The organism is Streptomyces sp. NPDC022552 (genome assembly GCF_055561875.1).
In genome coordinates this window covers 54386-112056 of sequence record NZ_JBVHGJ010000019.1, presented here as the reverse complement: position 1 = coordinate 112056, position 57671 = coordinate 54386, and the positions used below count along the sequence as shown (strand labels likewise).

At 71.2% G+C, this 57671-nt stretch carries 43 protein-coding genes, 6 pseudogenes and 1 riboswitch (2 of these 50 running past the window's edge); of the genes and pseudogenes, 27 read left to right on the top strand and 22 right to left on the bottom strand.

Annotation, left to right across the window (positions count from 1 at the left end; translation table 11 throughout):
* On the top strand, positions 1–3728 hold the 3' portion of the coding sequence (locus ACZ3OF_RS33520) for a S8 family peptidase (protein WP_361680910.1). The gene continues 7 nt to the left of window position 1, outside the view; only the last 3728 of its 3735 coding nucleotides appear in the window; the start codon falls outside the window, past its left edge; the stop codon is at positions 3726–3728.
* A 137-nt stretch (positions 3729–3865) separates the two neighbouring features.
* On the top strand, positions 3866–4864 hold the full coding sequence (locus ACZ3OF_RS33515; RefSeq protein ID WP_361680907.1) for a TrmB family transcriptional regulator: 999 nt from the start codon (positions 3866–3868) through the stop codon (positions 4862–4864).
* Positions 4865–5095: 231 nt separating this feature from the next.
* Here ACZ3OF_RS33515 and ACZ3OF_RS33510 read toward each other — a convergent pair.
* A pseudogene (locus ACZ3OF_RS33510) lies at positions 5096–5545 on the bottom strand (GTP-binding protein); the annotation flags it as partial.
* A gap of 193 nt (positions 5546–5738) precedes the next feature.
* Between ACZ3OF_RS33510 and ACZ3OF_RS33505 the strand changes: the two are divergent.
* The 5 genes from ACZ3OF_RS33505 to ACZ3OF_RS33485 all read left to right on the top strand — a co-directional run bounded on the left by ACZ3OF_RS33505 (position 5739) and on the right by ACZ3OF_RS33485 (position 9186).
* Complete coding sequence (locus tag ACZ3OF_RS33505; protein WP_361680901.1) at positions 5739–6125, top strand: WXG100 family type VII secretion target; 387 nt, start codon at positions 5739–5741, stop codon at positions 6123–6125.
* Between the two features lie 34 nt (positions 6126–6159).
* Positions 6160–6462 (top strand): WXG100 family type VII secretion target, encoded by a 303-nt coding sequence (locus ACZ3OF_RS33500; protein ID WP_467308593.1) that lies wholly within the window; start codon positions 6160–6162, stop codon positions 6460–6462.
* 1 nt (position 6463) lies between these two features.
* Positions 6464–6814, top strand: coding sequence for an RNase A-like domain-containing protein (locus tag ACZ3OF_RS33495; protein ID WP_467308591.1), 351 nt, complete (start codon positions 6464–6466; stop codon positions 6812–6814).
* Positions 6815–6822: 8 nt separating this feature from the next.
* Complete coding sequence (locus ACZ3OF_RS33490) at positions 6823–7461, top strand: contact-dependent growth inhibition system immunity protein (protein WP_467308589.1); 639 nt, start codon at positions 6823–6825, stop codon at positions 7459–7461.
* A gap of 225 nt (positions 7462–7686) precedes the next feature.
* On the top strand, positions 7687–9186 hold the full coding sequence (locus tag ACZ3OF_RS33485) for a DHA2 family efflux MFS transporter permease subunit (protein ID WP_467308587.1): 1500 nt from the start codon (positions 7687–7689) through the stop codon (positions 9184–9186).
* A 40-nt stretch (positions 9187–9226) separates the two neighbouring features.
* Here the strand turns inward: ACZ3OF_RS33485 and ACZ3OF_RS33480 are convergent, their stop codons facing one another.
* Entirely contained in the window at positions 9227–9604 is a 378-nt protein-coding gene (locus tag ACZ3OF_RS33480; RefSeq protein ID WP_361680892.1) for an FKBP-type peptidyl-prolyl cis-trans isomerase, read from the bottom strand.
* Positions 9605–9846: 242 nt separating this feature from the next.
* Here ACZ3OF_RS33480 and ACZ3OF_RS33475 point away from each other — a divergent pair, with 242 nt between their 5' ends.
* The 4 genes and pseudogenes from ACZ3OF_RS33475 (at position 9847) to ACZ3OF_RS33460 (ending at position 13741) form a co-directional block, all read left to right on the top strand.
* On the top strand, positions 9847–11232 hold the full coding sequence (locus ACZ3OF_RS33475; protein WP_467308584.1) for a DUF5685 family protein: 1386 nt from the start codon (positions 9847–9849) through the stop codon (positions 11230–11232).
* 386 nt (positions 11233–11618) lie between these two features.
* A complete protein-coding gene (locus tag ACZ3OF_RS33470; protein WP_467308582.1) occupies positions 11619–11996 on the top strand; it encodes a hypothetical protein in 378 nt (125 codons plus the stop codon).
* Positions 11997–12065: 69 nt separating this feature from the next.
* Positions 12066–12191 (top strand): annotated as a pseudogene (locus ACZ3OF_RS33465) (carbonic anhydrase); the annotation flags it as partial.
* 44 nt (positions 12192–12235) lie between these two features.
* Complete coding sequence (locus ACZ3OF_RS33460; protein ID WP_467308580.1) at positions 12236–13741, top strand: SulP family inorganic anion transporter; 1506 nt, start codon at positions 12236–12238, stop codon at positions 13739–13741.
* A gap of 79 nt (positions 13742–13820) precedes the next feature.
* Here ACZ3OF_RS33460 and atzF read toward each other — a convergent pair whose 3' ends face one another.
* Genes atzF through ACZ3OF_RS33440 form a run of 4 tightly spaced genes read right to left on the bottom strand, consistent with a single transcriptional unit; the run spans position 13821 to position 20588 of the window.
* Positions 13821–15494, bottom strand: coding sequence for an allophanate hydrolase (gene atzF, locus ACZ3OF_RS33455; protein ID WP_467308579.1), 1674 nt, complete (start codon positions 15492–15494; stop codon positions 13821–13823).
* Positions 15491–19078: an urea carboxylase gene (uca, locus tag ACZ3OF_RS33450; protein WP_467308577.1), complete on the bottom strand. Its 3588-nt coding sequence runs from the start codon at positions 19076–19078 to the stop codon at positions 15491–15493. Before uca ends, atzF begins: the two co-directional genes overlap by 4 nt.
* The gene (locus ACZ3OF_RS33445) at positions 19075–19737 is read right to left on the bottom strand and encodes an urea amidolyase associated protein UAAP2 (RefSeq protein ID WP_361680874.1); all 663 of its coding nucleotides are present in this window, start codon (positions 19735–19737) and stop codon (positions 19075–19077) included. Before ACZ3OF_RS33445 ends, uca begins: the two co-directional genes overlap by 4 nt.
* Positions 19734–20588, bottom strand: a complete 855-nt coding sequence (locus tag ACZ3OF_RS33440; RefSeq protein WP_467308574.1) for an urea amidolyase associated protein UAAP1 — start codon at positions 20586–20588, stop codon at positions 19734–19736. The genes ACZ3OF_RS33445 and ACZ3OF_RS33440 overlap by 4 nt, the downstream gene beginning before the upstream one ends.
* 168 nt (positions 20589–20756) lie before the next feature.
* On the opposite strand from ACZ3OF_RS33440, the gene ACZ3OF_RS33435 reads away from it, so the two are divergent.
* On the top strand, positions 20757–21452 hold the full coding sequence (locus ACZ3OF_RS33435) for a TetR/AcrR family transcriptional regulator (RefSeq protein WP_361680868.1): 696 nt from the start codon (positions 20757–20759) through the stop codon (positions 21450–21452).
* Between the two features lie 27 nt (positions 21453–21479).
* Here the strand turns inward: ACZ3OF_RS33435 and ACZ3OF_RS33430 are convergent, their stop codons facing one another.
* The gene (locus tag ACZ3OF_RS33430; protein ID WP_467308571.1) at positions 21480–23060 is read right to left on the bottom strand and encodes an amino acid permease; all 1581 of its coding nucleotides are present in this window, start codon (positions 23058–23060) and stop codon (positions 21480–21482) included.
* Positions 23061–23428: 368 nt separating this feature from the next.
* Here ACZ3OF_RS33430 and ACZ3OF_RS33425 point away from each other — a divergent pair, with 368 nt between their 5' ends.
* On the top strand, positions 23429–25105 hold the full coding sequence (locus ACZ3OF_RS33425) for a right-handed parallel beta-helix repeat-containing protein (RefSeq protein WP_361680862.1): 1677 nt from the start codon (positions 23429–23431) through the stop codon (positions 25103–25105).
* A gap of 179 nt (positions 25106–25284) precedes the next feature.
* Here the strand turns inward: ACZ3OF_RS33425 and ACZ3OF_RS33420 are convergent, their stop codons facing one another.
* The 5 genes from ACZ3OF_RS33420 to puuE all read right to left on the bottom strand — a co-directional run bounded on the left by ACZ3OF_RS33420 (position 25285) and on the right by puuE (position 32407).
* Positions 25285–26721, bottom strand: a complete 1437-nt coding sequence (locus ACZ3OF_RS33420) for a UDP-glucose dehydrogenase family protein (RefSeq protein WP_361680859.1) — start codon at positions 26719–26721, stop codon at positions 25285–25287.
* Positions 26722–26769: 48 nt separating this feature from the next.
* Positions 26770–27792, bottom strand: coding sequence for a UDP-glucose 4-epimerase GalE (gene galE / locus ACZ3OF_RS33415; protein ID WP_467308568.1), 1023 nt, complete (start codon positions 27790–27792; stop codon positions 26770–26772).
* Between the two features lie 34 nt (positions 27793–27826).
* Complete coding sequence (locus tag ACZ3OF_RS33410; RefSeq protein WP_361680853.1) at positions 27827–29716, bottom strand: glycosyltransferase family 2 protein; 1890 nt, start codon at positions 29714–29716, stop codon at positions 27827–27829.
* Positions 29717–29824: 108 nt separating this feature from the next.
* Positions 29825–30919, bottom strand: coding sequence for a UDP-glucuronic acid decarboxylase family protein (locus ACZ3OF_RS33405; RefSeq protein WP_361680850.1), 1095 nt, complete (start codon positions 30917–30919; stop codon positions 29825–29827).
* 579 nt (positions 30920–31498) lie between these two features.
* The gene (gene puuE, locus ACZ3OF_RS33400) at positions 31499–32407 is read right to left on the bottom strand and encodes an allantoinase PuuE (protein WP_361680847.1); all 909 of its coding nucleotides are present in this window, start codon (positions 32405–32407) and stop codon (positions 31499–31501) included.
* A gap of 255 nt (positions 32408–32662) precedes the next feature.
* Here puuE and ACZ3OF_RS33395 point away from each other — a divergent pair, with 255 nt between their 5' ends.
* Positions 32663–33076, top strand: coding sequence for a VOC family protein (locus tag ACZ3OF_RS33395; RefSeq protein WP_361680844.1), 414 nt, complete (start codon positions 32663–32665; stop codon positions 33074–33076).
* Between the two features lie 191 nt (positions 33077–33267).
* Here ACZ3OF_RS33395 and ACZ3OF_RS33390 read toward each other — a convergent pair whose 3' ends face one another.
* Positions 33268–35139, bottom strand: coding sequence for an ATP-binding cassette domain-containing protein (locus ACZ3OF_RS33390; RefSeq protein WP_467308610.1), 1872 nt, complete (start codon positions 35137–35139; stop codon positions 33268–33270).
* Between the two features lie 308 nt (positions 35140–35447).
* Here ACZ3OF_RS33390 and ACZ3OF_RS33385 point away from each other — a divergent pair, with 308 nt between their 5' ends.
* Both ACZ3OF_RS33385 and ACZ3OF_RS33380 read left to right on the top strand, forming a co-directional pair.
* Complete coding sequence (locus tag ACZ3OF_RS33385; RefSeq protein ID WP_467308565.1) at positions 35448–35594, top strand: hypothetical protein; 147 nt, start codon at positions 35448–35450, stop codon at positions 35592–35594.
* Positions 35591–35824: an NUDIX domain-containing protein gene (locus ACZ3OF_RS33380; RefSeq protein WP_467308563.1), complete on the top strand. Its 234-nt coding sequence runs from the start codon at positions 35591–35593 to the stop codon at positions 35822–35824. The genes ACZ3OF_RS33385 and ACZ3OF_RS33380 overlap by 4 nt, the downstream gene beginning before the upstream one ends.
* Positions 35825–36059: 235 nt before the next feature.
* On the opposite strand, the gene ACZ3OF_RS33375 is transcribed toward ACZ3OF_RS33380, so the two are convergent.
* Together ACZ3OF_RS33375 and ACZ3OF_RS33370 are read right to left on the bottom strand one after the other, a co-directional pair.
* On the bottom strand, positions 36060–36230 hold the full coding sequence (locus tag ACZ3OF_RS33375; protein WP_467308609.1) for a mycothiol-dependent nitroreductase Rv2466c family protein: 171 nt from the start codon (positions 36228–36230) through the stop codon (positions 36060–36062).
* 135 nt (positions 36231–36365) lie between these two features.
* Positions 36366–36671 (bottom strand): annotated as a pseudogene (locus ACZ3OF_RS33370) (transposase); the annotation flags it as partial.
* Here ACZ3OF_RS33370 and ACZ3OF_RS33365 point away from each other — a divergent pair.
* Positions 36654–37160 carry a hypothetical protein gene (locus ACZ3OF_RS33365; RefSeq protein WP_467308612.1) on the top strand — a complete coding sequence of 169 codons (507 nt, stop codon included), beginning with the start codon at positions 36654–36656 and terminating at the stop codon, positions 37158–37160. The pseudogene ACZ3OF_RS33370 and the gene ACZ3OF_RS33365 sit on opposite strands and share 18 nt — an antisense overlap.
* A gap of 321 nt (positions 37161–37481) precedes the next feature.
* Here ACZ3OF_RS33365 and ACZ3OF_RS33360 read toward each other — a convergent pair whose 3' ends face one another.
* Entirely contained in the window at positions 37482–39833 is a 2352-nt protein-coding gene (locus ACZ3OF_RS33360) for an arylsulfatase (RefSeq protein ID WP_467308562.1), read from the bottom strand.
* A 584-nt stretch (positions 39834–40417) separates the two neighbouring features.
* On the opposite strand from ACZ3OF_RS33360, the gene ACZ3OF_RS33355 reads away from it, so the two are divergent.
* Entirely contained in the window at positions 40418–40906 is a 489-nt protein-coding gene (locus ACZ3OF_RS33355) for an SRPBCC family protein (RefSeq protein ID WP_467308560.1), read from the top strand.
* An 86-nt stretch (positions 40907–40992) separates the two neighbouring features.
* Here ACZ3OF_RS33355 and ACZ3OF_RS33350 read toward each other — a convergent pair.
* Positions 40993–41163: pseudogene (locus tag ACZ3OF_RS33350) on the bottom strand (CBS domain-containing protein); the annotation flags it as partial.
* 331 nt (positions 41164–41494) lie between these two features.
* On the opposite strand from ACZ3OF_RS33350, the pseudogene ACZ3OF_RS33345 reads away from it, so the two are divergent.
* The 7 genes and pseudogenes from ACZ3OF_RS33345 to ACZ3OF_RS33315 all read left to right on the top strand — a co-directional run bounded on the left by ACZ3OF_RS33345 (position 41495) and on the right by ACZ3OF_RS33315 (position 48163).
* A pseudogene (locus tag ACZ3OF_RS33345) lies at positions 41495–42294 on the top strand (PP2C family protein-serine/threonine phosphatase).
* Between the two features lie 107 nt (positions 42295–42401).
* Positions 42402–43841, top strand: coding sequence for a glutamate decarboxylase (locus ACZ3OF_RS33340; protein WP_467308558.1), 1440 nt, complete (start codon positions 42402–42404; stop codon positions 43839–43841).
* Positions 43842–44189: 348 nt separating this feature from the next.
* Positions 44190–45548 carry a hypothetical protein gene (locus tag ACZ3OF_RS33335; protein WP_467308557.1) on the top strand — a complete coding sequence of 453 codons (1359 nt, stop codon included), beginning with the start codon at positions 44190–44192 and terminating at the stop codon, positions 45546–45548.
* A gap of 180 nt (positions 45549–45728) precedes the next feature.
* Complete coding sequence (locus tag ACZ3OF_RS33330; protein WP_467308607.1) at positions 45729–46160, top strand: DUF6325 family protein; 432 nt, start codon at positions 45729–45731, stop codon at positions 46158–46160.
* A gap of 6 nt (positions 46161–46166) precedes the next feature.
* A complete protein-coding gene (locus ACZ3OF_RS33325) occupies positions 46167–46439 on the top strand; it encodes an SHOCT domain-containing protein (protein ID WP_467308554.1) in 273 nt (90 codons plus the stop codon).
* 240 nt (positions 46440–46679) lie between these two features.
* Positions 46680–47096 (top strand): DUF7144 family membrane protein, encoded by a 417-nt coding sequence (locus tag ACZ3OF_RS33320; RefSeq protein WP_467308552.1) that lies wholly within the window; start codon positions 46680–46682, stop codon positions 47094–47096.
* A 737-nt stretch (positions 47097–47833) separates the two neighbouring features.
* Positions 47834–48163, top strand: a complete 330-nt coding sequence (locus ACZ3OF_RS33315) for a hypothetical protein (protein ID WP_467308550.1) — start codon at positions 47834–47836, stop codon at positions 48161–48163.
* Between the two features lie 123 nt (positions 48164–48286).
* Here the strand turns inward: ACZ3OF_RS33315 and ACZ3OF_RS33310 are convergent.
* The 3 genes and pseudogenes from ACZ3OF_RS33310 to ACZ3OF_RS33300 form a co-directional block, all read right to left on the bottom strand.
* Positions 48287–48518 (bottom strand): annotated as a pseudogene (locus ACZ3OF_RS33310) (DUF2252 family protein); the annotation flags it as partial.
* A gap of 286 nt (positions 48519–48804) precedes the next feature.
* Complete coding sequence (exaC, locus tag ACZ3OF_RS33305; protein WP_467308548.1) at positions 48805–50328, bottom strand: acetaldehyde dehydrogenase ExaC; 1524 nt, start codon at positions 50326–50328, stop codon at positions 48805–48807.
* A gap of 45 nt (positions 50329–50373) precedes the next feature.
* Positions 50374–51654, bottom strand: coding sequence for a GAF domain-containing protein (locus tag ACZ3OF_RS33300; protein ID WP_467308605.1), 1281 nt, complete (start codon positions 51652–51654; stop codon positions 50374–50376).
* Positions 51655–51910: 256 nt separating this feature from the next.
* A riboswitch (ZMP/ZTP riboswitch) is annotated at positions 51911–52018 on the top strand.
* A gap of 29 nt (positions 52019–52047) precedes the next feature.
* On the opposite strand from ACZ3OF_RS33300, the gene ACZ3OF_RS33295 reads away from it, so the two are divergent.
* Together ACZ3OF_RS33295 and ACZ3OF_RS33290 are read left to right on the top strand one after the other, a co-directional pair.
* Positions 52048–52902, top strand: coding sequence for a bifunctional 5,10-methylenetetrahydrofolate dehydrogenase/5,10-methenyltetrahydrofolate cyclohydrolase (locus ACZ3OF_RS33295; RefSeq protein WP_361680838.1), 855 nt, complete (start codon positions 52048–52050; stop codon positions 52900–52902).
* Between the two features lie 121 nt (positions 52903–53023).
* Entirely contained in the window at positions 53024–53605 is a 582-nt protein-coding gene (locus tag ACZ3OF_RS33290; RefSeq protein ID WP_361680835.1) for a hypothetical protein, read from the top strand.
* A 43-nt stretch (positions 53606–53648) separates the two neighbouring features.
* Here ACZ3OF_RS33290 and ACZ3OF_RS33285 read toward each other — a convergent pair whose 3' ends face one another.
* Positions 53649–54998, bottom strand: a complete 1350-nt coding sequence (locus tag ACZ3OF_RS33285; RefSeq protein WP_361680832.1) for an SWIM zinc finger family protein — start codon at positions 54996–54998, stop codon at positions 53649–53651.
* Positions 54995–57671: the 3' portion of a DEAD/DEAH box helicase gene (locus tag ACZ3OF_RS33280; protein ID WP_467308546.1), read on the bottom strand. 347 nt of this gene lie beyond the right edge of the window; the window shows 2677 of its 3024 coding nt (coding positions 348–3024); the start codon falls outside the window, past its right edge — the gene reads right to left on this strand; it ends in the stop codon at positions 54995–54997. The genes ACZ3OF_RS33285 and ACZ3OF_RS33280 overlap by 4 nt, the downstream gene beginning before the upstream one ends.

Below are 57671 nucleotides of genomic sequence, written 5' to 3'. Positions count from 1 at the left end.
CCCCCTCTCATACATCCGCCTTCTGGCGCAGGCGCCGGCGGCTGATCTCGGCAGCCACCGCGGTGCCCCTGCTGGCGTCGGGCCTCGCAGTTCTGCAGGCACCCGCACAAGCCGCTCCGAGCAAGCCCCCCGTTCCCGCCAAGTCCTCGGCGACCCACAAGGTCACCCTGGTCACCGGCGACGTCGTCACGGTGACCACGACCGCCGACGGCAAGCAGATCGCCGACGTCGACCGGCCGGACAGCGCCGTCGGCGGCGTGAAGTTCCAGGAGGTCAAAGGCGACTTGTTCGTCATCCCGGACGAGGCTGCGCCGCTGCTGGGGACGGACAGGCTGGACCGGCGGCTGTTCAACGTCACCGACCTGATCGAGATGGGGTACGACGACGCGAAGTCGGGCGCGGTACCGCTGATCGCGACGTACGCCGAGCCGAAGTCCCGCGCGGCCGTCGAGCCGACGGCTCCCCGCGGCAGCAAGCTGACCCGCAAGCTCAAGGGCATCCGAGGCGCGGTGCTCAGCACCGAGAAGCGGCAGGCCCGCACCTTCTGGACCTCCGTCGCGCCGCACGGCAGCGCCACGCTGGGCGCGGGTGTCGAAAAACTGTGGCTCGACGGTCGCGTGAAGGCCAGTCTGAAGGAGAGCGTGCCGCTGATCGGCGCGCCCGAGGCCTGGGCGGCCGGGTACGACGGCAAGGGCGTCAAGGTCGCGGTGCTCGACACCGGCATCGACGTCAACCACCCCGACTTCGCCGGCCTCATCGACGGCACGGCGAGCTTCGTGCCGGGTGAGGGCATCACCGACGTCAACGGGCACGGCACACACGTGGCCGGCACGATCGTGGGTTCGGGCGCTGCCTCCGGAGGGGACGACAAGGGGGTCGCACCCGGCGCCGACCTGTACGTCGGCAAGGTGCTCGGCGGCGCGGAGGGCTCCGGCCAGGACTCCTGGGTCATGGCCGGCATGCAGTGGGCCGCCGAGTCCGGTGCGGACGTCGTCAACATGAGCCTCGGCGACTCCTACCCCACGGACGGCAGCGACCCGATGTCGCAGACGGTCGACGCGCTGTCCGCGCAGTACGGCACGCTGTTCGTCATAGCCGCCGGCAACTCCGGCCCGGAGAGCATCTCCGCCCCGGGTGCGGCTGCCTCCGCGCTGACCGTGGCCGCCACGGACAAGCAGGACCGGCTCGCGTCCTTCTCCAGTACCGGCCCGCTGGCCCACTCCGGCGGCATGAAGCCGGACATCGCGGCGCCGGGCGTGGACATCACCGCTGCCCGCTCGCAGGAGATGACCGGTGGTGGCGAGGGCCTCTACCGCACCATCAGCGGCACCTCGATGGCCACCCCGCATGTGGCCGGCGCGGCCGCGATCCTGGCCCAGCAGCACCCGCACTGGACCGGCGCGCAGCTCAAGGAACACCTGGTGAGCACCGCGAAGGGCCTGGACGGCGGATACTCGCCGTACGAGGTCGGCACGGGCCGTCTCGACGTGGCCGCCGCCGTGCGCAGCACGGTCCGCGGCACCGGATCGCTCTTCTTCGGCAACCACACATGGCCGCACGAGCCGAGCGACGCCGCCGTCACCAAGGACCTGACCTTCACCAACACCGGTTCCGCCGACGTCACGCTCGACCTGGCACTGACCGACGGCGGCGGCCCGTTCACGCTGGGAGCCACCACGGTCACCGTCCCGGCGGGCGGCACCGCCGCCGTCCCGGTCACCGGCGACCCGCGAACCGCCTCGGCCGGCCGGCACGTCGGCTACGTGACAGCCACCGACGCCGCCACCGGGCAGCCGGTGACCCGCACATCCGTGGCGCTGCTCAAGGAGGAGGAGCGCTACGACCTGAACATCGAGCTGGTCGGCCGGGACGGCAAGCCCGCCACCGGCTGGGTCACGATCAACCTGGCCGGCGACTTCTGGCCCTGGCAGGTCTACGTCCACGGCTCGACCACCATGCGCATGGCACCCGGCCACTACACCGTCGCGGCGTACCTCGACGTGGCCGGCGAGAAGGCGGACCGCTCGGGTCTGGCCGTGCTCGTCGACCCGGAGACCCTGCTCAAGGACGGCGCCGCGGACGTGGTTCTCGACGCGAGCACGGCACGACTGCTGCAGACCGAGGCGCCACAGCGCACCGAGGACCGCCAGCGCAAGGTCGATTTCAACGTCCACTACAAGGGCCTCGACCCGTTCATGGACTATCGCAGCGCGTACCTGGTGCCGCCGACGTACGACGACGTCTACGTCGCGCCGACGGAGCCGATGAAGCAGGGCGAGTTCATGCTGACCACCCGCTGGCGCAAGGGCGAGCCGCAACTCGGCCTGAGCACACCGGGCGGCCGGCTCCGGTTCGAGGCACTGGTGCAGGCAGGCAGCGCCCTGGGCACCGCCACGGACAGGCTGGACGCCGTCTACGCGGGCACCGGTGCGACGGCCGCCTACGGGAAGGTCAAGGCCAAGGGCAAGATCGTCGTCGTCGAGCGCAGCGACGAGGTCTCGCCCCAGGAGCGCACCGAGGCCGCGGTCGCGGCCGGCGCGAAGGCGCTGATCGTGGTCAACGACGGTGTCGGTGCCCTGATGGAGTACGTCGGCGAGTCGGCCATCCCGGTCGCCACCGTCCACCGCGACGCGGGCAGGGCCCTGGTCTCGATGGCCAGGACCGGCATCCTCGAGCTGACCGCACAGCAGACCGAGTACACGCCGTTCGTGTACGACCTCACCCGGGAGTACCCCGGCCACGTTCCGGACCGTGCCCTGGTCTACAAGCCGACCAAGGACGACCTCGCCCGGATCGACGCCCGCTACTACTCGGCCACGGACGGCGGGCCGGCGGAGGGATACCGGTCCGACTTCACCCTCAGCCCGTCGTTCAACCTCCCCGAGCGCGAATGGCACCCGGGCACCCGCACCGAGTGGGTGACCCCCCGCCAGGTCTGGAGGGAGTTCCACGCGCAGGGCGTCGGCGGAACCCTGCCGTGGGTGATGGTGTCGGGCGACAACACGTACGCCAAGGGCAGCACCAGCCGGCTGGACTGGTTCGCTCCGGCGACCCGGCCCGGCCAGAGCGAGTCCTTCGGGGTGTACAACTCCCGATGGCAGAACCACATGACCTGGAACGTGCAGGCGTGGGCGTCGGCCAGCGACAACATGCGGCTGGGCGGCTTCCTGCCGTGGGGCGAGACACCGACCCGCCTGCGGGTCTTCCAGGGCGACACGCTGATCCACGACAACCCGCACAGCACGGACATGCAGTGGGTGGAGGTACCGGCCGGCAACCTGCCCTACCGCGCCGTCCTCGACGCCGAGCGGCCCGGTGACCTCTTCCGGCTGTCGACGCGCACCCACACGGAGTGGACGTTCATGTCCGACACCGTCGACTCGGACTTCTTCGAGCCGTTCTCGGTGCTGAACCTGGACTACAAGCTGGAGTCGGACCTGCACGGCGACGTCAAGGCCAACGCGACCCAGAAGATCGCGCTCAAGCCGGTGTCGATGGGCCTCGGCACCCTGCCGGGCACCGTCACCACGGTGAAGCTGGACGTCTCGTACGACGACGGGGCGACCTGGCAGAAGGTGACCGTGTCCAAGGGCACCGACGGCTACTGGACGGGTTCGTTCAGGACGGCCAAGAAGCCCGGCGGCTTCCTCTCGGTCCGCGCGAGCGCCAGGACGAACAGCGGCTTCGGCGTCAAGAACGAGATCATCCGGGCGTACGGCCTGCGATGAGGCGCACTGTCGGGCCCCGGGGAGGCGACTCCCCGGGGCCCTTCCCCCCGCACCCGCTCCCACCAGGGACTATTCAAGGTCTGCCGCCATGGCCCATACTCTCCCCGCTGCGGCAAGCGGAGGAGAGTCGGTCGCCGATGTTGGATGTTCTGGGGCTCGAACCCGATGACGAGCGTGTCTACCGGGCGCTGCTCGGACGGCCGAACTCCACCGCGGCCCTGCTTTGCGACCACGTCGTCCTCCCACTTGCCCACGTCGACAAGGCCTTGTCCCGTCTGGTCGGGTGGGGACTGGTGACGAGGTCGGCGGACGACCGGTTCACCGCCGCGCCGCCGGCCATGGCGCTCGGCGCTCTCATCAGCCAGCGCCGGGACGGCCTGCGCATGGCCGAGCACGCCCTGGTGACCTTCGCCGAGGAACACCGAGCGGCGATGACCGGCAACAGCATCAACGACCTGATCGAGGTCGTCTCGGGCGTCGACGCCATCCGCCATCGCTTCCTCCAGGTGCAGCAGGCGGCACGTACGGAGGTCCGGTCCTTCATCACCGCGCCGTTCGTCGCCCTGCCGCCCGACGAGAACACAGCCGAACCCGTGGCCATCGGCCGCGGCGTGCAGTTCCGGGCGGTGCTGGACCAGGCCGTGCTGGCAGAGCCGGGCATCATCGACGACGCGATCGACTCACTGCGCAAGGGCGTGCAACTCCGTGTCGCCGACCGGCTGCCGATGAAACTCGTGCTGGCCGACGCCGACCTCGGTCTCGTCCCGCTCGCGGTCACACCGTACGGGGAGCCCGGCGCCGTGCTGCTGCACCGCAGCGGCCTGCTGGACGCGCTGGACGCCCTGTTCGAGACGGTGTGGCACAGCGCCCACCCGCTCGCGCTGTCGGCCACGGCCGGAGAATCCGAATCCACCGTCGCGGTCGGTCCGCAAGGCCCGACCGAGCTCGACCGCAGGATGCTCGCGCTGCTCCTGGCCGGCATGACGGACCTGACGGTCGCGACACAACTCGGCCTGTCACCGCGCACGCTGCACCGGCGGCTGCGTCGTCTCATGGACATGGCCGGAGTCCAGACCCGGATGCAGCTCGGCGCCTGCGCGGTACGAAACGGCTGGGCGGAGCCCCTCGGAACGTGACCGGCGAGCGACGGCGTCGGCCCGGTCCAGCCCGGCGAGCCGAGCGCCGTGTGGGCCGGGAGCGGTATCCCGAACGGTCGGTCCGGTCGGCCGTGCCGTCGCCTGCGCCAGGTGTTCCACCGGAGTCGCGTCCAGCCACGCGGCGCTGCGGGCGGCGGGGCCCCGCCGTGACGCCGGTCGCGTCCGGGCCGGACGGCGCCGTGGCTGCGACCGCCGTCCGGCCCGGAGTCCTCAGGCGCCGGCGTTCACGGCCATCCCGGTTTCGTGTTCGCAGGCGTCGTCGATTCCGTACGTCTCCCAGTCCGGGAAGTCGTCCACGGCGGGCACGGCTTCGCCGGGGCGGAGCAGGCAGGCTTCGAGAGCCGCCCGCAGCGCGTCGGCGCGCAGGCCTGTGCCGATGAACACGAGCTCCTGGCCCTGCGTGGTGTCCGGTCCTCGGGTGCCCGAAGGTTCGAAGCGGGCGACAGCGCCGGCCTGGGACCAGAGACCGGTCACGCGGGGGCGGCTGGCCAGCCAGAAGAAGCCCTTGGAGCGCAGGATCTGCCCGAAGGTGCCGCTGTCGATGCCCTTGGTGGCGAAGGTCCACAGTCGGCCGGGGTGGAAGGGGAGGCCGGCGCGGAAGACGAGCGAGGAGATTCCGTACTCCTCGGTCTCCGGGACGTGGTCGCCGTTGAGCTGCCTCCTGTACCTGTTCCGCACGCCCGCAGAGTTCGACGCCGCCTTCGCCACCGTCAAGCCCCACATGACCCACGCACGCGCCCGCCGCTTGCTCGACGCCGTCCACGCCCATTTCGCCGAGCAGCACTGACCCACCGCCCCACCACCCCATCGCCCCGGAAGGAGCCGCCGCCATGCCCAACGAGCCGAACTCGCCGTGACGGACGAGGACCTGAAGCGTCTCGCGGACGACCTGGACGCCATGCGGACGCACATCGACGGGCAGGTGCGCCGGATGGACGCGCTCGTCGACCGGGCCGAGGCGCGATGGCGCAGCGAGGCGGCGACGGCGTACCGGAAGCTGCACCGCGAGGCCGGGGCCGACGCCGTACGGGTCCGGGAGATCCTGGGAGTCCTGGCGCAAGCGGTCCGGATGAGCCGGGACGGGTTCACGCGCCAGGAGCTGGACATCCTGCGGGAGTTCCGGGCCGGGATGAGGAAGGTCGACATCGACGCCGAGGTACGCGAACTGTCCGGCGAGGGACCGGCGGGCGGGGGCCCCGCCGGCGGAGCGACGCCGACCAGCAGGATCAACGACATCTGAACGTGCTCCGAACGTCCGTAAGGCAGGGGGAATCGTGAACGACGACGGCTCGATCACCGTCGACCTGGTCGCGCTGCGCGAGGTGGCCGGCGACCTCGAGGACATCGTGAAGAGGCTCAACGAGCGCCTGAGCGCGCTGTACGACCGCACGGTGCCGGTCGTCCTGGCATGGCAGGGCGAGGCCCGCGAGGCCTTCGTGGACGAACTCGACCGCTGGGACCGGCAGATGGAGGACCTGCAGGCAGCACAGAAGTGGCTGCACGCCGTCGTCACCACCGGGCACGCAAACCACTCCGCCGCCCAGCGGGCCACCCTGCGCGGCTGGGGCGGGGCCTGACATGACGACACCTCCCGCATCCTCCGCAGCACCCGTCCCCGCGCGTGCCGACCGCGCCGCGACCTTCCCGGACCGGGTGACCGCCCAATGGGCCACCCAGCAGGTGATCTCGCTGAACGAGCAGGTCATCCACCGCTGGCTCGCCCAGTCCACCCGGCAGCGGCTCGTGATCGAGGCCGCCTGGCCATCGCGGCCCGATCCGGTGGGCACCCTGCTCACCACCGGGATGGCTCTGGCCGGTCAGGAGCCGATCCCGGTGCGCGCCGCCCGGGTCGTGCTGCGCCGGACCGGATCCGACGAGCCCGGCGCGTACCCCTTCACCGTGTACTCCTCCCTGCCTGTCGACCTGTAGAGGCTCCCGTGTCCCTGAACCCCGCCGAGCACGACCGCAAGTACGGCGAGCTCGACCAGGTCGTCCGCGCCCACCTGGGCCTCGGACCGCACGCTCCGGAGGCGGTGGCCGGCTATCTGCGGCAGACCTGGCGCACCCGGCCCTGGGCCATCGCCGTCGCGGCCGAGCAGCTACGCGTCTACGCCGCCAATCCGCCGGGGCGGCTGCGGCAGCGGCTCGGCGAGTACTACCGGCTGCCCGACGTGGGGCTGCCGCCCGAGGAGATCCGGGACTGGCTCACGGGCCTCGCCGACCGGCTCGACGAGAGCCTGGCGAACGGGCAGGCGCCACCGCCTGCCGCGCCCACGACGCCATGGGAGTGGCGGGCCCGCTTCCCCGAGCTGGCGCAACTGCTCGGCGGCTGGTTCTCGCAGGACATGCCGGACGAGTTCGGCGACCACGAGGCCGCGCTCGCCGACTACCTGGAGGGCACCGACACGGGGCTGGTCGCCCAGCTGACGGGGGAGCTGCACGACCTCCTCGCCCTCGGCCTCGACGAGGACGGCCTGGCCATGGCGCTGGTGACACTCGGCGCGGAGGTCGAGCCCCCGGTACCGTTCACCCCCGGCGCCTGGCTCGCCTCGCTCGCCGTAAGGCTGCGCGGCTGACCGCCGGCTCACGCTCCGGTACCTGCCGGAGAGGTGCCCGACCGGCAGGAATGGTGGTCCTGGTCGTCGATTGCGGGGCCTCCTCGGCCGTACCGGTCGGAAAATGATTTGAGCCCGGGCGGCGGCGCCGACAGGATCGGGGAACACCGATGAGTTCTTCCCGGCGCCGCGGTCTGTTGGTGTGACCTGCAATGTGCGGAGGACACTCACATGACGGAAGGCGCCATGCTCGCACCACACGCAACACCCACCCTCTCGCCCGACCGCGTCACCGCCGTGCTGCGGATCCTCGTGCTGTCCACGTTCGTCGTACTCCTCAACGAGACGATCATGGTCAACGCGATCCCGCGACTCATGCGCGAGTTCGAGGTCACCGCGGCAGCAGCAGGGTGGCTGTCGACCGCCTTCATGCTCACCATGGCCGTCGTCATCCCGGTGACCGGGTGGTTCCTCCAGCGCGTGACGACCCGGACCGCCTTCGGCCTTGCCATGACGCTGTTCCTCGCCGGCACGGCGCTGGCCGCGGCCGCGCCCGCGTTCCCCGTGCTCCTGGTCGCCCGCGTCATCCAGGCCAGTGGCACCGCCGTCATGATGCCGCTGCTCATGACGACGCTGATGACCCTCGTGCCCCCGCACGACCGTGGGCGTGTCATGGGCAACATCACCCTCGTCATCTCCGTCGCACCCGCCCTCGGCCCCGCGGTCTCCGGTGTGCTGCTGGAGCTGGGGTCATGGCGCCTGCTGTTCCTGGCGGTACTGCCCATCGCCGGAGTCATGGCGATAGTCGGTCGGCGCAAACTGATCAACATCGGCGAGCCGCAGGCCGGCCCGATCGACTGGGTGTCCGTCCCTCTGGCGGCAGCGGGCTTCGGCGCCCTCGTCTACGGCCTGAGCGGCCTCGGCGCCGGGGACGAGGCCCCGGCGGTCGTGCCCCCGGAGGCCACGACCCTGGTCGGTGCCGTGCTGGTCGGCCTGTTCACATGGCGGCAGCTGGCACTGCAGCGCTCGTCCACTCCGCTGCTGGACCTGCGCGCCCTGACGTTCCGGCACTTCTCCGTGGCCCTCGGCCTGATGTGCCTGTCCTTCATGGCGCTCATGGGTGCCTTCATCCTGCTGCCGATCTACTTGCAGGAGGTGTGCGGCCTGACCTCACTGCAGACCGGGCTGCTCCTCATCCCCGGCGGCCTGACCATGGGTCTGCTCGGACCACAGGTCGGAAAGCTCTACGACCGGCTCGGCGCACCACGACTGGTCGTCCCCGGAGCCGTACTCACAGCGCTCTGCCTCGCGCTGTTCGCCCTGACAGGTGCACAGACCTCGCCGTGGCTGGTGCTCGCCCTTCACGTGGCACTGAGCGCCGGGATGGCGTTCGTCTTCACGCCCGTCTTCACCTCCGGTCTGTCCGTACTTCCGCCGCACCTCTACCCCCACGGCTCCGCCATCCTGGGCTCGCTCCAACAGGTCGCGGCCGCCGCCGGCACCGCCCTGGTCATCAGTGTCATGTCGGGACGCGCCGCCACGGCAGCAGCCGACGGCGCCGACCCCACGGACGCACTGGCCACGGGCATCCGGTGGGGATTCGGTATCGGCGCCGTGCTCGGAGCTCTGACGGTGCTGGTCGCGCTGCTGGTCCGTACTCCGCCCGTTCCGCAGCCGCCCGCCGCGCCAGAGGTTCAGGACGAAGACGGCACCACGACCAACAAGACCGCCCCTACACCCACCTAGCGGCCTGGGGGTCTTCGGTGAAGGGCAGCGGCAGGCCCCCTCAGACCACGGAGAGCAGGTCCACGACGAAGACGAGCGTGGAGCCCGCCGGGATCAACGGCGAGGGGGACTGGTTGCCGTAGCCGAGGCGTGGGGGCACGATGATCTCGCGCCGACCGCCGACCTTCATCCCCCTGACTCCGCGGTCCCAGCCCTTGATGACCCTGCCGCCACCCACGGCGAACTTGAACGGCCGGCCCTGGTCCCACGAGGCGTCGAACTCCTTTCCGGACTCGAAGGTGACCCCGACGTAGTGAACCTGGACGACCCTGCCCGGCTTCGCCTCAGGCCCGTCACCCACGACGAGGTCCCGGATGGTCAGCTCGGAGGGAGCGTCACCCTCCGGAAGGTCGATCTTGGGCTTCGTGGGATCACTCATTCTTGCCGCCTCATTCCTCTCCACCGGAAGCCCCCGTACGGGCCGGCCGGGCGCATGGTCAGTCCCATGCGGCAGATGCTGACGCTACCGAGAACGCGGATCGACTGAAGCGCACCACGTCGTCGACGGCCCGGCCACAGGCCCGGGGGCCGCGTCCAGCCTCCGCGGACGCCCCTCGGAAGGGACCATTTAGGATGACGACCGCGCGTTGATGGGTAGCTGTTCTACGGGGGAGATCTACGGTGTTCGGAATCATCAGGCCATGCCGTCATCGGCTGGGCGAGGGCTTGCGTACCGAGTGGATGGCGCACTTGTGTGGGCTGTGCCTGACATTGCGCGGAGAGTACGGGCAGTTCGCGAGGGTGGCCACCAACTACGACGGTCTGATCGTCTCGGTGCTGACCGAAGCGCAGTCGGAGCGAACCGGCGACTGGCGGCGAGGGGCCGGTCCGTGCCCGCTGCGCGGGATGCGCTCGGCGGACGTGGCGCAGGGCGAGGGCGCACGGCTCGCGGCGACGGTGTCGCTGGTGCTGGCCGCTGCGAAGATACGTGACCATGTGGCCGATGGCGACGGCCTGTTGGCACGCCGCCCGGTGGCGCTGGCGGCACGCCGGATCGCCCATGGCTGGGACCGTGCGGGTGCCGCAGGCGGCGAACGGCTCGGCTTCGACACCGCGGTGCTGCTCGGGGCGGTCGAGCGCCAGCCGCAGATCGAGCGGTCGACTGTCCGAGGCGGCTCGCTGCTGACGGTCACGGAGCCCACGGAGACGGCAACCGCAGCCGCCTTCGCGTACACCGCCGTACTCACGGACCGCCCGGACAACGCGGAACCGCTGGCGGAAGCCGGCCGTCTGTTCGGCCGGCTGGCGCATCTGTTGGACGCGGTGGAGGACCTGGACGCGGACGAGGCGTCCGGCGCGTGGAACCCGATCGCCGTGACCGGCGCGGACCGCGCCGAGGTGCGCAGGCTCTGCGACGACGCCGTTCATGGAATCCGGCTTGCCCTGTCGGACGCCAGGTTCGTCGACGGGCGGCTGGTACAGGCGCTTCTGGGTGGCGAGTTGGAGCGTGCTGTCGATCGAGTCTTCGACCCCCGGCATCACCACCATCGGCACAGCCACCAGGCGCGGGGCCTGCGCATGCTGCCTTGGCTGGGTCGCCGCACGGCGACGGAAGAGCCCTCGGAGACCGGCACGGGCGCGGCTTGCGGCGTGGGCGTGCTTGCGGGTGCGATCCCGGAGGGTGCGCCGACGGCGTCGGGCCGGCCGCCGGAGGGGCAGTGTCGGCGATGTCGCGAGCACCGTCGCCTGTGCGGCGACTGCAGGCTGTGCGCGAACTGCTGCCGCTGCGACGACGACCCGGGTGATGGAGAGTCCTGGGAGTTCGGCAACGGCAACGGAAACGGCAACCGCGACGGCGGCTCGAGCCGCGACGCTTCCGGCAGGGACGGTTCCGGGGGTGACGGCTGGTTCGGCGGGCACGGCGGCGGTAACTCGGGAGGCTCCTCCGGAGGTTCGGGCGGAGGCCAAGGGCCCGGGGGCTCCGGTGGTTCCGGCGGGGGCTCGGGTGACGGCTGCGGCGGGGGCTGCTGCAACCCGTGCAAGTGCTGCTGCGACTGCTGCGACTGAACGACGGATGCGGGTGATCAGGAGACTCGGGCCTGCGGCGAGACGTTCATCCTGAAGGCGCCTGACCGGAGGGCTCCTCACCGGGGAGCACGGCCCACCAGGATTCCTGGTGGGCCGCGTCGTTCGTGGGGTCTGCGGATGTCCCATGCGCAGGGCGGGCGGAACAGGGTGTGAAGGCGGCGCCGGAACCTGACGGAGTCCGGGGTGCGCACCCGCGTCCATGCCGCCGTTCGCGTCAACATCAGGCTGATTCCATTCGAAAACCCTCGCACGGCAAGGGTGTTGCGGAGTGGCGTTCACTTGGGCGCATTACTCTTCTTTGACCTGCCCATGGGCTTGCTTTGGCGAAGTCCGATGAGGGTGCAACTGGAGGGAGGAGTGCCGAGATGTCGTCCGTCGGCGTGTCCACGGCCTTGCGCGCGGTCCTCCTCCTCGTCCTCGCCCTCGTCTGTGCCGGCCTCCCACTCACCCCCGTCGGGTCAGCGACACAGCTTCATCGGTCCTGCACCCACCACGTCGCTCCGGCCGCGGCATTCGAGTCCGCGCACGCAGGGGGCGGCGAGGCCGACATCCCCAGCGGCTCCGTCCTCCACCGTGACCGGCGGCGGCCCGTCAGCGCGACCGCGGGACTTCCCGGCCCGCCGCTCGTCGCTCGCGCCGCCCCGGTCGCCGATCCGCCGGCCGGCAGCCCCGGTGGCACGGACACCCGGCCGAGACCGCTCGCCCCCCACGACTCCTCCGCCCTGCAGGTGTTCCGCTGCTGACAGGCCGTGCCGACCTGCGCCGACCTGTCAGCCCGACGCGCCCCCGAGGCGCGCCAGGAGGAATCATTCATGCAGCCCCTCATCGACAACGCCCGCCGATTCGGACAGCGCCCTGAGGAGTTCGCCGCGCACGCTGCGGGCCAGTCCCCGGCCGTCCTGTTCACCACCTGCTCCGACTCCATGGCCGTACCCGCCTCCGGGGCCGACGCCTTCGAGGCCCTGTGAGGACGGACGTCCGGATGCCGCGCTCCTTCCCTTACCTGCGGCAGGACTTCGCCGCCTCGCTCGTCGTCTTCCTCGTCGCCCTCCCGCTCTGCCTCGGCGTCGCCGTCGCCTCGGGCGTCCCCGCCGAACTGGGCCTCATCACCGGCATCGTCGGCGGCGTCGTCACCGGCCTGATGCGGGGCAGCAGCCTCCAGGTCTCCGGTCCGGCAGCCGGCCTCACCGTCCTCGTCCTCGAAGCGGTCCGCTCCTTCGGCCTCACCGCGCTCGGAGTCATCGTGCTGGTGGCCGGCGTCCTGCAGATCGCCATGGGGCTCCTGCGGTGGGGCCGCTGGTTCCGTGCGATCTCCCTCTCCGTCGTCGAGGGCATGCTCGCGGGCATCGGTCTGGTCATCATCGCCGGGCAGCTCTACGCCGCGGCGGGCATCCCCGCCCCGGACTCCGGTCTCGACAAGCTCACCGGCCTGCCGGGCGCCCTGGTCGAGGCACTGGGCAGCCGCACGGCCCTGGTGTCGCTCGCCGTCGGCGCCGGCACCGTCCTCGTCATCCTCGGCTGGCGACGGGTGCCGCGCCCGGCCCGGGCGGTTCCCGGCGCCCTGGTGGCGGTGCTGCTGGCCGCCCTCGCGACCGCCGTGGGCGGCCTTCCGGTGGAGACCGTGCGGGTCGGCGGCGTGCTGGAGGCGGTCCACCCGCCGGGTTCGGAAGCCCTGTCCTCCCTCGCCGACCCTGTTCTCCTCGGCACGGTCCTCGCGTTCGCCCTGATCGCCTCCGCGGAATCGCTGTTCAGCGCGGCGGCGGTCGACCGGCTCCACTCGGGACCGCGCACGGACTACGACAAGGAACTCGTCGCACAGGGCGTGGGCAACACGCTGTGCGGCCTGCTCGGCGCCCTGCCGCTCACCGCGGTCATCGTGCGCAGCTCGGCCAACGTCGAGGCCGGCGCCCGGACGAAGGCGTCCCGGATCCTGCACGGTGTCTGGCTGCTGCTCTTCGTAGCCCTGCTGCCCGCCGTCCTCGCGTACATCCCGCTGGCCGCGCTGGCCGGGATCCTCGTGCACGCCGGCTGGAAGCTCATCCCCTTCAAGGGCGTCCTGACGTTGTGGCGAGGTCACCGGGGCGAGGCCCTCGTCCTCGTGGCGACGGCGGCGGCGATCGTCTCGGTCGGCATGTTCGAAGGTGTCCTGATCGGCCTCGCCCTGTCGGTCGGGAAGGCCGCGTGGGAGGCCTCACAGCTGCGGATCGAGCAGAGTGACGACGGACGCGACGGGGTTCGCGTACGGCTTCAGGGGACGGTCACCTTCCTTCGGCTGCCCCAGATACTCGACAGCCTGGAAGCCCTGCCGAGCGACCGGCGGGTCGTCCTGGACCTCTCCGGTGTCCACCACCTCGACCATGCCTGCCGGGCCGCGCTGGAGGCATGGGCAGAACGGCACAGCGGGGCCGACGCCGAGGCCGTCCGGGCGGCCACGGCCCCGAACCGCCGCGAGGGCGCGGACTCAGCCTCGGTGAGCAGCTCGCGCTGACGCCTGAGGACCGACTGGGGGGGGCGACGCGCGCCGCGTCGCCCCCCTTTCGGTGGGAGTGACGAGCGGCATAGGAGCGTCATGAGGGCGCATCGGGACGATCGAGGGCGGGGAGGGCCGCGCGCCAGCCGCCGTACGCGGTGATCTCGCGCGCGCCGTCGAGGGCCTCGGGCTCGCAGAGGAAGCCGGGCACGGAGCCGCCGTCCGCGAGTTCCACCCTGCCGAGGGCCATCGGGTGGGGGAGGGCGGCCAGCAGCGCGCCCAGCCCCTCGGCGGGGAGTCGCCACACCTCGGCCTCGATCGCCGCACCGCCTGCGCGGGCCCGAACGAGACCAGGTTTCGGGGGTGTCGTGTCCAGCGCGTACAGACGGTAGACGGGCGCCGTCGTGGTCGTGCGGACGAACCGGCCCCCGAGGGCGAGCAGTTGTCCGTTGAGCGGCTGCCCGGACAGGTGAGCGCCGACCACCGCGAGGTGCAGCGGTGGAGCAGTGAGCAGGCGGGCGATCCGTGCGAGGCGTTCGTCGGTGAAGGCCGGGCCGATCAGCATGACCCCGAACGGCCGCCCGTCCACCTCTCCCGCCGGGACGGCGACCGCCGCGAGGCCGAACAGGTTCGTGGAGTTGGTGAAGCGGCCGAGCCGGAGGTTCGCGCCCAGGGGGTCGGCCGCGACCTCCGCGAGGGTCGGGTGCCCCGGTGCCGTCGGCAGGAGCAGCGCGTCCGCGTCGCTGAGGGCGGCCAGGGCCCTGGCACGGAGGGCGGACAGCCTCTCCTGGTCCGTGTACAGGCGGTGGGCCGGGATGTCGCGTGCCCCGGAGATGATTCCGGCCACCGTCGGGTCGAGGTCCGGTGAGCCGGCGTGCTGGTCCACGAAGGCGCCGACGGCCGTGTAGCGCTCGGCGACGAACGCCCCCTCGTACAGCATCGCGGCCGCCTCGGTGAACGGCTCCAGGTCCACGGGCAGGAGGTCCGCGTCCGCGTCGGCGAGCCGGTCCGCGGCCGATGCGAACGCCTCGGCCCAGCCCTTGTCCAGCTCGCCGAGTTGCCCGGGCCGGGGGATCGCGATCCGCCACGGGCCGGGGCGGCGCTGTTCCAGGGGCGGGAGCAGGCGTCCCGCCGGTGCCGCCATGAAGGACAGTGCCCGCTCTGCCTCCGGGAGCGTGCGGGCGAAGACCGTCACGCAGTCGAGCGACGCGCAGGCCGGGACGACCCCCTCGGTGGGCACCAGGCCGGGAGTCGGCTTGAGGCCGACGACGCCGTTGAAGGCGGCCGGCACCCGGCCGGAGCCCGCGGTGTCCGTGCCGAGCGCGAGGTCCACGAGGCCGAGGGCGACCGCGACCGCCGAGCCGGACGAGGACCCGCCGGAGACGTACGCCGGGTCCACGGCGTTCCGGACCGCTCCGTACGGGCTGCGCGTGCCGACCAGACCGGTCGCGAACTGGTCCAGGTTGGTGGTGCCGAGGACCACGGACCCGGCCGCCCTCAAGCGCGCCACGGCCGGCGCGTCGGCCTCTGGCCGGTACGCGTACGAGGGGCAGCCGGCGGTGGTCGGGAGCCCGGCGACATCGATGTTGCCCTTGACGGCGAAAACCGTTCCGGCCAGGGGCAGCCGCTCACCGGCGGCGGTCCGGGCGTCGATCGCGGCGGCCTCGGCCTCCGTGTCCTCCCGGGGACGTAGGCCGATCCACACCTCGGGCCGGTCCACCCGGGCGATGCGGGCGTAGGCGGCGCGTACCCGTTCCAGCGCGCTGTTCATACCGCCACCTCCGCGGTCTCGGCGGGAGCGAGGACGACGAGCGCGGTGCCGGCCTCGACCTGGCTTCCCGGTTTGATCAGGATCTCCGCGACGACGCCTTCGGCGGGGGCCGCCACGGGTGACTCCATCTTCATCGCCTCCAGGGCGACCAGCTGCTGACCCGCCGACACCCGGTCGCCGACCTCGACGTTGACCTGCCAGACGCAGGCGGTGAAGTCGGCCTCGACCAACCGGCCGCCCTCGGGCACCTCGACGTCGGTGGCCGGCGGGGCGGTCTCGGCCACCGCCTCGGCGCGGGCGAACTCACCGGCGGCCTCCCAGGCCTCGCGCTCGGCTCCGAAGGCCGCGCTCTGCCTGGCCCGGAAGGCGGCGATCGACGCGGCGTTCGCGTCGAGGAAGTCCTGGTACGCGGCGAGCGAGAAGGCGCCGTCCTCGGTCCTCGGGACGAACCGGCCGGAGACGATGTCGGCGCGCAGCTCCAGGAGCTCCTCGGCCCCGACCGGGTACCACTTGATCCTGTCGAAGAAGCGCATGAGCCAGGGCCTGCCCGGTTCGAAGGCGCCGCGCTGCAGCCAGGGTGACCACACCTGGGTCGTACGGCCGACGAACTGGTAGCCGCCGGGGCCCTCCATGCCGTAGACGCACAGGTAGGCGCCGCCGATGCCGACGGAGTTCTCCGCCGTCCAGGTGCGGGCCGGGTTGTACTTGGTCGTCACCAGCCGGTGCCGGGGGTCCAATGGGGTGGCGACGGGGGCGCCGAGGTAGACGTCGCCGAGGCCGAGGACGAGGTACTCGGCGTCGAAGACCGTGCGGTACACGTCGTCTACGGTGTCCAGGCCGTTGACGCGGCGGATGAACTCGATGTTCGACGGGCACCAGGGGGCGTCGTCTCGCACGCCCGCGATGTAGCGGTCGATGGCCTCGCGGGTCGCCGGGTCGTCCCAGGACAGCGGCAGGTGCACGACCCGGCTGGGCACCACCAGGTCGTCGGTGGCGGGCAGTTCCTCCTCCACGCGCAGCACGACGTCGAGCAGGTCGTGCTGGGACAGCACGTCCGGGTCGGTCCGGATCTGGAGCGAGCGGATGCCCGGGGTGAGGTCGACGACGCCGGGGAGCCCGCGTGCCGCCAGTGCCTCCGCGAGCGCGTGGACGCGCATGCGCAGTGCCAGGTCGAGCTGCATGGGCCCGTACTCGACGAGGAGGTTGTCGTCGCCGCTACGCCGGTACGTGACGCAAGTGCGGGCCGTCGTCTCCTCCCGACGGGCGAGGATCCCGCCGTCGACGAGCCCCGGGCGGTCGGCGCGCGGCTCGGTGGCGGGCGCGTGGCGCAAGGCGGCGGCCGTCTCCGCGGACACCGGGACGAAGCGGACGGTGTCGCCGGGCCGGAGCTGGCCGAGCTTCCAGCGCTGCCCGGTGACCACGGTCGCCGGGCAGACGAACCCGCCGAGCGAGGGGCCGTCGGGGCCGAGGAGGACCGGCATGTCGCCGGTGTAGTCGACGGCGCCGACGGAGTACGGCGTGTCGTGGATGTTGGACGGGTGGAGCCCTGCCTCGCCGCCGTCCGTGCGCGCCCAGCGCGGCTTGGGACCGACGAGGCGGACCCCGGTGCGGGCCGAGTTGAAGTGGACCTTCCAGTCCGCCGCGTAGAAGTCGCGTATGTCGTCCTCGGTGAAGAACTCGGGGGCGGCGTGCGGGCCCTCCACCGCGCCGATGTGCCAGGCGGTGCCGAAGCCCGGCCGCTCGCCGAAGGGGACGACGGAGGTGTCCGTCCGTGCCCCGCCGCCGTGCAGGACGTCGCCGGAGCGCAGGGCGCGGCCGCCGTGCCCGCCGAACCGGCCGAGGGTGAAGGTCGCGGCGCTGCCCAGGAACTCCGGTACGTCGAGGCCGCCCGCGAACAGGACGTAGGTGCGCAGGCCGTGTTCGGTGGGCGCGTCGATGGCGAGGGTCTGTCCGGCGTCGACGGTGACCGGCTCCCACTGCGGCACGGCGGTGCCGTCGATCGTCGTCCGGGCCGGGGCGCCGGTGACACAGACCGTCGTGGGGTGGGTGAACCGCAGGGAGGGGCCCTGGAGGGTGCACTCCAGACCGGGGGCGCCCTCGTCGTTGCCGAGGGCGGTGTTGCCGAGCCGGAAGGACAGGTCGTCCATCGGTCCGCCCGGCGGGACGCCGACCTGCCAGTAGCCGGTGCGTCCCGGCCAGTCCTGCACGGTGGTGAGGGTGCCCGCCGCGACGACCTCGATGCGCGGGGTCGGATCGGTGACGGCGGCGAGGGTGGCGGTGGAGTGGCCGGCCGCCCGGACGTCGGCGTCCCGGAGGGCCGCGCGCACCAGGCCGAGGTTGGTCTCGATGCCGTCGACGCGGGTCGAGGCGAGTGCCGCGTCCAGCCGGTCGAGGGCCTCGGCGCGGTCGGCGCCGTGCGCGACGACCTTGGCGAGCATCGGGTCGTACGCGGTGGTGACCTCGGTACCGGTCTCCACCCACGCGTCCACGCGGACGTCCTCCGGGAAGGCGACCCGGGTCAGCAGACCCGCGCTGGGGCGATGGTCGCGTGAGGGGTCCTCCGCGTAGAGACGGGCCTCGACGGCGTGTCCCCGGGGCGCCGGGGGCTCGGTGACGACGACGGTGTCGCCCTGGGCGAGGCGCAGCATCCAGGCGACCAGGTCGACGCCGTAGATCGCCTCGGTGACCGGGTGTTCGACCTGGAGGCGGGTGTTGACCTCCAGGAAGTACGCCTCCTCGCGGGCGGCGTCGTACACGAACTCGACCGTGCCGGCGGAGCGGTAGTCGACCGACGCGCACAGGTCCCGGGCGGCCTCGGCGAGCCCGTGCCGGACGTGGTCCGGCAGGCCCGGTGCCGGGGCTTCCTCCAGGACCTTCTGGTTGCGGCGCTGGAGCGAACAGTCGCGGTCGCCGAAGGTGACGACCTTGCCCCGGCCGTTGCCGAAGACCTGCACCTCGACGTGGCGGGCCCGCTCGACCAGTCGTTCCAGGAAGACCCCGGCGGAGGAGAAGGAGGCGGCCGCCACGCGCTGCACCCGGTCCCAGGCGTCGGCGAGTTCGGCGGGGCCGTGACAGGCCCGCATGCCGATGCCGCCTCCGCCGCCGGTCGCCTTGAGCATCACCGGGTACCCGATCTCGTCGGCGGCGGCGAGGGCCGCGGCCACGTCCGGGAGGAGGCCGGTGCCGGGGGCGAGCGGGACGCCCGCCGCCTGCGCGGCTGCCCGCGCCGTGTGCTTGGCGCCGAAGAGCTCCAGCTGTTCGGGGGTGGGGCCGACGAAGACGATGCCGGCGTCGGCGCAGCGGCGTGCGAAGTCGGCGTCCTCGGACAGGAAGCCGTACCCGGGGTGGATGGCGCCCGCGCCGGTGTCCTTGGCGGCCTTGAGGACCAGGTCGGGGTCGAGGTAGGACTCCTTGGCCGGGGCGGGGCCGAGCCGGACGGCCTCGTCGGCCAGCCGGACGTGTGCGGTGCCGCGGTCCGCGTCGGAGTAGACGGCGACGGTGCGCAGGCCGAGCGACCGGGCGGTGCGGATGACGCGGGCCGCGATCTCGCCGCGGTTGGCGACCAGCAGAGTGTCGAACGTCATCGTGGGCCGTCCTCTTCGCTGTCGCGGCTCTCGCCCGGCTCGGTGATCGTCATCCGTACCGCCGTCGGGTCGAACCCGTTGCAGGGGTTGTTGATCTGGGGGCAGTTGGAGAGCAGCGCGAGGACGTCGGTCTCGGCGCGGAGCACGACCGTCAGACCAGGGGCCGAGATGCCGTCGACGATGCCGAGCGTGCCGTCCTTCTCGACCGGCACGTTCATGAACCAGTTGATGTTGGAGACGAGGTCCCGCTTGCCGAGGCCGTGCCGGGCGCCCTCGGCGAGGAAGTTCTCCACGCAGGCGTGCTGCGACCAGGTGTGGTGGCCGTAGCGGAGGGTGTTGGACTCCTTGGAGCAGGCGCCGCCGAGGGTGTCGTGCCGTCCGCAGGTGTCCTCGACGACGGTCATCAGCGGGGTGTGCTCGTTCGACATCAGGAGCGAGCCGGTGGTCAGGAAGACGTTGCCCTGGGCCTGGACGGTGTCGGGGGCGCTGTAGCGGACGGAGGTGTCGTACGCGTCGTAGAGCAGGAAGTCCGCGGCCTGGTTGCCGTGCAGGTCGGTGACGGTCAGCAGCTGGCCCTTGCGGACGACGCCGGACCAGGCGGCGCGGGCGGGGACGGTGTCGTCGGAGACGACGCGGCCGGGAAGGGCGGTGACGGTCATGCGAGCCCCCGGGCGGTGAGGTGGTCGACGGTGTTCAGGAAGGCACGGCGGCCTTCGGGGGTGGCCTCCCACAGGGCGTCGCCGGGGGAGGTCGGGCGGGACCGGTACGCCAGCACCTGGAGGTTTCCGCAGGTGTACTCCGGACGCGGGTCCAGCGGGTGCGGAACGTTGGCGAGGAGGACGGTGACGTCCTGTTCGGCGCGCAGCGTGACGGACGTGCCGGGACCGGCCGATCCGGTGAACTCGGTGGTGCCGTCCTCCGAGATCCGTACGCCCTGGAAGAAGGAGACGGACGGCGGGAGGTCGCGCGGGGAGAGGCCGTTCTTGAGGGCGGCGAGTTTGAACAGTTCGCGCCCCGCCGGCGAGGCGGACTGCGGGGTGCCGTCGCCGTACCGGGCGGTGTTGCGCACGAGGGTGGAGGTGCCGGTGAGGGCGTCGTGCCCGCCGGAGGTGTCCTCGACGACGGAGGCGAGCACCCGGCCCTGGTCGGAGAGGAGCAGATGCCCCTCGCCGAGGTACGCGTTCCACAGCACCTTGACCGTGTCGGCCGTGTTCAGCCGCTCCCAGGGGCGGTCGGCGCTGTGGAGGAGGAGGTGCGCGCAGGCGTCGCCGGTGAGGTCGGTCAGCCGCAGTTCGGTGCCGCGGGCGAGGACCTTGTGGGTGTAGCCGCCGCCCGCCACGGTCTCGGCCCACACGACGTCGGCCGCTCCGACGCCCGCGGGAGGCGTCGGCCAGGCGCTCGCGGGAACGACGGGCATGGCATCTGCCGTCGTGCCCTCCTGGGCACGGGCGTGCTCGCGCGCGCCGTACGCCGACGCGGTCACTGACGGTGGCGCTGAGGATGTCCCCATGGCTCGACCTCCGGTCCGGGCTCATCTCCGAGGTAATTTCTGTCGCTCGACAGAAATTAGGCAGTGGCCGCTTCGCTCCCATTGCCCGTGCGTTTCCGGTCGGTTACCGGGACCTCACCCCGACCGCTCGGCCCGGAGGAACCGTCGCCCCTGTGCGAAGATCGCGGAGTGAGCACGCCGAACACGCCCACCAGCAGGAGAGTCGGCCGCCCGCGGGCCCAGGAGCGCCCGGCCGGCGGTCCGGAGCCGCGCGACGAAGTCCTCGCCGTGGCGGCCGAGTTGTTCACCACCCGCGGCTACACCGCTACCTCCACCCGGTCCATCGCCGAGCGCGCCGGGTTGCGGCAGGCGTCCCTCTACCACTACTTCGACGGCAAGGAAGCGATCCTCGCGGAGCTGCTGGAAGGGACCGTGCGACCCTCCCTGGACGTGGCGGCCCGGGTCGTCTCCCGCGCGGACGTGCCCCCGGAGGCCCGCCTGTGGGCGCTGTGCCACTCCGACGCGGCGCTGCTGTGCGAAGGCCCGCACAACCTCGGCGCGCTCTACCTGCTGCCCGAGGTGCAGACGGAGCGCTTCGCCGTCTTCCACCGGCTCAGGGCCGAACTCAAGGACTCCTACGCGAGGTTGCTCGCCACCACCGAGCCCGGCGAGGCCCTCGGTCCGGAGGAGCTCGCGCTCCGCGCCGACCTCCTCTTCGGCCTCACCGAGAGCGTCATCCTCATCCGGCGTGCCGACCCCGCCCGCGACGCGGCGGCCCTCGCGGCGGCGACGGCCGACGCCGCGCTGCGGGTGGCCGGCGTGCCCCAGCGCTCCCTGACGCGGCTGCGCCGCGAGGGGCGGGGGCTCCTCGCGGCACAGACCTGATCCACGGCTTCCGGGCGCGGCCCGACCTCAGGCGCGTACGGTCGCGTGCTCCGGTGCCGCGGGGACCCCGCGTCCCGGCGCGTCCGGCCGCCCGGCGGAGCCCTTGCGGCCGCGGTACCAGCGGTACGCCGCACCCGTCGCGACCGTGGCCGCGAGGACCAGGACCGTGAACCAGCGGAAGTACCAGTGGCCGCCCTCGGGGTCGTACACCTCGGCACGCGGCCAGGCGAGGTTGACCGTCATGAAGAGGCCGTAGGCGACGGCGAGCGCGTTGACGGGAAGCCCCCAGCGGCCGAGGGAGAACAGTGGACGCCCCAGTTCGTCGCGCCCGCCGTCGTCCGGCCGCCACTCGCCCCGTAGCCGCCGGACCAGCATCGGCCCGGTGACCATGGCGTACGCCAGGTACACCATCGCTATACACGTGGTGCCGATGGCGAGGAACGCCTGCGGGGAGGCGAGGTTGAGCAGGAGCAGCAGACCCGCGCCGACGCCGACGACCACCGCCGCCGTGCCGGGCATTCCGGTCCTCCGGGGCACCCGCGCCAGCGCCGCCGACCGGGGGAGGACGCCGTCACGGGCCATGGAGAAGATCATGCGGGTCGCCGAGGTCTGGATCGCGAGGGTGGCCGCGCAGATGGCCACGGCCACGTCGGCGAGCAGGACCCGGCCGAGGCCGTCGCCGAGGGTGCTGGTGAGCACGTAACCGAGGCCTTCCGTCGCCAGGCGTCCGTCGGTGAGGCTGGGCGCGGCGAGCAGGCCACCGAGGAGCAGCAGTCCGCCGCAGACGCCGGACGTGGTGAGGGCGGTGAGCGTCGTCCGGGGCGCGGTGCGCCGGGGGTTGACGGTCTCCTCGCTCATCTCGCTCGCGCTCTCGAAACCGATCAGGACGTACGCGGCGGTGAACGAGCCCACGAGGAGCGCCGTGATCAGGTCGCCCTCCCCGCCCGTGTGCAGGGTGATCCCGGGATCCCGCTCCGCGTGGGTGGCGAGGAGGGTGACGATCAGCGCGACGCCGGCGATCTCGGCGGTGACCCCGATCGTGTTGACGGCCGACAGTGCCCGGTTGTCCAGGACGTTGAGCAGGGTGGTGAGCGCCAGCAGGACGAGGCCGAGGAGGGCGGCGTTGGCGGCGCCGCTGGTCGTCGTGGGCGACGGGTCGCCGCCGACGATCTGGAAACCGGGCCAGACGGCGGGCAGGACGACCTGGAGGGCGAGCGCGGCGGCCGCCACCACCACGATCCGACCGGTCACCATGATCCATCCCGCGTACCAGCCGAAGGCCGGGGAGCCGAGCCGGCTCGCCCACTGGTAGATCGCCCCGGCGATGGGCAGCCGGGCGGCGAGCTCCGCGAAGCAGGCGGCGACGAGGAGCTGTCCGACGAGGACGGCGGGCCAGGTCCAGAAGAAGAGCGTCCCCCCGAAGGAGTAGCCGAGGGAGAAGAACTGGAAGACGGTGGTCAGCACGGAGATGAAGGAGAACCCGGCGGCGAAGGAGGCGTACCGGCCCATCCGCCTGCGCAGCTCCTGGGGATAGCCGAACGGGGCGAGCGCGTCCTCGCCACCGGACGGAGGGGGTGTCGGCGGTGCGGGATCGGTGGTCACGGTCATGGCGGTCCCCTGTCGCGGAGGTGAGTCGTCCCGGGCTAATTCCTGTCGATTGACAGAAATTAAGGACGACCCGTTTCCGCGACGTGTCGCAGCCGTGTCCCGCCCGTTAGTGACTGCTCTCCGGGCCCGCCCGAAGCCCTGGGGACCCGGCGGCGGGTCCGGCGAAGAGTCCCGCCGGCGCGGTGTGAGCCGTGCCGGTGACCGCTGTGAAGACCTGACCGCCGTCAGGACGCGGCCGCCCTGAGGGCGCGACGCGTCACACGTGACTCGGATGCCGCGCGTCTGTCGGCGTTTCGTATGTCCTTTTTCTGGCAGTCTGCTCCTCTATATGCCTGATATGGCACTGGAACGTCCCCCAGGGAGTGCGGGTGAGCGCGGTGAAGCGGAGCCGGACGACGAGGGCCGCGGCGGGAGTCTCGGCCGCGGTGCTCCTGCTGCTCACGGGGTGCGACGTGCCGGGGGTCTACCGGCCCGCCCGCCCCGCGAGCGGCGGTCCGTTCACCTTCTACGTCAGTCCGGACGGCGACGACGAGAACGACGGCATGTCGCCGGAGAAGCCCTGGCGGACCCTGGACCACGCGAACACCGCGAACCTCCAGCCCGGCGACAGGCTCCGGCTCAAGGGCGGCGAACGGTTCCGCGGCACCGTCACCCTGGAGGAGGGCGAGGCGGGCAGTGCGGCGCGGCCGGTGTTGATCGAGTCGTACGGCACGGGCCGGGCCACGATCGCGCCCCGCGGCACCTCCGGCATCACCGTGCACGACACCGCGGGCGTGGAGATCAGGAACATCGCGCTGGTCGGCGACCGCAAGGCGCTGCGCGAAGGGGTCGGGATCGGCTTCCGCGCCACCCGCCCCGGGGAGCGGAGGCTCGCCCACGTCAGGATCGCGAACGTGGAGGTGCGGGGCTTCCAGAACGGGATCAGCGTCGGCGCGGAAGACGACGCCGTCACGGGCTACAGCGACGTGCGCATCAGTGATGTCTCCGTGCACCACAACCTGGAGGCCGGACTCGTCTTCTACGGGCCGGAGTTCGAGGCGGACAGTCCGGTCTACGCGCACTCCGGGCTGCGGATCGAGCGGGTCACGGCGTCCTCCAACACCGGCGACCCGGGTAGTGACAGGCGCAACACCGGAAGCGGGATCGCCCTCGGCAGCGTCCGGGACGCGAAGGTGCTGCGCTCGGTGGCCCACGACAACGGCGCGCGCTCCGCGGCCGACGCCGAAGAGGGTCCCGAGGGGATCTGGGTGTACGACTCCACCGGCGTGGTCCTGGAGAACAACCGCTCCTACCGGAACCGGACCGGATCCCGGGTGGACGGCGGCGGTTTCGGCCTCGACAACAACGTCTCGCACTCGGTCATGCAGTACAACCTCGCCTACGGCAACGACGGGCCGGGGTTCCTTGTCTACTCCGGACTGGCGACCGGCGCCCACCGGGACAACGTCGTCCGTTTCAACATGAGCTGGGACGACGCGCGGAAGCTCCCCGAGTACGGTGGCATCGTCGCCTACGGATCCCGAATGAAGAACCTGGACATCTACAACAACACGGTCGTGATGCGGACGCGGGATCTCGCCTCCGCGGAGGCGGCGGGAAACCGGCCCCCGGCTCTGCGGCTGCGCGATGGGATGAGCGGCGTGACTGTCCGCGACAACATCCTCGCCACCGACGGGGGTCCCCTGATCGAGACCGAGTCGTCGTACCGCCCCGGCACGCACCAGTTGGAGGGCAACGTCTACCACAGCGTGGGCCCCTGGTCGCTGAACTGGGGAAGCCAGCGCTTCAGCGACCTCGCCGACTGGCGTACCGCCTCCGGCCAGGAACTCCTCGACGGTGAGCCGACCGGCACCGACGACGACCCGTGCCTGCGCGCTCTGATCGTACCCGTCACCGACCCGGCCGGGGCGGAGAACCTGGTGCCGCGCTGCGCGGACGAGGTGTCCGTGAGCATGGGCCCGCAGGCAACGGGCCTCGACGCGGGCCCCGTCGACTACTTCGGCAAGCGGCTCCCGGACGCCCTGCGGCCCGGCGCCGCGCAGTAGCGCACCGCCCGCTGAGCCGGACATCGATGCCTCCGGAGCCGGCGCACGCCGGCTCCCCTCGGTCACCCCGGCACATTCCGACGCGACGTCCTCGGCGACCGGACGGGCCGTGACGCCGCCCCGCCCCGCACGCTCCAGGAGCGTGCGGGGCGGGGCGGCGTCGGCGTGCCGGGGGCGGTCTAAGCCCTGCCGGTCGGCAGCACCGGGGACAGGAGGTCGGTGTGGTCCGTCTCGACGGCCGGCGAGGCGATCGTGGCACGCAGCGGCTTCCCCGCCCGAGCGGCCGGCGGCCCGTCCGCCGGCGCGGGACGGCCGAGCGCCTTGACGGTCCAGCCGGCGGCCCGCCACTCGTCGTGCGGTAGCGCGTTGCGCGCGTCGACGAGGACTGGCTTGCGGACCACCCGGGCCAGTTTCGCCGGGTCCAGCTCGCGGTACTGCCCCCACTCGGTGAGGTGCAGAACGAGCTCCGCTCCCTGGCATGCCGTCAGGAGGTCGGCCTCACAGCGCAGTTCCGGGTGGGTGCGACGCGCGTTCGCGGTGCCCTCCGGGTCGTGCACCCGGATGTCGGCGCCCTGCCGGTGCAGCGCCGCCGCCACCGCCAGCGCCGGCGAGTCACGCACGTCGTCGCTGTTCGGCTTGAAGGTGGCGCCCAGGACGGTGACCCGGCGGTGGGTCAGGTCGCCCCCGGCCAGCCGACGGGCGAGTTCGACGGTCCGCGTCCGCTGCCGTTCGTTGATCTCGTCGATCTGGTCCAGGAAGGCCACCGCGGGGCCGACGCCGAGCTCCTGGGCGCGGGCCGTGAACGCCCGGATGTCCTTGGGCAGGCAGCCGCCGCCGAAGCCGAGACCGGCGTTGAGGAACCGCCGACCGATCCGGGTGTCGTGGCCGAGGGCGTCGGCGAGGGTGACCACGTCCGCGCCTGCGGCGTCGCAGACCTCGGCCATCGCGTTGATGAAGGAGATCTTCGTGGCGAGGAAGGAGTTGGCCGCGACCTTCACCAGCTCGGCCGTGCTCGGGTCGGTGGCGATGTACGGGACGCCCGCGTCCAGCATCGGGGCGTACAGCCGGCGCAGCGTCTCGTCCGACTCCCGGCAGACTGTGCCGACGACGATGCGGTCCGGCCGCAAGGTGTCCTCGACCGCGAAGCCCTCACGCAGGAACTCGGGGTTCCACGCCACGTCGGCCCGTACGCCTGTCGGGACGAGCCCCGCGATGCGGGCGGTCAGGCGCGCGGTGGTGCCGACCGGCACGGTCGACTTGCCGACCACCAGGCACGAGGCCGGCAGGTGCGGCACGAGCCCGTCGACGACGGCGTCGACGTACCGCATGTCGGCCGCGTGGGAGCCGGCCTGCTGCGGAGTGCCCACGCAGATGAAGTGGACCTCGCCGTGCACCGCCGCTTCGCGCAGGCTGGTGCCGAAGCGCAGTCGTCCGGAGGCGAGGGCGCGGGTGAGGACCTCGTCGAAGCCGGGTTCGTGGAAGGGGGGCCGGCCTTCGTTGAGGGCCGCGATCTTCTCGGCGTCGACGTCGACGCCGAGGACGTCGTGTCCGATGTCGGCCATGCACGCGGCGTGCACAGCTCCGAGGTAGCCCGTTCCGATGACGGTCAACCGCATGCGGTGTTCTCCTGTCTGAACGCGGTATGGGGTGTACGACGCGACGGGTCAGGGCGCGTAGCCGTACGGGTTCTGCTGCTGGAAGGTCCACGCGTCACGGCACATGGCGGCCAGGTCCCGCCGTGCGGTCCAGTTCCAGGCCGAGGCGACCTTCGAGGGGTCGGCGACGAGTTCGGCGACGTCGCCGGGGCGGCGCTCGGTGATGCGGTACGGGATCGGCTTCCCCGACACCTCCTCGAAGGTGCGCACGAGTTCCAGGACGGACGCGCCGCGCCCGGTCCCGAGGTTGAAGACCCGCATGCCCGGCTCGTCGTCGATGTGGTCCAGAGCGGTGCGGTGCCCCTCGGCGACGTCGACCACGTGGACGTAGTCGCGGATCCCGGTGCCGTCGGGGGTGGGGAAGTCGTCGCCGAAGACGCTGAGTTCGTCGCGGCGGCCCACGGCGATCTGGGTGAGGAACGGCATGATGTTGTTCGGCACGCCGCTCGGGTCCTCGCCGAGGAGTCCGGTGGGGTGGGCGCCGGCCGGGTTGAAGTACCGAAGGGCCAGCACCCGGAGCTCGGGCACGTGTCGGCAGACGTCCGCGAGGATCCGCTCGCAGGTCCACTTGGTGATGGCGTACGGGTTGGTCGGCGCCGCCGGCGACTCCTCGGTCAGCGGGACGGTTGTGACGTCGCCGTAGATCGAGCAGGAGGACGAGAACACCAGCCGGTGGACGCCATGGTGGTGCATCGCCGAGACCAGGGCCGTCGTGCCGCCGACGTTGATGTCGTAGTACGCGAGCGGGATCCGCACCGACTCGCCGACGGCCTTCTTCGCGGCGAAGTGGATCACCGCGTCGATCGGGTGGCTCGTGAAGACGGTGTCGAGTGCCCGCCGGTCGCGTACGTCCGCGACGTGGGCCGCCGCGATGGGGCGGCCCGCGATCTTCGCAACCCGTTCGAGGACCTCGGGCGAGCTGTTGGAGTGGTCATCGAGCACGACGACCTCGTGGCCGGCGCGGAGGAGCTCGACACAGGTGTGGCTGCCGATGAAACCGGCGCCGCCGGTGACCAGGACGGTCTGGGGCACGGGAACCTCATTTCTCGTTCGGTCGCAGTGGCCGTCACCAGGCGTAGAAGCCGGTGAGATAGGTGGGGAAGACGACGGCCGCGAGCCCCAGCGGGAACAGCGACAGCAGGCCCGCGAGGAGCGGCAGTGCGGCCGTGCGCAGCGCCCGGACGGTGCGGACGCCGGTGGCTCGCGCAGTCTCCTTGATGTGCAGCGTGCCGATCGCCAGCGTCACCGCGGAGTACGAGGCGGAGCCGAGGAGGCAGAGGAAGACGTAGCCGACGGCGGGGCCGGTGAACTGGCCGACGAGGGCCGAGCCCGACAGGAAGACCGTGATGAGCAGGTACGGGGCGACGGCGCGCAGCGGAAGCCGCTCCAGGCCGTCGCGCCTCTTCGGCGTGACCTTGAAGGTGATCTGGCGGGGCCGCAGCTTCTGGGAGACCGCGGCCAGCACGCCCCAGGCCACGTACGGCCACCGGGAGAGCCCGAAGAGCCAGATCTCCCAGCTGAGGATCGGGGCGTCCTTGGGGCGCAGCAGCCCCCGGCGGCGGCAGAGCAGAGTCAGCAGGATCAGCCAGACGGACATGCTCCAGAAGTGCGTCAGGAAGGCGAAGTAGTTGACGTCGATCCAGGGAGCGCCGGTGATCGCGGCGATCGGCGGCAGGAGGATGCCCATGATCGTGGCGCCGGCGAGCAGCGGGTAGTACATCAGTGCCGCGGCGAAGCGCACCCGGAGCTTCAGGGGCATCCGGCCCAGGTGGCTCGGCAGCATGCCCAGGAGCATGACGGCCAGGCTGCGGGACCACTGGAACTCCTGGGTGATCATCGCGCCGAAGGTGAGGGGACCTTCGCCGTGAGCGTCCGCGTCGATGGCGAACGCGCCCTGCCAGCCGGCGGAGGTGAGCAGGAACGAGGTGGAGAAGTCCTCGGCGAGCTCGGGGCCCAGACCGCCGATGTCCCGCAGCGCCTTCGTCCGGACGGCATAGTGCGAGCCGATGCAGACCGGGGCGAGGCCGGCGGAGTGGCCCAACTGCACGGGCCCGTGGAACATGGCCTCGCGGTGCAGCCGGCCGCGGGCCGCCCAGGACTCGTCGGCGTTGGTGTCGCAGACGCTGGGGGCCGCGACGTAGCCGATGGCCGGGTCGGCGAAGGGGCGGACGACCTCGGCGAGGTACGTGGGCCCGGGGACGTGGTCGCAGTCGAGTTGGGCGACCACGTCGTAGAGGTCGTAGCCCCAGTGGTCGTAGAAGAAGGCGAGGTTGCCCTCCTTGCACCGCGTGCGCCGGGGCCATTCGGCCCGGTGGTAGTCGGCGCGGCCACGCCGGCAGGAGACATTCACGTCATGGGTGCGGCACCAGTCGAGGATCTCCTCGGTGGGGTCTTCGTCGCAGAGCCAGACCGCGTAGGGGTGCGGGAAGTCCTGGTCGAGCATTGCCTCAAGGGTGCGGCGGGCGATGTCCCAGCCCTCGGACGGGGCGCGGGTGACCACGAACGCGGTGCGGAGCAGGGGCACCTGTACGGCCGGGTCGAAGCGGCGCATGCGCAGCAGCGCGACGAGGAAGTGCACCGGCAGATAGGTCAGGTACAGCAGCAGGGCGCTGTTGACGATCAGGCCCGTCCAGCCGATGCGGTGGGACGGTTCGAGCCACCAGACCCAGAACCAGATCAGGCAGGCCGCCCAGCCGAGGGACAGCAGCGCGACCAGGAAGCGGTCGGAGCGCGAGAACGCTCGGACGAAGCTGGACGGGAGGGTGGTGAATCCGTGTGCCGGGCGCGCGAGGACGGGACCGTCCGGGCCGATGGAGGCCACCGCGCCGTTCGACAGGGCGTGGACCTCCGCGCCCAGTGCCTCCCACTCCGCCGGCGAGCCGGGAGCCGGTGAGGGGAGCGTGGGTTCCTGGGCGGTGCCGGTCCCGTGGGCGGGACCTTGCTCCAACGACGTCATGGCAGCAGGTTCTCCAGGCGGTGCGACAGGATGAGAGGCCCGGGGGAGGAGGCCCGACGGACTCGGGGCCGCGGCGGGTCCGGGGGGAGGCCCGCCGCGGCGCGTGGATCAGCCACCCGTGACGGTGGCCCCGGGCAGGGAGGACGCGACGCCGGCGCCGGCGCCGGCCGGACCGGGGATCGTCTGCGGCGTGAGGGGCGCCGAGGTCGCCGCGGCCAGCGGGATCGTCTCGTCCTGGCCGCCGCGGATCGACGCGGCCGAGGCGGCGAGGCGATCCGCTCGGGCGCCGAAGTACGCGACGGTGCGACGCAGGCCCTCCGTGATGTCGATCTCCGGCTCCCAGCCCAGTGCCTCACGGGCGCGGGTGATGACCGGGCGGCGGCGGACCGGGTCGTCGACCGGCAGCGGGTGGTACTTCACCTCGGAGGACGAGCCGGTCATCTCCAGCACGATGTCGGCGAGTTCGGAGACGGTGCGCTCGACCGGGTTCCCGAGGTTGAAGGGGCCCAGTTCGGAGGAGTCGAGGAGTGCGACCAGGCCGCGGACCAGGTCGTCGACGTAGCAGAAGCTACGGGTCTGCCCGCCGTCGCCGTAGATGGTGAGCGGTTCGCCGGTCAGGGCCTGCGTGATGAAGCTGGACACCACGCGACCGTCGTGCGGGCGCATGCGGGGGCCGTAGGTGTTGAAGATCCGGGCGATGCCGACGTCGACTCCGTGCGTGCGGCGGTACGCGGCGGAGACCGCCTCGGCGTATCGTTTCGCCTCGTCGTAGACGCTGCGCGGTCCGATGGAGTTGACGTTGCCCCAGTACGTCTCCTCCTGCGGGTGGACCAGCGGATCGCCGTAGATCTCGCTCGTCGACGCGAGGACGAAGCGCGCGCTGTGACGCAGCGCCAGGCGAAGGGCGTTCTCGGTGCCGCGGCTTCCGACCGCGAGCGTCTCCAGCGGGTGGCGCAGATAGTCGGGAGGGGAAGCCGGGGAGGCCAGGTGGGCGACGGCGTCGACGTGGCCGACGACCTTCACCGACACGCTCACGTCGGCGTGCTGGAACTCGAAGGCCGGGTGGGCCAGGAGAGGGGCGATGTTTTCGGGGTCGCCCGTCGAGAAATTGTCGAGACACACCACGGAGTCGCCGCGCCGCAGAAGCGCTTCGCACAGGTGTGACCCAAGGAAACCACCGCCACCGGTCACGGCAACGCGCATGTGTTCTCCAGGAATGAGAAGCGGAATAACCTCGAGATCCGCTCGCACGGACAATCGAATGACGGAATGACCTGACGATCCGAAAAGCAGGTCATCCCGGAAGACGCAGAACGAGAGTATGGGCATACGTAGTCATTTTTGCGGAGGCAATTCGGAAGCTAGGCTGATCGGCGGGGTGACTTGCGGGGGATCATGCGGCTCCACCGCCTAGTTCGTGGTTATGCCGCATATCGAACGGCGTAATAAGGCGGTGTCACCCGAACGTGTCCGACGCCGGTGTGCGAACCTCGGACACAACCCTCGTCACCCATGCGCCCGAAACCATCCGTGTACCTGCACGGCGTACATGGTGGCTCTGTGGGACCGGTTCACATGAGGCAGCCCGGACCAGGATTTACTGCTGGGCCGCCGACGGCCCAACGCGGAGACGGCGACTCATCCGGGCGACCATGGGAATTCCACCGGACCGTCCGAGAGCCGTGCGCGGACCTCCCGCGCCTGGCGGCGCAACAGATCCGCGGGTGCGGGCGCGAATCACCCCCTCCGGTACGTACGGCAGGTGCCCATGGCGGCGCGGGCTCAGAGTTCCGGAGGGTGTGTGGTCAGCCAGTGCCGGGCGATCTGTTCCCGCGTCGCGATCCACGCTCCGCCGCGTTGCGTGACGTGTCGCAAGAAGCCGTCGAGCGCGCGAATACGGCCGGGTCGGCCGATGATGCGGCAGTGCAGGCCGACACTCATCATGCGGGGGCGTTCGGCGCCCTCCGCGTGCAGAACGTCGAAGGTGTCGACGAGGTACGTGAGCATGTCGTCCGCGGTCGTGAACCCATGGACGATCAAGAACTTGAAGTCGTTCGCGTCGAGGCTGTACGGCACCACGAGGTGCGGCCGGCCGGCTGCCTCCACGTAGAAGGGCAGATCGTCCGAGTAGTCGTCGGAGTCGTAGAGGAAACCGCCTTCCTCGACGACGAGGCGCCGTGTCGCGGAACTTGTCCGACCGGTGTACCAGCCGACGGGCCGGCGTCCGACGAGTCGCTCGATCGCGGCGGTTGTGCGCGCGATGTCGGCGCGTTCGACGTCCTCGGGCACGGCGCGGTAGTCGATCCAGCGCCAGCCGTGCCCTGCAACCTCCCAGCCGGCGGCGCCCATCGCCCGCGCGGCATCCGGATTGCGCTCCAGGGCCTGTCCGACGGCGTAGACGGTGAGTGGCACACGGTGGGCACCGAGGGTGCGATGAATGCGCCAGAACCCGGAGCGAGCGCCGTAGGCGAACATCGCCTCGACGTTCAGATCACGTCCGCCGACCACCGGCGGCGCGCCGACGACCTCGTGCAGGAACCCCTCCGAGGCACGGTCGCCGTCAAGGACGTTACGCTCGCCGCCCTCCTCGTAGTTGAGAACAAGACTGACGGCGACGCGAGCGTCACCGGGCCAGGCGGCATGTGGCGGCTCGGCGCCGTAGCCGACGAGGTCGCGCGGGTGCTCGGACACGGGCGGCACCCTACCGGTGACCGACGACCGTCCGGGCGACGCGCTGCGACGCCACTCCGGGGACCCACGCGTCTGTCGCAGCACGGTCCACCATGGGAAGCCCGGCTCCGGTGTGCTGTCCATGGCGTGCCGGAATCGGTCGGGCGCAACGCCGTTCGCCGACCGGACGAGCTACCGGAACTCGCAGATCGTCCGATTTAAGCCGTTGTGAACCTATGATGCCCGTGCCATCCCATTGTCCTGAAGGAGTGTCTCGTGGCATCTCGTCTCAACCCGTACATCAGCTTCACCGGCGACGCGCGGCAGGCCATGGAGTTCTACAAGAGCGTCCTGGGCGGCGATCTCAGGCTCAGCGGTTACGGCGAGTTCGGCTCCGACGTGCCGCCCGGATACGACGACAAGATCATGCACGGCATGCTCGAGACCTCCGGCGGAATGACGCTGATGGGCGCTGACGTGCCGCCGGGCATGGAGCACAAGACAGGGACCAACTTCGCGGTGAGCCTGAGCGGCGACGACGCGGACGAGCTCAGAGGCTACTGGGAGAAGCTGTCCGCCGAAGGCGCCGTCTCCGTACCCCTGGAGAAGCAGATGTGGGGCGACGTGTTCGGCATGTGCACGGACAAGTTCGGCATCACGTGGATGGTCAACATCAGCGAGCAGGCCTGACCGCGCCCGGCCCGCAGAGATCGGAGGCTCGGCCGCCCCGTCCACTGTGAGGCGGCCGATCCGGTGGTGCGCCCCCTGCTGCGCGAGCCGGGCGGGAGGTGAAGACGCCGGCAGCGGCGAGGGACGGGGCACGGGTCCTCCTTGACGGGGCTCATCCCGCCGGGGCGGGACAGGGGACGAGGCGAGGTCGGTCAGCGGTCCTGCGACAGTTCCAGGAGTTCGGCGAAGGTCCCGCCGCCGTGGGCCAGGTCGTCGTACCGGCCCTGTTCGGTGATCCGGCCGTGCTCCATCACGATGACGTGGTCGGCGATCTTGGTGTTCTCCAGGCGGTGGGTGACCACGATGGTGATGCGGTCGGCGGCGATGGCCTTGATCTGCTCGAAGATCTGGTGCTCGCCCCGAGGGTCCATCTGGGAGGTGGGCTCGTCGAGGATCAGCAGCTCGGGCCGGCGGTACAGGGCCCTGGAGCACGCGATGCGCTGCCACTGACCGCCGGAGAGCTCCGTGCCGCCCCAGAGGTCCCGGGCGAGGAGGGTGTCGAGACCGGCGGGGAGGTCTTCGACGGAGTCGCGCAGCCCGACCGCGTCGACGGCCTCCCACACCGGGGCGTCGTCGCGGCCGTGTGGCTGGCCGAGGGTCACGTTCTCGCGGACACGCAGCGGCCACTGCGCGAAGATCTGCGGCACCAGACCGGTGTGCGCCCACACCGTGGCGGGGTCCACACCGGAGAGGTCGGCGCCGTTCCACGACACGGTGCCCTTGTCCGGCAGATAGACCCCGGTCAGCAGACGGGTGAGGGTGGACTTCCCCGAGCCGTTCGCCCCGACGATCGCGAGGATCTGGCCCCGCCGCAGCGTCAGCGAGACGCCGTCGACGGCGGGCTTGTCCTTGCCCGGATACTGGTAGACGACCTCCTCCAGACGGATCTCGTCGACCGGGGCGGCGAGACGGTGGGGACCACGCCTGGGGGCGCGGGCGGCGGCGTCGTCGAGGAAGGACTGCATGTCGCCGAGGTACAGGCTGGTGTGGAAGACCGCGGCGGCGCCGATGACCACCTGGGACAGCGCGGCGAGCGTGGTCTGCACGGCGATCACGGCCGTCGCCGCGACCGCGAGATCGATCCGACCGGACACGGCCAGCCACGCCAGAGCACCCCACGTCGCCAGCAGGAAGACGCCGCCGACCAGCGCCGGCAGCAGGGCGATCCGCAGGGTCCGCGGCGCGGCGGCCAGGCTGCGCCGGTCACAACGGTCGGACAGGGCCCGGTACCAGTAGACGAGGTAGTCGGTCATCGAGTTCGCGCGGACCTCGTCGCTGTAACGGGACTCGGTCGCCCACCAGCGCATCATCCCCCTCACGTTGCGGTCCGCCACGTTCGCGTAGTGGATCTCGTAGTCGACCCGCGCGCTCAGCACGGCTCCGACACCGGCCGGAAGAACGGCGAGTAGGAGCAGCGGCAGCATCAGCGGGTTCAGCACCGACAGCACGCCCCCGGCGGTGACCATGCGGATCACCGCCGACACGAACCGCTGGGCGTCGGTCACCATCACGTGGGTCCGCATCACTCCCATCTCGGCCGCTTCGCGCCGGTCCGCGAAGCCGTCCTCTGCGTACGCCACCGCCTCCACCCGGCACACCGCCTCCACCAGCGCCGAGTCTGTCTCCGTCGTCAGACGTGGCGTGATCCGCCGTTCCGCGTACGAGGCCACCGCCCCGGCCGTACGAGCCAGCGCGGCGGCGAGGGCCACCACCAGCAGCGCCGACAGCGCGCCACGCAGCCGCTCCCCGGCGGAACCGGTCCCGAGGACGGGCTCCATGGCCCGGGCGGTGGCCGTCAGCAGCACGGCGGAGGAGGCGCCCGTGACCACCTGGCAGCCGACGAGCAGCTGGACGGCGCGCCGGTCGGTCCGCCACGAGAGCCTCGCGATGCGGCCCAGGACGGCGGGGATTTGCGCGCACATCCGCCGGAAGGAGACCTCGGCGAGGGGATTGATGGCGTAATGGCCGCTGTAGGTGATCTCCGCGGGCGGGGGTGGAGGCAGCGTGGTCTGCTGCTCGTTCATGGGAGTCGAGGTCAACGGCGGGTCCTCCTGAGCGGTCGTCCGGCGCGGGTCGTGAAGCTCAACGATCCGGCCGAGATATCGAACTGGTGTCTTTCGGACTCCGTCGGATCCCCGGGATTCGGCGCGTGTCGGAGCGTGCAGGATGCACCGACCCGGGTCTCCCAACGGAGCTGATGAGCAAGGCGGTTGGCCGAAACGCCGATGGCAACGCCTTTGGAGCGAAGGCGAGCGCCCTGGCGAACAACGGCCCCCGCCGGACTTGTGGAGTGCGAACCTCCCCGCCCGTGCACCTTCGCTGGAGACGATTCGTGGCGATCACTGATTCCGACACCTCGGACGCCCTCGGTGCTTACCTGGAGCGCCACCCGGCCGAAGGCGAGCAGCTGTCCGAGCCTCTGCGGCTCCTGACGGAAGGCCGGGACTTCGCCTCCCGGCGCAGCCTTTCCTGCACGTGACCGTCGGCGCCCTGCTCGTCCGCGACGACGCCGAGATCCTGCTCATCGAGCACCTCGCCTACGGCCTCACCCTTCAGCCCGGGCGTCACCTTGAGCCGACCGACACCTCGTTGTTCGAGGCGGCGGTGCGCGAGCTGACGGAGGAGACCGGCATGGACCCCCGACAGGTCTCCGTGGTCTCGCCGACTCCCGTCTACGTCGAGTACGGCAAGGTGCCGGCCCGGCCCTAGAAGGACGAGCCGGGAGCACTATCACCTGGACATCGGATACGCCTTCACCACGGTCCGCGGTGACGTCGGACGCATCCAGGAATCCGAGGTGACCGGCGCCCGGCTGGTACACGCTGGACGTGGCCGAGCGTCTTGTCGGGCACCGCATCAAGCGGGCGATCACCGCGCCGGCCTGGACCGGCTGTTGCCACCCTCGCTGCCAGACCATGGGTGCCGGCGTCGAGGACGGATTCGGTCAGTCGAAGGAGGGTTTGCTGCCCCGGCTTCGCTTGAGCTCGTAGAACCCGTCCGTCGCCGCGACCCGGAGCAGCCCGTCCCAGAAATGTCCGGCGGCCTCGCCGCGGGGGCCCCTATGTGTTTGGTCAAGGTGGTGGGTGCCGGGCGGGAGGCCGTCTGGCCGAGACAGTCGATCACGACAGGGTGATTACAGAAGACGCACGGACGCATGCCCTCATCGGCTGATTCCTGCACACGCGCTTCATCGCTCATGGCACGCAGAGTGCGAATGGGACTGCCCGGTGTGCGGCGTGAGCGATGAGGATCAGCCTGAGGTGGCGGGCCGGGATTCGTAGAAGGTTCCGTCGCGGAGCATCGCGAAGAGGACGTCGGCTCGTCGTCGGGCGAGGCAGAGCAGGGCCTGGGTGTGGTGCTTTCCTTGGGCGATCTTCATGTCGTAGTAGGTGCGCGATGCCGGGTCGGCCAGGGCGGCGAACGCGGAGAGGGAGAAGGGCCGTGTGAGCTGCTTGTTTCCTCTCCTGGAGGGCTGTTCACCGCGGATCGAGGAGCCCGGCCTCCGGGTCGCCGGGGCGAGACCCGCATAGGCGGCGAGGTGGCCGGCGGTCGGGAAGATGCTGCCGTCGCCGACCGCGAACAGGATGCGGGGGCCATCCGCGGTGCCTTCTGCCGCAGCAACCAGGCCGGCAACTATGTGGACCCAGCGGCCTATGGCACGACGTGGGTGCGGGCGCGGAAGTACGTGCTGACACGCATAAAGCTCACTTCCGGGCTGGCCAGGCGGCCCTACGATCTGAGGCACGCAGGCATCTCGTTCTGGTTGTACTCGGGGGTGGGCCCGGCCGAGTGCGCTCGCCGCGCGGGTCAGAGCATCGAGGTCCTCTTCCGCCACTACGCCAACTTCCTGGACGGCGTCCGGGAGCATGCCAACCGCCTCATCGAGCAGTCCATGGAGGAGTGGGACCGCGTCAACCAGGGTGACCGCCGGCGGGGTGAGTCGGGGATTTGGTCCGTGACTGGTCCGGAAGTGCTGGTCAGGAGTGGGATACCGGCGGGAGGAACTGGGAGTGTCGGCGTAGACGCAACACCGCCCTACGAATGACTTGGTGATCTTTGGGCGGGGCTTGGCCCGGGAATGGCCCGAATCTTGGAGTGGTTTGGTAGTCGATCGCCCGTCCGTCATCCTGCCGGGCAAGGACCCGCGCTCGCCTCCTCCGTGTGCCCGCCGCCCCACCTCGTGACTGATGCTGGCAACTCAGATTGGGCCACCGAGTCGATTCGTCCAGCACTGCGTCCGGGTTCCTTTCGAGGTGGCTCCCACGGCCCTGTCCGCACCCGGATCTCCCACGAGAAGCCGATTGCGCGGCCGCCGTTGAGACCGACGATGCCGCCAGTGCCGCCGTCCCGGCCGGTGGCGCTATGTCTACTGCCGGGCCATGTGCATGCGCATCTCGCTGTCCGCGTCGACGATGAGTTCGCCTGACAGGTCGATGGTCACTTTGTGGATGGTGCCGCTGAAACGGAACGGTGCTTGGTAGTCGGGTGTGACCGGCTGGCCGGGATTGGCGCCGCATGTCAGGCCGCCGGGGTTGAACATGACGGGGGTGGTGACCGGGAAGTTCGCCTCTCCCACCAGGCGGCGATCGACATAGAGCTGGGCGAGCCCCGGCGTGCCCTTGCCGGCAGCCAGGTCGGGCTGGCCCGTCGGTTCGAATTCGAACCGTAGCTCGTGGCGGCCTGTGGGCACCGGGTCCGTCGAGGTCACCGTGTAGAAGCCTCGCCGCAGGTAGTTGTGAACGTACGTCAGCTTGCCGTCCTTGATGTAGAAGCTCCAGCCGCCGGCCATCGAGCCCTGACTCATCAGGACACCTTCGGCGCCGTCGCCGGGGATTTCCACGTCGGCGGTGACACTGTGCGGACGGTTGAGCACCCTGGGGGCGACGGACGGCGGCAGGGACTGGGTGCCGGGCCGGAAGGTGTAGCTGGTCCGCGCCGTGGCGATCGTCGGTCGTTCGACGGTCATCCGCGCGAGGGCGCTGCCGTCGATGGGCAGCACGCCGTACTTGCCAGCCTCGACGTACCACAGCGAAATCAGCTCGATGGCCTTGTCGCGGTGGTCCGCGGCGACGTCACGGGTTTCCGCGAAGTCCTCGTCGATGTGGTATAGCTCCCAGGAGTTGGCATCCAGCTCGGAGAGAGTCTCCGAACTGATGGGTGTGCCGAACGGCTGGCGCGCCTCGGTGAAGGACGGGCCGGGCCAGGGGCATACGGCGCGCCATCCGTCGTGGTCGAGGGCACGGTGCCCAAGCATCTCGAAGTATTGGGTCCGGTGGCGCGTCGGCGCGGCCGCGTCGTCGAAGGTGTGGGCGAAGCTGACGCCGTGCAGGGGAGACTGGGTGACGCCTTTGATGGTCTCGGGCGGCTCGATCCCGAGGACGTCCAGCACGGTGGGGACGATGTCCACGAGGTGGGCGTACTGGGTGCGCACCTGACCTCGGGCCTTGATTCCGCGGGGCCAGTGGACGAGGAACGGGTCGCTGGCGCCGCCGCGGTAGGTCTCCCTCTTCCAGCGACGGAACGGGGTGTTGCCGGCCCATGTCCAGCCCCACGGATAGTGGTTGAACATGGTCGGCCCGCCGAGTTCGTCGATCCCCCTGATGCTGTCCTCGAGCGGCTCGGGGGCGTTGTTGAAGAACTGCGACTCGTTGGTGGTTCCGGTGACGCCGCCCTCCGCGCTGGCGCCGTTGTCGGAGACGACCATGATCAGCGTGTTGTCGAATTCACCGGTCTCCTGCAGGAAGTCCAGCAGCCGCCCGATCTGGTGGTCGGTGTGGGAGAGGAAGCCGGCGTAGACCTCCATCATGCGCGCGGCGAGCCGCCGGGCATCGGGGGACAGGGAGCTCCATTCGGGAACGTCCGGGTCATGGCGCGAGAGCACCGCGTCGGCAGGGATCACGCCGAGCTTCTTCTGGCTGGCGAACGTCACGTCCCGGTAGGCGTCCCAGCCGTCGTCGAACTGGCCCCGGTACCGATCGGCCCACTCCCGCGGTACGTGGTGCGGCGCGTGGGTGGCGCCGGGGCAGAAGTGGAGGAAGAACGGCTTGTCGGGGGCGACCTGCTTGGCGTCGGAGATGAAGAGCATCGCCTTGTCCACCAGGTCCGGCGTGAGGTGGTAGCCCTGTTCCGGCGAGGCGGGGGGTTCCACCTGGTGGTTGTCGTACACAAGCTCCGGATACCACTGGTTCGTGTCGCCGCCGAGGAATCCGTAGAACCGCTCGAAGCCGCGGCCCAGCGGCCAGCGGGTGTAGGGGCCGGCTGGCGACTCCTGCGCCGAGGGCATCAGGTGCCACTTGCCGAGCATGTACGTGTTGTACCCGCGCTCCAGCAGCATCTCGGACAGGAACCCGTTCTCGAACGGGATGTTGCCGTTGTAGCCGGGGAAGCCTGTGGCGAGCTCGGTGATCGCCGCCATGGCGTTGGCGTGGTGGTTGCGGCCGGTGATGATGCACGAACGCGAGGGCGAGCACAGCGCCGTGGTGTGCATGTTGTTGTACAGCAGCCCACCCGCGGCCAGCCCGTCGAGGCGGGGCGTCTGCATCGGGCTGCCGTAGCAGCCCAGCTGCCCGTAACCGGTGTCGTCGAGCACGATCGTCAGGACGTTGGGCGATCCCGGCACCGCACTCAGCGGCTCGGGCCACGCCGGCCTGGACACGTCCGTGGTCCGCCCGATCACTCCGGAGAAGGCACTCCCCGGCTTGTACTCGTTGACTGCCATCGTGCCCGTCCTTCTTCGTGCCGAACCGCCGATCGGCACGGCCGGATGAACCCACGGTCTGCGGTTCCACGGCTGGCGTCCGTGCCAGCCACATGTTCGGGCCGCGCCAATGGCTGTCGCCGAGTGGCGGCCGCATGCGGACTGCTCCGTGAACTGCTCTTGCTCGAACGGAGATCGTGGGCTCAAGGATCGGGATTTCGCTGCGCACAGTGGGAGGAAGGCAGCGACGTGTCCCTGTTTGGCCGCCGGCAATTGCAGCCGGGTTGCTACCGACTGCATGTCTCACGCCAATGCTAAATCTCCGCCATAGGGGCTGCCACTGGGGCTGCCGAGATCAGGTTACTCACCGTGGTATTTCAACTTTTCCGGTGCGCCGCGGGTGGCGATGGAGAGGTGGTTTGAGCATGAAGCCGAGACATACCAGGCTCCCGCCTCCGACATTGCCTTCCTGCCCGGCAGCGGCGTGAACCGGGAGACCGGCACGGACTCTTGCTTGACGGAGCGAATGTAAAGAATTCCCCTCCCTGTAGGACCTGCCGCCTCCATAAGGCGTAGCTCTCGCCGGAGTCGAGAGAGCATGAGTCATGGCCCCACACTGGTATCCCCTCGCCGAGCGCGGAGACGCGTTCCTGGAGTCCGCGCCCTTCCGCTACGTGCATTCCATGGAGCTCACGGCTCCCCCCGGCCGGATCTGGGAGGTCCTTACCGGCGATGCATGGGTCCGCTGGGTGCCGGGGTTCACCGGTCTGCGCTGGGATTCGCCGCGCCCATTCGGGGTCGGTACGGTACGCGAGGTCACGGTGCTGGGGGTGCTCTCCGCCCGTGAGCGGTTCTTCCGCTGGGACGAGGGACGGCGGTATACGTTCAGCACCTTCGAGATCTCTCTGCCCGGGCTTCGCCACGCCGCAGAGGACTGGCTCATCGAGCCCGCACCCGCCGGCTCGCGCCTCACCTGGACGATGGCCATCGAGGCCCGCCCTCTGGCCACGCCGCTGATGTGGGCGACCAGGCCGGTCATCAGGCTGGTGCAGCGGCGTGCGCTGCGTGCCATCCAGATCCATGTCGGGAACTGATCCCGGACCTCGCCTTGGTCGGCACGCCACAGGCGGACTGTTGCCGCGGCTGCCGGTCACCCTGACGGCCCGAGGTTTCGCGCATGGGCCTCCGAGACGTCCCCGATCGCCCGTCCCTCCCCCTCCAGAACGGGTACGGCGCTCAACCTGCACCGGTCCATGAGCGCGACGATCTCCTTGTACGGCGCGTCCCGCCCGACGGCGATGGCGGTCTGGGTCAGGACGTCGCTGACGGTGTAGCGCGAGGGGGTCCTCACGTCCTCCCGGATCGGGGCGAGCCCGACCCCCAGCGACAGCCGGTGACGCGGGTCCGGCGGAGGGCCGCTTCGACCCGCGGGCCCCGCAGGGCGCGAACTCACCGGGCCTCACGGTACCCGTTCCAGTGCCCCGGTCGCCGGGACGGGAAGAGGGCCGGATGGTCCCTTCGGGGTACTTCTCGTCCCGGGTCCCAGCAGCGGCCCGCCGAGTTCGCCCGAGCCCGAGGAGGAAGCCGCCCGTGACGGCCAGGTGTGGTGACCCGGTTCCGGGGCGGGTCTCTCTTATCGTGGGGCATCAGCAAACCGACGGTCGGCGCCGAGGCGGGCACACATGAGGAATCCGCAGATCGACTACGGGGCGACCTTCCATGCCTTCCCCGGCATGGTGGCTCTGCTCACTCCTGAGCTGCTGTACGCGGACGCCAACGAGGACTTCCTCCGGCTCGCCGGGCGCAGCCGCGACCAGCTTGTGGGCGGCTACATCTCCGACGTCTTCCCCGCGCACCTCGATTAACCGGCCGCGGCGGGCATGCGGGAGACCCGGGAGTCGATGCTGCGCGTGGTGGCCTCCGGAGAGCGCGACACCCCGTCGGCGACGTCGTCGGCCACGGCCTGGAAGCGGCCTGCGTGATGGGGCAGCTGCGCAGCGCGCTGAGCGCCGCCGCCCGTGTCGCCGATGGTCCGGCCCGGGCCCTGGAAGCCCTCGGGCTGTATGCCCGCAGTGTCGAGGGGGCCGAGTCGACCACTGTGGTGAAGACCTACATCGACTGGGGTGCCCACACCATCACGTACAGCAGCGCGGGCCATCCCCCTCCGCCCCTGCTCGACGCCGACGGCACGGTGACCTTTCTCGACCAAGCGACCGATCCACCCCTGGGGCGCGCACCCCGAACCCGTCGCCCGACCGGAGGACAGCGGGGCGTTCACCGACGGCGCCACCCTGGTCCTGGACACCGACGGCCTGATCGTACGCCTCACGGAGGACATCGACACCGGCCTGGGCCGCCTCGCCGCCTCCCTCACCCGGCACGGACGAGCCGGACCGGAGGAGTGGCCGACGCCCCCCTCGCCGACCTGCTCCCGCCTGACGGCAACACCGACGACACGGCGCTGGTCGCCTTCCGCCTGTGATCCGCACCGTAGGAGGACGGGTGCGCAGCCCCGATGTGAATCGGCGGGCGCGGGCGGGCAAGACGCTGCTGCCCGCCGGCTGGTAGCGGCGGTGCACGGATACGTTCATGGACGAGCCCTGCGCTGCTCCGCCTCGGCGTGTCCGTCTGAGAAGCGGTCTTTGGCGCTGTTTGAATCGGTGGATGAGTAAACGTGATGAAGCGGCCCTTTTCGGTAACCGATTCCTGACCGTGCCTGCTCCCTCGGAGACTTTCCCCGCGGAGGGCATGTCCGCGACGGATGCCATGAGGCTTGTGGATGTGGATCTCGCTATGGAGGGTGACCCGCAGCGCAACCTCGCCACGTTTGTCACCACGTGGATGGAGCCGGAGGCGCAACGGCTGATCGCCGAGAATCTCCACCGCAATTTCATCGACCACGCGGAATACCCGATCTCCGCCGAGATCGAGCAGCGGTGCGTGCGCATGCTCGCTGACCTCTTCAACGCGCCGGGCAGGACCACCGGATGTCGGACCCAGGGCTCGTCCGAGGCGATCATGCTCGGCGCGCTGTCGCTGAAGTGGAAGTGGCGGGCGCGCCGGCAGGCCGCCAATCTGTCCGTCGACCGCCCGAACTTGGTCTTCGGCGGGGACGTCCATGTCGTGTGGGAGAAGTTCTGCCGTTACTTCGACGTCGAGCCGCGGATCGTGCCGCTCGCCGAGGACAAGTACACGATCGGCCCGGAGGACGTGGAACCTCACCTCGACGAGAACACGATCGGCGTCGTCGCCGTCCTCGGTACCACGTTCACCGGCCACAAGGACGACGTCGTCGGGATCGACAAGCTCCTGCGGGACATCCGCGAGGAACGAGACCTCGACATCCCGATCCACGTCGATGGAGCCAGCGGCGCCTTCGTGTGGCCCTTCCTCTACCCGGACTCGAAATGGGACTTCCGGCTGGAGCAGGTCCGTTCGATCAACGTCTCGGGACACAAGTACGGCCTGGTCTATCCCGGCATCGGCTGGCTGATCTTCCGCGAAGAGTCCGACCTGCCCAAGGATCTCGTGTTCTACGAGAACTACTTGGGCAAGACCGACGCGACGTTCACGCTGAACTTCTCCACCGGCGCGTCGATGGTGCTCGCGCAGTACTACAACTTTGTCCGCCTCGGCCGCCAGGGCTACACGTACATCATGAAGATGATGCAGGAGAACGCCCACGTGCTGGCGGAGAACTTGCGTAGCAGCGGCCGCTTCGAAGTGATCGGAAGGGACCTCGAGCAGCTGCCGCTGGTCGCATTCCGCCTCGCCGGCAAGCACGCGTACGACGAGTCCGACGTCGCCTGGCAGCTCGCGGCCGAGCGGGGCTGGATGGTGCCCGCGTACACGCTCCCGCCCAACGCGGAGGGGGTGAAGATCATGCGTGCCCTGGCCAAGGAGACCCTGAGCCGCGAGCACATCGATCGCCTGAGCCAGGACATCGCCGACGCGTGTCGGACTTTGGACGACAAGGGCGCGGCGCACGGGATCGAGCGCGCTCAGGTCAAGCGCGGCACCGGCTACTGATGCGCTCCGCCCCCGGGTGCACGCCTGTCGGATAGCTGAACGATGCGATGGGGCTTCCTGGACGCCCTCGGCCCGTCGGCGTACCGGGACGTGCGGGAGCGAGATGATCCCGCGCCCGTTGCCGCAGGTGGTCCGGAGTCGTGGCGAGTTCGGCGAAGGGCTCCTCGTCGGGTGCTTCGAGGCGCGAGTGATCGGCCGATCTCTTCCCGGACCTCGTCCTGGCCGGCACGTCAGAGGCGGGCTGATCGCCGCGTCCGCCGGTCACTCCGACGGTCCCCGAGAGCTCGCGCCAGGCTGCGGTTCGAGTTCTGCTGGCATCGAGCCCACAGGCATACGAGAGGTCGCGCCATGCCGAACGACGGATCAGCGGGGCCCGGGGAGGAACGCCCCGGCGCGTCGAGCGCCGACGAGGGGCGCTCCGAGCTGGAGCGCCTGCGGGACCGCGTCACCACACTGGAGGCCGACAAGGCGGCCCGTGCGCCTCATCACCGGTGGCGGTCCTTCTTCTCCGCGCTCCTCATCATCATCGGCTGCGTCCTCGCCCCGCTGGCCGCCGTCGCGGCATGGACGGCGGACGAGATCGGCGACACCGACCGCTACGTCGACACCGTCGCACCGCTCGCCTCCGACCCCGACATCCAGGCCGCCGCCGCGAACCGGGTCACCAACGCGGTGATGGAACACATCGACCTGCCGACGCTGCTGGAGGGCGTCGCGCCCGCCGACCGGCCGCTCGCCGAGAAGGCACTCGGCAAACTCGGCGACGCGCTGGAAAACGCCGTCCGCAGCTTCGTCCACGACAAGACCGAGGAGATCGTCTCCTCCGAAACCTTCGAGGACTTCTGGACCGAGGCCAACCGCCGGATCCACTCAGCCGTCGACAAAGCCCTGACAGGCAGCGGCGGCGGCGCGGTGACGATCAACAACGACTCGGTGACCATCGACCTCGGCCCGGTCGTCGCCCAGGTCAAACAGCGCCTCATCGACGACGGAATGACCGCGGCAGCGAAGATCCCCGAAGTGCACACCGACATCACAGTGCTGCGCACCGACGACATCGGCAAGGTCAAGACGTACTTCCGGATCCTGCAGCTGGCCGGGTTCTGGCTGCCCGTCCTCTCCGTACTGCTCATCGCCGCCGGAGTCCTGGTCTCCACGCACCGCCGCCGCATCCTCGTAGTCGCCGCACTCGCCTTCGCCTTCTCCATGCTGCTGCTCGGCGGCGGCCTGACCGTCTTCCGCGAGGCGTACCTGAACGCACTGCCGGACACCGTCTCGCAGCCCGCCGCCGAGTCCGTCTACGACACGCTCACGCGCTACATGCGCACCACTGTCCGCATGGCGGTGACGGTCGGCGTGGTGGTCGCCCTGGCTGCCTGGCTGAGCGGTCGGGGCCGACGGGCGACGTTCGTACGCCAGGCGTGGCACTCCGGCATCGGCTCCGTGCGCGCCACCGCCGACCGCGCGGGCATGCGCACCGGCCCGGTCGGACCGTTCATCCGGCGCCACCGCAATTGGATCACCTGGGTCCTGGTGGCACTGGCCGTACTGACGTCCATTCTGTGGAGCTACCCCACAGCCCTGGTCATCGTCGGCATCGCACTGGTCTGGCTCCTCGTCATGGCCCTGGTGGAATTCCTCGCGGGCAACCCGGAGGAAGAAGACGCACGGGCGACCGGCGCTCCGCCGGCGCAGCCGACCAGCTGACGACGGCCCGCCCCCAGAACGTGCGAAGGAGCGGCCGGGGTGTTGGACTGGCGGGGAGGGCTCTCCCGTCGCTGTGCCGACGGCCGGCATCGCCCGCCATCCGGCGGCCGGGCCCAGCCCCTGACCTCTACCCGCTCGTGAGGAGTGGCCGTGAGTGAAGAGCTCGCTGATCTGGAAGAGATGGGGCCCGTCGACTACCTGATCGTCGAGTTCCCCGGCAACAAGATGACGGGCGAGGGCTTCCCTCTTCTCCTCGACCTGGTCGATCGCGGCGTGATTCGCATCCTTGACCTTCTCTTCGTCCGCAAGGACGACGACGGGTCGGTCGTCGCAGCGGAATGGAGAGACCTCGGTGACGAGACGGACCTCTCCGTCTTCGAGGGCGCCTCGTCTGGGCTGCTGGACCAGGAGGACATCGACGAAGCCGGTGCCGCCCTGGAGCCAGGCAATTCGGCCGGCATCCTCGTGTACGAGAACGTCTGGGCCGCCCCCTTCGCCAAGGCCATGAGGCGCAGCGGTGCGCGACTCGTCGCCAACGGCCGCATTCCCGTCCAGGCCCTGCTGGCCTCGCTCGAATCCGCCGAAGCCGCGGGCACACCATCTGGGAGATGATCGAACATGCCAGGACTTCTTCGTGGCGTCGCGCGTACGGCCGTGGTCGCCGGAACCGCCACCGCGGTATCCAACCGCGTGTCCCGGAGGCAGGCGGGCCGATGGGCGGAACAGGACGCCCAGCAGCAGCCGCCGCCGCAACAGCCGGCACCGCAGGCCCCGCCTCCTGACGAGATGAGCAGCAACATCGACAAGCTCAAGGAGCTGGGTGAGCTGAAAGCCCAAGGAGTGCTGACGGAAGCGGAGTTCGAAGCACAGAAGCGGAAGATCCTCGGCTGACTCGGTGCCGCGACGGGGCGACGCCGCAACGGTGCTGGTCACGAGCACGTTCGAGCGTGGCAGGAAGGCGGGAGGGCCTGTTGACGACTAGGTCGGCCCAACTCTCTGATCCGTTCGGTGCCTCGGCGCCGGACGGCTCCGAGATGCGCGGTTGGCCGTGGGGAGCGATGTTGGAAGTGACCCGATCGGCCGAACCGAACCCGTCCGGCCCGTGCGGACCTCCCACACGATGGAGCGGTCATGACGACCCGAATGAGCGGTGCCCGTACCGGCGGTGCGACAAGACGCGGAAGCGGCTGGCTGGTCTTCGCAGCAGTCATGATGATCTTCGGTGGCCTGATGGCCATCTTCTCGGGCATCGCCGCCATCGCCGAGGACGACGTGTTCGTGGCCACCCGGAACTACGTCTTCGAGTTCGACCTCACCAGCTGGGGCTGGATCCATCTGATCCTGGGGATCGTGATCGTCCTCGCCGGAGCGGCCCTGTTCCAGGGCGCCACCTGGGCCAGGGTCGTCGGTGTGGCGCTGGCGGGCCTCGGCATGATCGCGAACTTCCTCTGGCTGCCCTACCAGCCGTTCTGGGCGATCGTGCTTATCGCCATCGACGCGTTCGTCATATGGGCACTGTGCGCGGCTCCCAGTCCTTCGGAGGACTGACATCGGGCCCTCGTCTTCACGTCGCGGTTCGGTCCAGCGGCCCGAGCCCGCAGCGGCCGGAGGTCTCGCGTACGAGCCCTCGCCAGATCGACGACTGCGGTCTTCTCGGACAGCGGTCGCACCTCCCGGCGAGGGCAGCCGAGAGCCCGTGAAGCACGGGCGCGAGGTGTGGCTGACGGTCAGCACGCACAGCGCACCGTGGTGAGCGGCTCTCGAATTGCGGGTGGCTGAAGCTTGTTGGCGAGGAGAGTTGCCCAGCGCCGCTGCGTGGGGCCGATACACATGCGGTCATGGGGATCGGCCGAAGTGCCACGGTCCGGTTGCCGGAGTCGTCGCATCGATCCCGCCCGCCGCGTAGAACGCGGTTGCCGGCTTGACGCGTTCAGGTGGAATCGGCTGGATGCGCTGTGCTGGTCATCGATACCGACCAGGTTGCCCGTCCTCGCGATATGCGTAGGAGGGCGCGCTGGGTTGGCCGGGCGACCAGCTCGCCGAGGCACCGTGCGTGGTGGGTGGGTCGCTCAGCAGGGAGGCGCGGAGATCTGGTCGCGGTGGCTGTCGTTGTCCGAGAGGAACGACGCCAGCGCCCTCCGGTGCTCGGCGACGGTGGTGCGGTCGTCGGGAGAGGTGGCGTAGCGGTGACCACCGCGGGAGCGAGATCCAGAGCTGGCGCAGCCACCATCCGGTGCCACGATGGAGGGAAGGGGCATGTTGCCAGGCGCTTCACGGAGGCGATCATGGGCCGCGAGTATCACTTTCATTGCGAGCACGCCGGCTGCTCGGTCACCGTGGGCCTGCGGATGGGCGGGACGCGGGAGCTGGAGCTCCTCGTGGACGGGAAGCAGGTCGCCGCCGCCCGCGCCCATGGCCACCACGCCCAGAAGACAGTGATGAGCACAATCCTGCCCACGGACCCGCCTCGCGGCATCGAGGTCGAGGTGACGTTCCCGGGCGCTTTCGGCGGCGATCCGGCAAGCACCCTGCTCGCGGGTGGCGAACGCAGGCCCATGCCCGCCCGGGAAGTGCCCCGGCGGGCGCGGCCGGCGGAGGCCGACTGGTACTCCTGACCGTGTCGGGGCGCCCGACAAGAGGGTTCAGTCAAACGTCTCCGCCGCCGGAGACGCCTGAGGCTGGAAAAATGTGCCTGTTCGGCCCGGCTGGGGTGTGGCTGCCACAGGGGCGCAACAGGCTCACGCGGCTTCCGCGACGAGCCGACCGGAGTCGACCGCCTCGACCAGAGCCTCGTGGTCGCGCTCGTTCTGGTCCGCGTAGGTCTCCGCGAAGTCGGTCAACGCCCGGGCGAAGGAGTCGCCGCCGCCCAGGTAAGGCCGCGATGGCGATCCGGTCGCCCGACCGGGCATGCGCCCGGGCCAGCGAGAAGCCGCGCAGCTCGCCGAGAATCCGCACGCCTTCAGGCAGCATCACCGCGGCGTCGATGCTTTCCTGGACGGTCTGCAGCAGCATTCCAACCGGCTCATCGAGGCGTCGATGCAGGAGTGGAGCCGGCGCGGTGGGACCAGCAGCCCCACGGGCTGAGCCGCAATCTGGCCCGTGTATGGCCCGGAACTGCTGGTCAGGACTGGGATATGAGTGGCACGAACTGGGAGAACAGGCGCATTTCGGTGCCTCCCCCGATTGGAGGGGTGGGCGCTCTCAGAGGGCGCCTGGCCCGGGCAAAACCCCAGGTCAGGCGCCTTCTTTTGTTCCGTTAGAAGAAGCCGAGCTTCTTCGGGGAGTAGCTCACCAGCAGATTCTTCGTCTGCTGGTAGTGGTCCAGCATCATCTTGTGCGTCTCGCGGCCGATGCCCGACTGCTTGTAGCCGCCGAACGCCGCGTGTGCCGGGTACGCGTGGTAGCAGTTCGTCCAGACGCGGCCCGCCTGGATCGCGCGGCCCGCGCGGTAGGCCGTGTTGCCGTCGCGGGTCCAGACGCCCGCGCCGAGGCCGTAGAGCGTGTCGTTCGCCGTGCGGATCGCGTCGTCGAAGTCCGTGAAGGAGGTCACCGCGACGACCGGGCCGAAGATCTCCTCCTGGAAGATCCGCATGCGGTTGTCGCCTTCGAAGATCGTCGGCTGCACGTAGTAGCCGCCCGCCAGCTCGCCGTCGTGCTCGATACGCTGGCCGCCCGTCAGGATTTTCGCGCCCTCCTGCTGGCCGATGTCCAGGTACGAAAGGATCTTCTGGAGCTGGTCGTTCGAGGCCTGGGCGCCGATCATCGTCTCTGTGTCCAGCGGGTGGCCCGGGACGATCCGTTCCGTGCGGGCGACCGCCGCCTCCAGGAACTCGCTGTAGTGGCCGCGCTGGATCAGGGCGCGCGACGGGCACGTGCACACCTCGCCCTGGTTCAGGGCGAACATCGTGAAGCCCTCCAGCGCCTTGTCGCGGAAGTCGTCGTCCGCCGCCCACACGTCGTCGAAGAAGATGTTCGGCGACTTGCCGCCCAGCTCCAGCGTCACCGGCTTGATGTTCTCCGAGGCGTACTGCATGATCAGCCGGCCCGTCGTCGTCTCGCCAGTGAAGGCGATCTTCGCGACGCGTGGCGACGACGCGAGCGGCTTGCCCGCCTCCACGCCGAAGCCGTTGACGATGTTCACCACGCCCGGCGGCAGCAGGTCGGCGACCAGGCTCATCCAGAAGTGCACGGACGCCGGGGTCTGTTCGGCCGGTTTGAGGACCACCGCGTTGCCCGCCGCCAGCGCCGGGGCCAGCTTCCAGACCGCCATCAGGATCGGGAAGTTCCACGGGATGATCTGCGCGACGACCCCCAGCGGCTCATGGAAGTGGTACGCGACGGTGTCGTCGTCGATCTCGCTCAGCGCGCCCTCCTGACCGCGCAACGCCCCCGCGAAGTAGCGGAAGTGGTCGATCGCCAGCGGGATGTCGGCGGCCAGCGTCTCGCGGACCGGCTTGCCGTTCTCCCAGCTCTCCGCGACCGCCAGCTCCTCCAGATGCGCCTCCATCCGGTCGGCGATCCGCAGGAGGACCCCGGCGCGCTCCCCGGGCGCCGTACGGCCCCACGCCGGGGCCGCCGCGTGCGCCGCGTCCAGGGCGCTCTCCACGTCCTCGGCCGTGCCGCGGGCGACCTCGGTGAAGGGACGGCCGTCGACCGGGCTCGGGTTCTCGAAGTACTGCCCCCGGGCCGGGGCCACGTACTCACCGCCGATCCAGTGGTCGTAGCGGGCCTGGTACGACATGATCGCGCCCTCGGTACCGGGTGCGGCGTAACGGGTCATGGACATGGCCTCCCTCGGACCGCGCGGGCCGTCCCTGGCCGGCGCTCACCGCCGAGTCTGCGGAACCGGACGTTGCAACCCCGTTGCGCCCGCCGACAGTTCGGCGTCCAGAGTCCGCAGCCGAGCCAGCACCGGCGGACGCCCCGACGCCGGTACCACCTCCGACAGCGCCCGCCACATCTCCACGTCGTCCTCGCCCCACGCGCTGTACGTCCAGTCCGCGAGGAGCGCCGGATCGCCCCGGTCCACCAACGCCGCCCGCAGCCGGTCCGCCAGGCGCTCACGCAGCCGCACCACCCCGGGGGCGCGCGAGACCGGCAACAGCGGACCCGCGTAGTCGGCGAGCGCGGCCGACACCGCACCCGAGCCGAGGCGCCGGTCCACCGTGGCGAAGTCCGCGTCCACCGTCGCCGCCAGCCGGTACGGGCGGGACCGCAGCAGCTCCGGCCCGAGCAGCCCGCGCAGTCGGGACAGCTCGGCCCGGAGCGTGACCGGGGTGACCGACTCGTCCTCGTACAGCAGCGTCAGGAGCTCGTCGCCGCTCACCCCCTCCGGGCGATGGACCAGGACGACCAGGATCTCGCTGTGCCGCCTGCTCAGCCGCAGCCGCCGGCCGGCCATCGTCAGCAGAGCCTCGTCCCGGCCGAGCGCCGCCAGCCGGACCCGGTCCGCGGCGGGCGCAGGCGCGAGCAGGGCCAACTGGGACTCCGCCGCCCGTGCCACCGCCTGGACGAACGCCAGACTGTGCGGATGCGCCAACCGGTCCCCGCCGGTGATGTCCACCGCGCCGAGCAGCCGCCCGGTGTGCGGATCGTGTACGGGAGCGGCGGCGCAGGTCCACGCCTGCACCGGCCGCCGGAAGTGCTCCGCGCTGAACACCTGCACCGGGCGGTCCACGGCGATGGCGGTCCCGGGCGCGTTCGTCCCGGCCACCGACTCCGACCAGCGGGCCCCGGCGACGAAGTTCATCGCCCGCGCCCGTCGCAGCGTGCCCGGATGCCCCTCCACCCACAGCATCCGCCCGGCCGCGTCGCAGACCGCCAGCAGATGTTCGCCGTCCGTCGCGTACGTGCCCATCAGCTCACGGATCACCGGCATCGTGGCCGACAGCGGATGCTCCTCGCGGTGCCCTGCCAGCTCGTCGTCGGCCAGCTCCACACAGGCCGCGCCGTCGGGGCTGACCCGGGCCCGCGCCGAGCGCCGCCACGACTCCGCCACCAGTGGGCGTACCGGGGGAAGGCGGACCTGGCCGCCGCTGGTGAACACCTCGTGCGCCCGCCGCAGCGCGTCGGCGTCCGGTTCCGCCGCCACCCACGCATCGCTCAACTCGGCCTCCATGTCGAGGTCCCACGGTTGGTCGCGGACCCGATCCGTCCGCCCGGCGAGGCCGTCCGTCCGGCTGCCGTCGTCCGGGCGCCCCGCCATCGGTCCGGCCCGGTCGTCCGGCCCGCTCCGTCGTCCGTCCCGTCCGTCCGTCATCGTCGTGCGCGTGGACGGTGGCGACAAGCTCCCCGGCACCCCCGCACGCACGCCCTGTCCGGAGACCGCCCCTGTGGGCGCGCGCGGGTGTCACGTAGAGTGGGGCTCGGGCCGTGACTGGCGCTTGAGGTGGATCACCACCGGGGAGCGGTCCCGCCGGACCCCGCGTACCCGCGCGCATCCGACGTTGCCGTGCGCCTGGGCGATCTCCCTGTCATCGACGACGCCCAGGAGTGGCCCATGTCCACCAGCACCGCTTCCCTCATGGACGGCACCGCGCTCGCCCGCCGCACGGTCGAGGAGACCGCCGCCCGTGCCGCCGAGATCACCCGCCGCACCGGCGTCACGCCCTGTCTCGCCACGGTGCTCGTCGGCGCGGACCCCGCGTCCGTCACGTACGTGAAGATGAAGCAGAACCGCTGCGCGAAGGCCGGAATCCGCTCCCGGCACGTCGAGCTGCCCGCCGAGACGACGACCGAGGAACTGGTCGCCGCGATCACCGCGCTCTCGCAGGACCCCGACGTCCACGGCATCCTGCTCCAGCACCCCGTCGGCCCGCACATCGACGAGCGTGCCGCCTTCGAGGCGATCGCGCCGGAGAAGGACGTCGACGGCGTCACCATGGCCTCCTTCGCCGCCATGGGCTTCGGCCTTCCCGGGTTCGTCTCCTGCACGCCCGGGGGCATCATGCGCCTTCTCGACGCGTACGACGTCGAACCGAGCGGCAAGAGGGCCGTCGTCGTCGGCCGCTCCGCGATCCTGGGCAAGCCCGCCGGCCTGCTGCTGCTCGGCCGCGACGCCACCGTCACGTACTGCCACTCGCGCACCACCGAGCTCTCCTCGATCGTCCGGGAGGCCGACATCCTCGTGGCCGCCGTGGGCAAGCCGCGCTTCATCAAGGGTGAGGACATCAAGCCCGGCGCGGTGGTGATCGACGCGGGCTACAACCCCGGCAACATCGGAGACGTCGACTTCGAGACCGCCGCCGAGCGCGCCTCCCTCATCACGCCCGTACCGGGCGGTGTCGGCCCGATGACGATCGCCGTGCTCCTCGCGCAGACCGTCGAGGGTGCGGAGCGCCAGCTCGGCCTCTAGCACACCGGGCGGCGACGAACGGCCCGTACAGGTAAGGGAAGTGTCACGGTTCTGTACGGGCCGTGCTGCAACTCGTCTTCAAGACAAGCGAGTTGGACGTCGGTGGGTGACCCTGGTCGCCATGTCCCCGCTCATCGGCGAGTTGTCGTCGCCCCTTCGGTACCTCCTCGTGCCGCTCCTCATCCTGGTCTGGGCAGTCATGTTGACGAGCCGTCAGGAGGTCGAGAGCCGGCTGTCCGACACCCCTGGGGCCCGACCGGCCGCGCCGGGTGACGTGACCGTCGACGCCGCGCCCGCCGCGGGCGAGCGGCTCGCGCCGCAGGGAGGGGCGGCGGGCGACGACGCGGCTGTCGGCTACCAGCGCCTCAAGCCGGGGGAGTGCTTCGACATCGACCGGGCCGAGCCCGGGACCGTCGTACGGCGCGGCTGCGACCGGCCGCACGACGCCCAACTCGTCACCGTGGTACGGCTCGTCGGCGAACTCCGCACCGACCGGGAGGTACGGGACGCTGCCGCGGCCCTGTGCCGCGAGCCGCTGCACCGCAAGGCCGCCGGGCAACCGCGCGGCACACGCTGGACCACATTCGTCCAGTACCCGTACCGCTCCGGCTACCTCCTCGGCTCGGACACCGTGGCCTGCAGCCTCAGCGCGTACACGCGCCCCGGCACCACGGCCCGCCCGCTCACCGCGCCCCTGCTGTGACCGTGTCCTCCGGTCGCGGCAAGGGCGTCCGCCGGTCCTCCCGTCACTCCTCCCGAGCCGACAGCGCCGCGAGCGCGGCGGCGGGATCCAGGTCCGCACGACCGGCCGGGACCCACTGGCCGCGCTCCTTGCGGAAGGGCCACCAGCGGCCGTCCTCGCCCAGACGCAGTTGCGCCTCCGCACCGACCACCGTCCAGCGCGCTGTCGCGGCCTGCCGCAGTACGGGCCGGTCGTCGTCCTCCCAGGCCTCCGTGAGTACCGCCTTCGCTCGGGCCAGCGCCTCCGGACCGGGTGTCCAGGCCTCCTCCAGTACGGCGAGGGCGGCAGCGCCCCCGAACCGCCACGCGCGCGTGGCCAGGTCCAGCTCCGCCCGACGCCGGCCGGACCCGTCGGCGAGTCGAGCCGCGATCCACGACGGGGGAGTCCCGGCGGCCAGCCGCACCGCATCCTGAGCGACCGTCAAAGCCGGCTCCCCCGCGCCTTTGCCCGTGCCGGAGCCCGCGCCTTTGCCCGTACCCGTACCCGTGCCCGCGCCTGTACCCGAGCCCGTCCGTTCGCGACCCGGAGCGGCGAGCGCCTCGGCCAGCAACCGATGGGCCCGGGCCGCAGCGTCCGCCGCGAGGAACTCCAGCGCCGCCGGGTCGATCCCCGGCTCGGGCGCGGTCTCGGTGTCCAGGGACGGCGGCTCACCGGGCGCGGAGGGGAGTACGGGCGGAGCCGGCAGCGGGGGCAGGATGTCGCGCGCGGCGAAGGCCTCCTCGGCCGGTACGCCCTCCGGCGCCGCCCCCTCGACGGCGGACTCCTCCGACCCCGCCCGCGCCGCGCTGCGCTCCTGGAGCGCGTCCAGGACCGCCCGCTCACCGCGCCCCCGCATCAGCAGCAGCACGAACGGATCCTCGTCGAGCAGCCGCGCCACCTGATAGCAGAGCGCCGCCGTGTGCGGGCAGTGGTCCCACGCCTCACAGCCGCACTCGGGGTCCAGATCGCCGATGCCCGGCAGCAGTTCGAGCCCGGCCGCCGCAGCGTCCTCCACCAGATGCGGCGGCATCTCATGGTCGAGCAGGGCGGCAATATGGCCCGCGCTCTCGACCGCCAGGTCGAGCAGCCGGTCCCAGTCGTCCTCCGACAGCTCCTGCAGGAGCACATCGCTGCGGTACGAGGAGCCGTCACGGTCCTTGACGACCGCCGTGATCCGGCCGGGCCGTACCGACACCGCGCCCACCGCGCCCGCCCTCGCCTGGCGCCGCCCCCTCTTCAGCTGCTCGTTGTCGAGCGCCGTGTCCTCCAGGGCCTTCAGCCACGCCTGGCCCCACCAGGTACGGGCGAAGGCCGAGCCCCGGGCCGGCGGCAGCGCCGCGAAGGTCCGCTCGTCGTCGTACGCGTACCCGCTCATCGTCCGTCCCCGTTCCCGTGCGCGTCCTTGTCCCCGCCGAAGTCGCCACCGCCGTCGGGGTCTCCGTTTCCGTCACCGTCTCCGCGGAGCCGGACCAGCTCCGCCAGCTCGGCGTCCGTCAGCTCGGTCAGTGCCGCCTCGCCCGCGCCGAGCACCGCGTCGGCCAGCGCTCGCTTGCGCAGCAGCATGTCGGCGATCCGGTCCTCGATCGTGCCCTCGGCGATCAGCCGGTGGACCTGCACCGGCTGCGTCTGCCCGATCCGGTACGCGCGGTCGGTCGCCTGGGCCTCGACCGCCGGGTTCCACCAGCGGTCGTAGTGCACGACATGCCCGGCCCGGGTCAGATTGAGTCCGGTGCCGGCGGCCTTCAGGGACAGCAGGAACACCGGCACCTCTCCGGCCTGGAAACGCGCGACCATAGCCTCCCGCTCGGCGACCGGGGTGCCCCCGTGCAGGAACTGCGTGCGCACGCCGCGCCCCGCCAGATGCTGTTCGAGCAGCCGCGCCATCTGTACGTACTGGGTGAAGACCAGCACACTCGCGTCCTCGGAGAGGATCGTGTCGAGGAGTTCGTCGAGGAGCTCCAGCTTGCCGGAACGGCCGTCGATACGCGGCCGCTCCTCCTTCAGGTACTGGGCGGGATGGTTGCAGATCTGCTTGAGCCCCGTCAGCAGCTTCACCACCAACCCGCGCCGTTCCATACCGTCCGCCTCGGCGATCGCCGCGAGGGTCTCGCGCACCACCGCCTCGTAGAGGCCCGCCTGCTCCTTGGTCAGGGAGACGGCCCGGTCGGTCTCGGTCTTCGGCGGCAGCTCGGGAGCGATGCCCGGGTCGGACTTGCGGCGGCGGAGCAGGAAGGGGCGGATCAACGCGGCCAGTCGTTCGCCGGCCCCCGGATCCCGGCCCCCCTCGACGGCGGCGGCGTAGCGGGACCGGAACGTGCCGAGCCGGCCGAGGAGGCCGGGCGTCGTCCAGTCGAGGATGGCCCACAGCTCGGAGAGGTTGTTCTCGACCGGGGTGCCGGAGAGGGCGACGCGCGCCTTGGCGCCGATGGCGCGGAGCTGCTTGGCGGTGGCCGAGTACGGGTTCTTGACGTGCTGGGCCTCGTCCGCGACGACCATTCCCCAGGTACGGGCGGCCAGTTGGTCGGTGTCCAGCCGCATCGTGCCGTACGTCGTGAGGACGAACTCGCCGTCGGCCAGGCCCTCCAGGCTCCGCGTCGGGCCGTGGAAGCGGCGCACGGGTGTGCCGGGGGCGAACTTCTCGATCTCCCGCTGCCAGTTGCCCATCAGCGAGGTCGGACAGACGACGAGGGTGGGTCCGGCGGCCGACGGCTCGCTCTGCCGGTGAAGGTGGAGCGCGATGAGCGTGATCGTCTTGCCCAGACCCATGTCGTCGGCGAGGCAGCCGCCGAGGCCGAGCGAGGTCATCCGGTGCAGCCAGTTGAGGCCGCGCAGCTGGTAGTCGCGGAGCGTCGCCGCGAGCGCGGCGGGCTGGGCGACCTCCTGCGGGCCGCCCTCCGGGTCGTCGAGGCGGGCGCGCAACTGCTCGAGCCAGCCGGTCGCCTGGACCTCTACCCGCCGGCCGTCGATCTCGGTCGTCCCCGTGAGGACGGCGCCGAGCGCGTCGACCGGGGTGACCTTGCGGTCCGTGGCGGCGCGGGCACGGCGTACCTCCGCCGGGTCGACGAGCACCCACTGGTCGCGCAGCCGGACGACCGGCCGGCCGGCCTCGGCGAGCTGGTCCAGCTCGGCGCGGGTGAGCTCCTGGTCGCCGACGGCGAACCGCCAGTTGAAGGCGAGCAGGGCGTCGGCGGAGAGGAAGTAGGGGAGCGCGGATGAGCCTCGGCCGGAGGAGCCGGTGCCGTCCTCGGGGGTGTCGTCCGAGGTTTCCGTGTTCTCCGCGGACTCCTTCGTGCCAGGGAGTCCGGCCGCGTCCAGCCCTGTGCCGTCCGGCGGCCCGATCACCGCACGGGCGGTGAGCCGGTGGGTCAGGTCGCGCGGCCAGTGGATCTGGAGACCCGTCGCGGCGAGCGCCCGGGTCGCCGGGCCGAGCAGCTCCGTGACCTCCTCGTCGGCCAGCTCGACGGCGTCCGGTACGGCTGCCGAGAGCAGAGGTGCCAGCGGTGCCCAGGCGCGGGCGGCGCGGCGCAGCGCGAGGAGGGCGTCCATCCGGGCCCGCGGTCCGAACGCCGTGCCCGCCGTGCCCGACCCGGCCCAGACCTCCGCCGCTTCCGCGACGAGCGTCGGGTCGGCGACGCTGTGCATCTGGAGCACGGCACGGAACGCCGGGGCCTCCCGCTCGTTCAGCCCGGGCAGCTCCAGACGCAGTGAGAGCCGTACGCCCGCGTCGTGGCCGGCCGCCACATCCACGGCCCAGGCCCGCTGCTCTGGCAGCTCCTGAGGCTCGTCGGCCGCGAAGGCGGGCCCGCCGGCGGCGAGGGGGGCGGCCGGCGTGCGCGGCAGCCCGTCCACGACCGCGTCCACGAAGGCGCGCAACAGCCCCGCGGGCTCGGGAAGGAACAGCGGCTCGGCCTCGTGCGCGGGTCCGTCCCCGTTCAGCGGTACGGCATGGGCGGCGGGCGGCATCGACGCGGCGAGCGCCCGGAGTTCGGCGAGTTCCTCGGGGCCCAGCGGTCCGGCCCGCCAGGCATCGCGATCGGTGCCCGTGAGG

Bases quoted from the DNA above. Each gene is read 5' to 3' on its own strand.
- ACZ3OF_RS33515 (WP_361680907.1), top strand. From the start codon at position 3,866: ATGTTGGATGTTCTGGGGCTCGAACCCGATGACGAGCGTGTCTACCGG.
- ACZ3OF_RS33495 (WP_467308591.1), top strand. From the start codon at position 6,464: ATGACGACACCTCCCGCATCCTCCGCAGCACCCGTCCCCGCGCGTGCC.
- ACZ3OF_RS33485 (WP_467308587.1), top strand. From the start codon at position 7,687: ATGCTCGCACCACACGCAACACCCACCCTCTCGCCCGACCGCGTCACC.
- ACZ3OF_RS33480 (WP_361680892.1), bottom strand. From the start codon at position 9,604: ATGAGTGATCCCACGAAGCCCAAGATCGACCTTCCGGAGGGTGACGCT.
- ACZ3OF_RS33470 (WP_467308582.1), top strand. From the start codon at position 11,619: ATGTCGTCCGTCGGCGTGTCCACGGCCTTGCGCGCGGTCCTCCTCCTC.
- ACZ3OF_RS33460 (WP_467308580.1), top strand. From the start codon at position 12,236: ATGCCGCGCTCCTTCCCTTACCTGCGGCAGGACTTCGCCGCCTCGCTC.
- atzF (WP_467308579.1), bottom strand. From the start codon at position 15,494: ATGAACAGCGCGCTGGAACGGGTACGCGCCGCCTACGCCCGCATCGCC.
- uca (WP_467308577.1), bottom strand. From the start codon at position 19,078: ATGACGTTCGACACTCTGCTGGTCGCCAACCGCGGCGAGATCGCGGCC.
- ACZ3OF_RS33445 (WP_361680874.1), bottom strand. From the start codon at position 19,737: ATGACCGTCACCGCCCTTCCCGGCCGCGTCGTCTCCGACGACACCGTC.
- ACZ3OF_RS33440 (WP_467308574.1), bottom strand. From the start codon at position 20,588: ATGGGGACATCCTCAGCGCCACCGTCAGTGACCGCGTCGGCGTACGGC.
- ACZ3OF_RS33430 (WP_467308571.1), bottom strand. From the start codon at position 23,060: ATGACCGTGACCACCGATCCCGCACCGCCGACACCCCCTCCGTCCGGT.
- ACZ3OF_RS33420 (WP_361680859.1), bottom strand. From the start codon at position 26,721: ATGCGGTTGACCGTCATCGGAACGGGCTACCTCGGAGCTGTGCACGCC.
- ACZ3OF_RS33410 (WP_361680853.1), bottom strand. From the start codon at position 29,716: ATGACGTCGTTGGAGCAAGGTCCCGCCCACGGGACCGGCACCGCCCAG.
- ACZ3OF_RS33405 (WP_361680850.1), bottom strand. From the start codon at position 30,919: ATGCGCGTTGCCGTGACCGGTGGCGGTGGTTTCCTTGGGTCACACCTG.
- ACZ3OF_RS33390 (WP_467308610.1), bottom strand. From the start codon at position 35,139: ATGAACGAGCAGCAGACCACGCTGCCTCCACCCCCGCCCGCGGAGATC.
- ACZ3OF_RS33360 (WP_467308562.1), bottom strand. From the start codon at position 39,833: ATGGCAGTCAACGAGTACAAGCCGGGGAGTGCCTTCTCCGGAGTGATC.
- ACZ3OF_RS33355 (WP_467308560.1), top strand. From the start codon at position 40,418: ATGGCCCCACACTGGTATCCCCTCGCCGAGCGCGGAGACGCGTTCCTG.
- ACZ3OF_RS33340 (WP_467308558.1), top strand. From the start codon at position 42,402: ATGGACGAGCCCTGCGCTGCTCCGCCTCGGCGTGTCCGTCTGAGAAGC.
- ACZ3OF_RS33335 (WP_467308557.1), top strand. From the start codon at position 44,190: ATGCCGAACGACGGATCAGCGGGGCCCGGGGAGGAACGCCCCGGCGCG.
- ACZ3OF_RS33330 (WP_467308607.1), top strand. From the start codon at position 45,729: ATGGGGCCCGTCGACTACCTGATCGTCGAGTTCCCCGGCAACAAGATG.
- ACZ3OF_RS33325 (WP_467308554.1), top strand. From the start codon at position 46,167: ATGCCAGGACTTCTTCGTGGCGTCGCGCGTACGGCCGTGGTCGCCGGA.
- ACZ3OF_RS33320 (WP_467308552.1), top strand. From the start codon at position 46,680: ATGACGACCCGAATGAGCGGTGCCCGTACCGGCGGTGCGACAAGACGC.
- ACZ3OF_RS33315 (WP_467308550.1), top strand. From the start codon at position 47,834: ATGGGCCGCGAGTATCACTTTCATTGCGAGCACGCCGGCTGCTCGGTC.
- exaC (WP_467308548.1), bottom strand. From the start codon at position 50,328: ATGACCCGTTACGCCGCACCCGGTACCGAGGGCGCGATCATGTCGTAC.
- ACZ3OF_RS33295 (WP_361680838.1), top strand. From the start codon at position 52,048: ATGTCCACCAGCACCGCTTCCCTCATGGACGGCACCGCGCTCGCCCGC.
- ACZ3OF_RS33290 (WP_361680835.1), top strand. From the start codon at position 53,024: ATGTCCCCGCTCATCGGCGAGTTGTCGTCGCCCCTTCGGTACCTCCTC.
- ACZ3OF_RS33285 (WP_361680832.1), bottom strand. From the start codon at position 54,998: ATGAGCGGGTACGCGTACGACGACGAGCGGACCTTCGCGGCGCTGCCG.